Annotated in this window: 55 protein-coding genes and 4 pseudogenes (2 of these 59 running past the window's edge); 33 read left to right on the plus strand and 26 right to left on the minus strand. The window is 59.7% G+C overall.

Features of this window, described 5'->3' with window-relative positions:
• Together I8E17_RS24680 and ugpC are read left to right on the plus strand one after the other, a co-directional pair.
• Positions 1-705: the final stretch of an ADP-ribosylglycohydrolase family protein gene (locus tag I8E17_RS24680; RefSeq protein WP_069609991.1), read on the plus strand. The gene continues 1,404 nt to the left of window position 1, outside the view; the window shows 705 of its 2,109 coding nt (coding positions 1,405-2,109); its start codon lies off the left edge, out of view; its stop codon occupies positions 703-705.
• Positions 705-1,808, plus strand: coding sequence for a sn-glycerol-3-phosphate ABC transporter ATP-binding protein UgpC (ugpC, locus tag I8E17_RS24685; protein ID WP_069609992.1), 1,104 nt, complete (start codon positions 705-707; stop codon positions 1,806-1,808). The genes I8E17_RS24680 and ugpC overlap by 1 nt, the downstream gene beginning before the upstream one ends.
• 68 nt (positions 1,809-1,876) lie before the next feature.
• On the opposite strand, the gene I8E17_RS24690 is transcribed toward ugpC, so the two are convergent.
• Positions 1,877-2,641, minus strand: coding sequence for a GntR family transcriptional regulator (locus I8E17_RS24690; protein WP_141719992.1), 765 nt, complete (start codon positions 2,639-2,641; stop codon positions 1,877-1,879).
• A gap of 125 nt (positions 2,642-2,766) precedes the next feature.
• Between I8E17_RS24690 and I8E17_RS24695 the strand changes: the two genes are divergently transcribed.
• The gene (locus I8E17_RS24695) at positions 2,767-4,080 is read left to right on the plus strand and encodes an MFS transporter (protein WP_083258008.1); all 1,314 of its coding nucleotides are present in this window, start codon (positions 2,767-2,769) and stop codon (positions 4,078-4,080) included.
• 30 nt (positions 4,081-4,110) lie between these two features.
• Positions 4,111-5,313, plus strand: coding sequence for a D-mannonate dehydratase ManD (gene manD, locus I8E17_RS24700; protein ID WP_069609994.1), 1,203 nt, complete (start codon positions 4,111-4,113; stop codon positions 5,311-5,313).
• Positions 5,314-5,333: 20 nt separating this feature from the next.
• On the opposite strand, the gene I8E17_RS24705 is transcribed toward manD, so the two are convergent.
• The 3 genes from I8E17_RS24705 to I8E17_RS24715 form a co-directional block, all read right to left on the minus strand.
• On the minus strand, positions 5,334-6,452 hold the full coding sequence (locus I8E17_RS24705) for an FUSC family protein (protein WP_083258009.1): 1,119 nt from the start codon (positions 6,450-6,452) through the stop codon (positions 5,334-5,336).
• Positions 6,453-6,670: 218 nt separating this feature from the next.
• Positions 6,671-7,213 (minus strand): DUF1269 domain-containing protein, encoded by a 543-nt coding sequence (locus tag I8E17_RS24710; protein WP_069609995.1) that lies wholly within the window; start codon positions 7,211-7,213, stop codon positions 6,671-6,673.
• Positions 7,214-7,263: 50 nt separating this feature from the next.
• Positions 7,264-7,554, minus strand: coding sequence for a hypothetical protein (locus I8E17_RS24715; protein WP_069609996.1), 291 nt, complete (start codon positions 7,552-7,554; stop codon positions 7,264-7,266).
• Positions 7,555-7,827: 273 nt separating this feature from the next.
• On the opposite strand from I8E17_RS24715, the gene I8E17_RS24720 reads away from it, so the two are divergent.
• Both I8E17_RS24720 and I8E17_RS24725 read left to right on the plus strand, forming a co-directional pair.
• Entirely contained in the window at positions 7,828-8,094 is a 267-nt protein-coding gene (locus tag I8E17_RS24720) for a hypothetical protein (RefSeq protein ID WP_069609997.1), read from the plus strand.
• 59 nt (positions 8,095-8,153) lie between these two features.
• On the plus strand, positions 8,154-8,633 hold the full coding sequence (locus I8E17_RS24725) for a pyridoxamine 5'-phosphate oxidase family protein (protein WP_069609998.1): 480 nt from the start codon (positions 8,154-8,156) through the stop codon (positions 8,631-8,633).
• A gap of 73 nt (positions 8,634-8,706) precedes the next feature.
• Here I8E17_RS24725 and I8E17_RS24730 read toward each other — a convergent pair whose 3' ends face one another.
• Entirely contained in the window at positions 8,707-8,931 is a 225-nt protein-coding gene (locus I8E17_RS24730) for a hypothetical protein (protein WP_069609999.1), read from the minus strand.
• 356 nt (positions 8,932-9,287) lie between these two features.
• Positions 9,288-9,455 (minus strand): hypothetical protein, encoded by a 168-nt coding sequence (locus tag I8E17_RS24735; protein WP_176727948.1) that lies wholly within the window; start codon positions 9,453-9,455, stop codon positions 9,288-9,290.
• Between the two features lie 145 nt (positions 9,456-9,600).
• Here I8E17_RS24735 and I8E17_RS24740 point away from each other — a divergent pair, with 145 nt between their 5' ends.
• Positions 9,601-10,395, plus strand: a complete 795-nt coding sequence (locus I8E17_RS24740) for a putative nucleotide-diphospho-sugar transferase (protein WP_069610000.1) — start codon at positions 9,601-9,603, stop codon at positions 10,393-10,395.
• Between the two features lie 40 nt (positions 10,396-10,435).
• On the opposite strand, the gene I8E17_RS24745 is transcribed toward I8E17_RS24740, so the two are convergent.
• Entirely contained in the window at positions 10,436-11,365 is a 930-nt protein-coding gene (locus I8E17_RS24745; RefSeq protein ID WP_069610001.1) for a phytanoyl-CoA dioxygenase family protein, read from the minus strand.
• A 97-nt stretch (positions 11,366-11,462) separates the two neighbouring features.
• Here I8E17_RS24745 and I8E17_RS24750 point away from each other — a divergent pair, with 97 nt between their 5' ends.
• Positions 11,463-12,290: an AraC family transcriptional regulator gene (locus I8E17_RS24750; RefSeq protein WP_069610002.1), complete on the plus strand. Its 828-nt coding sequence runs from the start codon at positions 11,463-11,465 to the stop codon at positions 12,288-12,290.
• A 38-nt stretch (positions 12,291-12,328) separates the two neighbouring features.
• On the opposite strand, the gene I8E17_RS24755 is transcribed toward I8E17_RS24750, so the two are convergent.
• Positions 12,329-13,222 carry a helix-turn-helix domain-containing protein gene (locus I8E17_RS24755; protein ID WP_069610003.1) on the minus strand — a complete coding sequence of 298 codons (894 nt, stop codon included), beginning with the start codon at positions 13,220-13,222 and terminating at the stop codon, positions 12,329-12,331.
• Positions 13,223-13,317: 95 nt separating this feature from the next.
• Here I8E17_RS24755 and I8E17_RS24760 point away from each other — a divergent pair, with 95 nt between their 5' ends.
• Both I8E17_RS24760 and I8E17_RS24765 read left to right on the plus strand, forming a co-directional pair.
• On the plus strand, positions 13,318-14,880 hold the full coding sequence (locus tag I8E17_RS24760; RefSeq protein WP_069610004.1) for a 4-hydroxyphenylacetate 3-hydroxylase N-terminal domain-containing protein: 1,563 nt from the start codon (positions 13,318-13,320) through the stop codon (positions 14,878-14,880).
• Between the two features lie 10 nt (positions 14,881-14,890).
• Positions 14,891-15,403 (plus strand): flavin reductase, encoded by a 513-nt coding sequence (locus I8E17_RS24765; RefSeq protein ID WP_015342805.1) that lies wholly within the window; start codon positions 14,891-14,893, stop codon positions 15,401-15,403.
• A gap of 19 nt (positions 15,404-15,422) precedes the next feature.
• Here the strand turns inward: I8E17_RS24765 and I8E17_RS24770 are convergent.
• A pseudogene (locus I8E17_RS24770) lies at positions 15,423-15,749 on the minus strand (aldehyde dehydrogenase family protein); the annotation flags it as partial.
• A 372-nt stretch (positions 15,750-16,121) separates the two neighbouring features.
• Here I8E17_RS24770 and I8E17_RS24775 point away from each other — a divergent pair.
• The 6 genes from I8E17_RS24775 to hpaH all read left to right on the plus strand — a co-directional run bounded on the left by I8E17_RS24775 (position 16,122) and on the right by hpaH (position 22,402).
• Positions 16,122-16,508 carry a 5-carboxymethyl-2-hydroxymuconate Delta-isomerase gene (locus tag I8E17_RS24775; RefSeq protein ID WP_069610007.1) on the plus strand — a complete coding sequence of 129 codons (387 nt, stop codon included), beginning with the start codon at positions 16,122-16,124 and terminating at the stop codon, positions 16,506-16,508.
• A 41-nt stretch (positions 16,509-16,549) separates the two neighbouring features.
• The gene (gene hpaE / locus I8E17_RS24780) at positions 16,550-18,067 is read left to right on the plus strand and encodes a 5-carboxymethyl-2-hydroxymuconate semialdehyde dehydrogenase (RefSeq protein ID WP_069610008.1); all 1,518 of its coding nucleotides are present in this window, start codon (positions 16,550-16,552) and stop codon (positions 18,065-18,067) included.
• Positions 18,068-18,198: 131 nt separating this feature from the next.
• Positions 18,199-19,179 carry a 3,4-dihydroxyphenylacetate 2,3-dioxygenase gene (gene hpaD / locus I8E17_RS24785; RefSeq protein WP_069610009.1) on the plus strand — a complete coding sequence of 327 codons (981 nt, stop codon included), beginning with the start codon at positions 18,199-18,201 and terminating at the stop codon, positions 19,177-19,179.
• Between the two features lie 69 nt (positions 19,180-19,248).
• Positions 19,249-20,703: an NADP-dependent succinate-semialdehyde dehydrogenase gene (gabD, locus tag I8E17_RS24790; RefSeq protein WP_069610010.1), complete on the plus strand. Its 1,455-nt coding sequence runs from the start codon at positions 19,249-19,251 to the stop codon at positions 20,701-20,703.
• A 23-nt stretch (positions 20,704-20,726) separates the two neighbouring features.
• The gene (locus I8E17_RS24795; RefSeq protein WP_069610011.1) at positions 20,727-21,599 is read left to right on the plus strand and encodes a fumarylacetoacetate hydrolase family protein; all 873 of its coding nucleotides are present in this window, start codon (positions 20,727-20,729) and stop codon (positions 21,597-21,599) included.
• Positions 21,599-22,402 (plus strand): 2-oxo-hept-4-ene-1,7-dioate hydratase, encoded by an 804-nt coding sequence (gene hpaH / locus I8E17_RS24800; protein WP_069610012.1) that lies wholly within the window; start codon positions 21,599-21,601, stop codon positions 22,400-22,402. The genes I8E17_RS24795 and hpaH overlap by 1 nt, the downstream gene beginning before the upstream one ends.
• On the opposite strand, the pseudogene I8E17_RS24805 reads toward hpaH, so the two are convergent.
• The 3 genes and pseudogenes from I8E17_RS24805 to I8E17_RS24815 form a co-directional block, all read right to left on the minus strand.
• A pseudogene (locus tag I8E17_RS24805) lies at positions 22,398-22,736 on the minus strand (branched-chain amino acid ABC transporter permease); the annotation flags it as partial. The gene hpaH and the pseudogene I8E17_RS24805 sit on opposite strands and share 5 nt — an antisense overlap.
• Before the next feature lie 23 nt (positions 22,737-22,759).
• A complete protein-coding gene (gene hpaR, locus I8E17_RS24810) occupies positions 22,760-23,281 on the minus strand; it encodes a homoprotocatechuate degradation operon regulator HpaR (RefSeq protein WP_069610427.1) in 522 nt (173 codons plus the stop codon).
• 132 nt (positions 23,282-23,413) lie between these two features.
• Positions 23,414-24,126 (minus strand): annotated as a pseudogene (locus I8E17_RS24815) (DUF2807 domain-containing protein).
• Here I8E17_RS24815 and I8E17_RS24820 point away from each other — a divergent pair.
• The 3 genes from I8E17_RS24820 (at position 24,104) to I8E17_RS24830 (ending at position 25,667) form a co-directional block, all read left to right on the plus strand.
• Positions 24,104-24,418 (plus strand): hypothetical protein, encoded by a 315-nt coding sequence (locus I8E17_RS24820; protein ID WP_229002203.1) that lies wholly within the window; start codon positions 24,104-24,106, stop codon positions 24,416-24,418. The pseudogene I8E17_RS24815 and the gene I8E17_RS24820 sit on opposite strands and share 23 nt — an antisense overlap.
• 91 nt (positions 24,419-24,509) lie before the next feature.
• Entirely contained in the window at positions 24,510-24,929 is a 420-nt protein-coding gene (locus tag I8E17_RS24825) for an NUDIX domain-containing protein (protein ID WP_069610014.1), read from the plus strand.
• A gap of 159 nt (positions 24,930-25,088) precedes the next feature.
• Positions 25,089-25,667, plus strand: coding sequence for a MucR family transcriptional regulator (locus I8E17_RS24830; protein ID WP_307777819.1), 579 nt, complete (start codon positions 25,089-25,091; stop codon positions 25,665-25,667).
• A gap of 179 nt (positions 25,668-25,846) precedes the next feature.
• On the opposite strand, the gene I8E17_RS24835 is transcribed toward I8E17_RS24830, so the two are convergent.
• The 4 genes from I8E17_RS24835 to I8E17_RS24850 form a co-directional block, all read right to left on the minus strand.
• Positions 25,847-27,118, minus strand: a complete 1,272-nt coding sequence (locus I8E17_RS24835; RefSeq protein ID WP_069610016.1) for an MFS transporter — start codon at positions 27,116-27,118, stop codon at positions 25,847-25,849.
• Complete coding sequence (locus I8E17_RS24840; protein WP_069610017.1) at positions 27,115-27,792, minus strand: FadR/GntR family transcriptional regulator; 678 nt, start codon at positions 27,790-27,792, stop codon at positions 27,115-27,117. The genes I8E17_RS24835 and I8E17_RS24840 overlap by 4 nt, the downstream gene beginning before the upstream one ends.
• A 255-nt stretch (positions 27,793-28,047) precedes the next feature.
• Positions 28,048-29,271: an MFS transporter gene (locus I8E17_RS24845; RefSeq protein ID WP_069610018.1), complete on the minus strand. Its 1,224-nt coding sequence runs from the start codon at positions 29,269-29,271 to the stop codon at positions 28,048-28,050.
• A 220-nt stretch (positions 29,272-29,491) separates the two neighbouring features.
• A complete protein-coding gene (locus I8E17_RS24850; RefSeq protein ID WP_069610019.1) occupies positions 29,492-30,184 on the minus strand; it encodes a GntR family transcriptional regulator in 693 nt (230 codons plus the stop codon).
• 317 nt (positions 30,185-30,501) lie between these two features.
• Between I8E17_RS24850 and I8E17_RS35315 the strand changes: the two genes are divergently transcribed.
• The 6 genes from I8E17_RS35315 (at position 30,502) to I8E17_RS24875 (ending at position 37,611) form a co-directional block, all read left to right on the plus strand.
• The gene (locus tag I8E17_RS35315; protein WP_257714012.1) at positions 30,502-30,630 is read left to right on the plus strand and encodes a hypothetical protein; all 129 of its coding nucleotides are present in this window, start codon (positions 30,502-30,504) and stop codon (positions 30,628-30,630) included.
• Positions 30,627-32,453 (plus strand): ABC transporter ATP-binding protein, encoded by a 1,827-nt coding sequence (locus I8E17_RS24855; protein ID WP_069610020.1) that lies wholly within the window; start codon positions 30,627-30,629, stop codon positions 32,451-32,453. Before I8E17_RS35315 ends, I8E17_RS24855 begins: the two co-directional genes overlap by 4 nt.
• A 44-nt stretch (positions 32,454-32,497) precedes the next feature.
• Positions 32,498-34,033: an ABC transporter substrate-binding protein gene (locus I8E17_RS24860; protein ID WP_069610021.1), complete on the plus strand. Its 1,536-nt coding sequence runs from the start codon at positions 32,498-32,500 to the stop codon at positions 34,031-34,033.
• 63 nt (positions 34,034-34,096) lie between these two features.
• Entirely contained in the window at positions 34,097-35,020 is a 924-nt protein-coding gene (locus I8E17_RS24865; RefSeq protein ID WP_069610022.1) for an ABC transporter permease, read from the plus strand.
• A gap of 5 nt (positions 35,021-35,025) precedes the next feature.
• The gene (locus I8E17_RS24870) at positions 35,026-35,874 is read left to right on the plus strand and encodes an ABC transporter permease (RefSeq protein ID WP_069610023.1); all 849 of its coding nucleotides are present in this window, start codon (positions 35,026-35,028) and stop codon (positions 35,872-35,874) included.
• Between the two features lie 6 nt (positions 35,875-35,880).
• On the plus strand, positions 35,881-37,611 hold the full coding sequence (locus I8E17_RS24875; RefSeq protein ID WP_069610024.1) for a M14 family metallopeptidase: 1,731 nt from the start codon (positions 35,881-35,883) through the stop codon (positions 37,609-37,611).
• On the opposite strand, the gene I8E17_RS24880 is transcribed toward I8E17_RS24875, so the two are convergent.
• Positions 37,595-38,479, minus strand: coding sequence for a LysR family transcriptional regulator (locus I8E17_RS24880; protein WP_069610025.1), 885 nt, complete (start codon positions 38,477-38,479; stop codon positions 37,595-37,597). The genes I8E17_RS24875 and I8E17_RS24880 overlap by 17 nt on opposite strands.
• 104 nt (positions 38,480-38,583) lie before the next feature.
• Here I8E17_RS24880 and I8E17_RS24885 point away from each other — a divergent pair, with 104 nt between their 5' ends.
• From I8E17_RS24885 to I8E17_RS24895, 3 genes are all read left to right on the plus strand, one after another.
• Positions 38,584-39,822 (plus strand): YbfB/YjiJ family MFS transporter, encoded by a 1,239-nt coding sequence (locus tag I8E17_RS24885; RefSeq protein WP_113366194.1) that lies wholly within the window; start codon positions 38,584-38,586, stop codon positions 39,820-39,822.
• 17 nt (positions 39,823-39,839) lie between these two features.
• Positions 39,840-40,322, plus strand: a complete 483-nt coding sequence (locus I8E17_RS24890) for a nuclear transport factor 2 family protein (protein WP_069610026.1) — start codon at positions 39,840-39,842, stop codon at positions 40,320-40,322.
• Between the two features lie 76 nt (positions 40,323-40,398).
• Positions 40,399-41,664: a glycoside hydrolase family 5 protein gene (locus I8E17_RS24895; protein WP_069610027.1), complete on the plus strand. Its 1,266-nt coding sequence runs from the start codon at positions 40,399-40,401 to the stop codon at positions 41,662-41,664.
• Positions 41,665-41,714: 50 nt separating this feature from the next.
• On the opposite strand, the gene I8E17_RS24900 is transcribed toward I8E17_RS24895, so the two are convergent.
• Together I8E17_RS24900 and I8E17_RS24905 are read right to left on the minus strand one after the other, a co-directional pair.
• Positions 41,715-42,779: a glycosyltransferase gene (locus tag I8E17_RS24900; protein WP_069610028.1), complete on the minus strand. Its 1,065-nt coding sequence runs from the start codon at positions 42,777-42,779 to the stop codon at positions 41,715-41,717.
• Positions 42,780-43,022: 243 nt separating this feature from the next.
• A complete protein-coding gene (locus I8E17_RS24905) occupies positions 43,023-43,817 on the minus strand; it encodes an SDR family oxidoreductase (RefSeq protein WP_069610429.1) in 795 nt (264 codons plus the stop codon).
• Positions 43,818-44,011: 194 nt separating this feature from the next.
• Here I8E17_RS24905 and I8E17_RS24910 point away from each other — a divergent pair, with 194 nt between their 5' ends.
• A complete protein-coding gene (locus tag I8E17_RS24910) occupies positions 44,012-44,950 on the plus strand; it encodes a GlxA family transcriptional regulator (protein ID WP_069610029.1) in 939 nt (312 codons plus the stop codon).
• Positions 44,951-45,461: 511 nt separating this feature from the next.
• Here the strand turns inward: I8E17_RS24910 and I8E17_RS24915 are convergent.
• From I8E17_RS24915 to I8E17_RS24925, 3 genes and pseudogenes are all read right to left on the minus strand, one after another.
• Entirely contained in the window at positions 45,462-46,061 is a 600-nt protein-coding gene (locus I8E17_RS24915; RefSeq protein ID WP_069610030.1) for a hypothetical protein, read from the minus strand.
• A gap of 491 nt (positions 46,062-46,552) precedes the next feature.
• A pseudogene (locus I8E17_RS24920) lies at positions 46,553-47,014 on the minus strand (formaldehyde dehydrogenase, glutathione-independent); the annotation flags it as partial.
• 83 nt (positions 47,015-47,097) lie between these two features.
• Positions 47,098-48,432: an aspartate aminotransferase family protein gene (locus tag I8E17_RS24925; RefSeq protein WP_069610430.1), complete on the minus strand. Its 1,335-nt coding sequence runs from the start codon at positions 48,430-48,432 to the stop codon at positions 47,098-47,100.
• Positions 48,433-48,575: 143 nt separating this feature from the next.
• On the opposite strand from I8E17_RS24925, the gene I8E17_RS24930 reads away from it, so the two are divergent.
• Complete coding sequence (locus I8E17_RS24930) at positions 48,576-49,124, plus strand: cupin domain-containing protein (RefSeq protein ID WP_069610031.1); 549 nt, start codon at positions 48,576-48,578, stop codon at positions 49,122-49,124.
• Between the two features lie 286 nt (positions 49,125-49,410).
• Here the strand turns inward: I8E17_RS24930 and I8E17_RS24935 are convergent, their stop codons facing one another.
• A complete protein-coding gene (locus tag I8E17_RS24935; protein WP_069610431.1) occupies positions 49,411-51,132 on the minus strand; it encodes an IlvD/Edd family dehydratase in 1,722 nt (573 codons plus the stop codon).
• 125 nt (positions 51,133-51,257) lie between these two features.
• Here I8E17_RS24935 and I8E17_RS24940 point away from each other — a divergent pair, with 125 nt between their 5' ends.
• A complete protein-coding gene (locus I8E17_RS24940) occupies positions 51,258-52,004 on the plus strand; it encodes a FadR/GntR family transcriptional regulator (RefSeq protein ID WP_083258011.1) in 747 nt (248 codons plus the stop codon).
• A 13-nt stretch (positions 52,005-52,017) separates the two neighbouring features.
• Here the strand turns inward: I8E17_RS24940 and I8E17_RS24945 are convergent, their stop codons facing one another.
• Positions 52,018-52,914 carry a dihydrodipicolinate synthase family protein gene (locus I8E17_RS24945; RefSeq protein WP_069610032.1) on the minus strand — a complete coding sequence of 299 codons (897 nt, stop codon included), beginning with the start codon at positions 52,912-52,914 and terminating at the stop codon, positions 52,018-52,020.
• A gap of 218 nt (positions 52,915-53,132) precedes the next feature.
• Between I8E17_RS24945 and I8E17_RS24950 the strand changes: the two genes are divergently transcribed.
• Positions 53,133-53,834 (plus strand): FCD domain-containing protein, encoded by a 702-nt coding sequence (locus tag I8E17_RS24950; RefSeq protein ID WP_069610033.1) that lies wholly within the window; start codon positions 53,133-53,135, stop codon positions 53,832-53,834.
• Positions 53,835-54,141: 307 nt separating this feature from the next.
• The gene (locus I8E17_RS24955) at positions 54,142-54,684 is read left to right on the plus strand and encodes a GNAT family N-acetyltransferase (RefSeq protein ID WP_069610034.1); all 543 of its coding nucleotides are present in this window, start codon (positions 54,142-54,144) and stop codon (positions 54,682-54,684) included.
• A 31-nt stretch (positions 54,685-54,715) separates the two neighbouring features.
• Here I8E17_RS24955 and I8E17_RS24960 read toward each other — a convergent pair whose 3' ends face one another.
• A complete protein-coding gene (locus I8E17_RS24960) occupies positions 54,716-55,660 on the minus strand; it encodes an isoaspartyl peptidase/L-asparaginase (protein ID WP_069610035.1) in 945 nt (314 codons plus the stop codon).
• An 89-nt stretch (positions 55,661-55,749) separates the two neighbouring features.
• Positions 55,750-56,126, minus strand: the 3' end of a protein-coding gene (locus I8E17_RS24965; RefSeq protein ID WP_069610036.1) for a hydantoinase/oxoprolinase family protein. It continues 1,162 nt past the right edge of the window; the window shows 377 of its 1,539 coding nt (coding positions 1,163-1,539); the start codon falls outside the window, past its right edge — the gene reads right to left on this strand; its stop codon occupies positions 55,750-55,752.

Here is a 56,126-nt window from a genome sequence, read left to right on the forward strand (position 1 = left end):
CGCGACCAGTTGAGCGACATCGACTCGGCGCCTGTTGTCATAGAGCCAGGCTCGGAAGCCATTCTCGAATGGACCCTTCCTGAGACCGACGGCCAGCCGATCGCAGAGATCGGCATCACAGTAACCGGCATCGGGAGGCGCGCCGATGGCCGCGTGTTCCTGGATTATCTCCGCTGGGACGGCGCGCCCCAATTGACATTGAAGCGCCCGGCTGGCGACGGCGATTTCTGGCGGATGGCCTGGGTGAACGGCGCAAGCTTCTTCTCCAAGCGCTTCCCGGCCGCCTTCCGCATCGCGCAGAACCGAGGCGAAGGCATCATCATTCATGGCACGCGCCAATGGACCGATTACCAGGCCTCAGGCCAGGTTATGATCCATCTCGGCAATTACGGCGGCCTTGCCATCCGCGCTCAGGGCCTGCGCCGATACTACGGCGCGCGCGTAACGCGCGACGGCAAGATGCAGATCGTCAAGGTGCGCGACGAGGAAACCAAGGTTCTTGCCGAAACCGCCTTCAAGACCGAGTTCGACAAGCATATCGCCATGAAGGTCTCGGCGCAGGGTGCGCGCATCACCTTCGAGGCTGACGGTGTTTCGGTGACGGCGGAAGATACCGCCGCCGATGCCTTCCGTGACGGCGGCGTCGGCCTTCTCATCCATGAAGGCGCCTTGTCGTCGAACGAGATCCGGATAGGAGGAGTATGATGGCAACGGTCACCATCGATAAGGCACGCAAGGCTTATGGCGCCGTGGAGGTTCTCCACGGCGTCTCGGCCGATATTGCCGACGGCGAATTCGTCGTCCTTGTAGGTCCTTCGGGCTGCGGCAAGTCAACCCTGCTCAGAATGATCGCCGGCCTTGAAGATATTACCGGCGGCACAATCGGCATCGGCGGGCGCGTGGTCAACAACCTGCCGCCCAAGGAACGCGACATATCCATGGTCTTCCAGAATTATGCGCTCTACCCGCATATGACGGTCTCTGAAAACATGGCCTTCTCGCTGACACTTGCCGGAGCCGCGAAGGAAGAAAAGCAAAAACGCGTGGCACATGCCGCGCAGATTCTCGGCCTCACCGATCTCCTCGGGCGCTATCCCCGCCAGCTCTCCGGCGGCCAGCGCCAGCGCGTTGCCATGGGCCGTTCGATCGTCCGCAATCCGCAAGTCTTTCTGTTCGACGAACCTCTGTCCAATCTGGACGCGAAGCTTCGCGTCGCCATGCGTGCCGAGATCAAGAGCCTGCACCGGCGCCTGGCAACGACGACCGTTTACGTCACCCATGACCAGGTCGAAGCCATGACCATGGCCGACCGCATCGTCGTCATGAACGGCGGCCATATCGAGCAGATCGGCAGGCCGCTCGAGCTTTACGACAACCCGCAAAGCACCTTCGTTGCCGCATTCATCGGCTCGCCAGCCATGAACCTCCTGAATGGAAGCTTCGACGCTGATGGCGGAAAGCCTGTCTTCAAGACCAATGAGGGAATCCTGCTGCCCCTGCCCGACAATGCACCCAGGGTTTCCGGCGTGGAAGGCGTCTACGGCATCCGGCCGGAATATTTCACCCTCTCGCCCGCAAATGTCGGCATTCCCGCGCGCGTGGCGGTCGTCGAGCCGCTTGGTTCCGAGACGCATATAACGGCGACGGTGGGCGGGCAGACAATCGTCACCGTCTTCCATGACCGGCTCGATATCGAACCGGAAGAGACGATCTGGCTGCAGCCGCGGACGGAACGGATCTGCCTGTTCGATGCTGGCGGGCGCCGGCTGACCGATAAGGCCGTCGAGCGAGACCTGCAACATTCGTGACGCCAAAGCGCCGTCGTAAGGCGGCACTTCAACCCCCGCCATATCGAATTGGCGGGATAACTGTTCGATCAGTTGATTGGGCCGGCGACACCGGTCCTGACAGCCATATTGGCAAGGCTGACATCGAGTGTTGCCGGATCGACCGACTGGCGCACCTTCAGCAACATATTGCCGAGGTCCTCCATCATCTCGCGTACGAACTTCTCCGTGCGGACGCGATCTCCCGAAACGATGAAGCGCAGCAGCGATATATGACTTTCGACAGTTGTCTCCATCGGGGCGCCAGGGCCGATATAGGTGTGATAGATCCATCCGGTGCGGCGATAGAGCGTCTGGAGTGGAATGAGCGTGTTCGCCAGAAGCGGCTCTCCGGATGCCGTCAGGATTGCCCTGTTCAATAGGCGGTCGGTGACATTGAATCGCTCAAGGCTGAGTTCCGCCTTGGAAGCCTCCAGATCGGTAATGAAGGTTCTGAGGATCTTGTGATCCTGAGGCGTCGCCCGCTCGGTCGCAAGCCCGCAGGCAATCGCCTCCATTTCAGTACGCAAGGGAAGCAAGGTCCGCTCCTGCGCCAGATTGACCGGCGCGATCCGTAGGCCCGAGCGCGGGCTGACATGGATGAGCTGATTTGCGGAAAGGCGCTTGACCGCATCATGAACGGGCGTGCGGCCGAGGCCCGACTGCTGCTGCAACTGCTGGATCGTGTAGCGTGCGCCGGGCATCAGTTCTGTGGAAACGATCATGCTTTCAAGGCGATCATAGGCCTCCTCCGACAGGCTTCGAGACTGTTTTTCCTTCTTGACCATTGCGCTGTCGATCTTTTCCCGCTCCAACTCACCACCGTCCCTCCCGCCCGATTCACGTTGGTGGGCATTGACTTTTGGCTGCTTATATCAAAATCATTGCCTCATGTGAAATTTCAGAATACTAGCGTGATATTTCTTTGAGGGAGGAATCTATGACAATCGAACACGCATCAGCTGTTGGCGCCATGCGCCGGCCCTCCACCAATCGACGCTGGTGGATCGGCTCGCTTCTCGCGCTCGGCGTTCTCGTCAATTATTTCGACCGGGTGAACCTGACGGTCGCTTCGCCGCTCATTCAGGACGATTTTCACATCGGCCCTGCAGAAATGGGCATCCTGTTCAGCGCTTTCGGCTGGACCTACGGTTTCCTGCAAATTCCCGTCGGAATGCTGCTTGACCGTTTCGGCGTAATGCGGGTCATGCGTTGGAGCACATTCTCCTGGGGGGTCGCCTCCGTCATCACGGCCTTTTCGACGGGCATGCAGACGCTCTTTCTTTCCCGCATGCTTCTGGGCGTAGCGGAAACTCCGGGCTTCCCGGCCAATTCGAAGGCGACCGGCTATTGGTTCCCGCGCCATGAACGCGGTCTCGCAACCGCGCTCTTCGATGCTGCCGCGAAATTCTCCAATGTCATCGCCATTCCGCTGGTCGCCTTCCTAATGCTGCATTTCGGCTGGCGCGGCGGCTTCCTGGCGACGGCTATCATCAGCTTCGTCTTCTTTGCCATGTTCCGGCTGTTCTACCGCGACCCCAGTGCCGACAGGAACCTTTCCGATGAGGAGCGGGCCTATTTGAAGGCCGGCGGCGCTGCCCAGGAAGGCGAAGCCTCGGCCAATGCCGTCGGCATGCTCAGCTACCTCCTGCGCAATCGCAAGGTCTGGGGCCTTTCGATCGGCTTTGCCGCCTATGGCTATGCTTTCGCCCTCTTCATCTTCTGGCTGCCGGATTATCTGGTCAAGGAGATGCATATGGACATCCTGAAATCGGCAAGCTTCACGACGATCCCCTGGATCTTCGCGACGATCTCGGATCTCCTGATCGGCGGCTGGCTGATCGACCATCTCATCCGCAAGGGCCACGACGAATCCAAGGTTCGCAAGTCGATCATCGTTTTCGGCATGCTGATGGGTCTTGCCGTCGTCGGCGCCGGCCTCACGGCCGATCCCTATTGGGCCATCCTCTGGATCACGATTTCTCTGAGCGGCCTTGCCGCTGCCGCACCGGCCGGATGGTCGATCCCCGCGCTGATCGCTCCCAAAGGTGGCGCGGCCACGGTTGGCGGCATCATGAACTTCCTCAACAGCGTCACCGGCATCGCCGCGCCGATCATCACCGGCTTCATCGTCGGCGCCACGCAGTCCTTCAGCCGCGCCTTCCTTCTGGCCGGCGCGATGCTGGCGATCGGCATCGTCTCCTATGTCTTCGTCCTCGGCCGCATCGAACCGATCGCCGATCCGAGGGCATGATTTAGATCCTTAGACCGTGAAAGGGTTCCCATGAAAATCACCAATGCGAAGGTCATCGTCTGCTCGCCCGGACGCAACTTTGTCACGCTCAAGATCGAGACGGACGAAGGGATTTACGGCATCGGCGACGCCACGGTGAACGGCCGCGAACTGGCCGTCGCCTCCTATTTGCAGGATCACCTCGTTCCCTGCCTCATCGGCCGCGATGCATCGCAGATCGAAGATATCTGGCAGTATTTCTACAAGGGCGCCTATTGGCGCCGCGGCCCGATCACTATGGCGGCAATCGCCGCCGTGGACGTGGCGTTGTGGGACATCAAGGCCAAGGCGGCCAACATGCCGCTCTATCAACTGCTCGGCGGAGCCAGCCGCACATATATGCTGGCCTATACCCATGCCAACGGCGAGACGACCGAAGAGACGGGCGACAAGGTCGCCGCCTTCAAGGAGCAAGGCTGGAAGGCAATCCGCGTGCAGAGCGCCGTTCCCGGCCTGCCCATCACCTATGGCGTCGAAAAGGTCGGCTCGCTGGCCCAGGCGGAAGACAAGCCACGGGAAACGCTATGGGATACCCCGGCCTATCTGCGGTTCCTGCCCAAGCTCCTCGACCATCTGCGCGATCGCTTCGGTTATGATCTCCACCTGCTGCACGACGTCCATCATCGCCTGACGCCGCAGGAAGCGGCAGGGCTCGCGAAGGAGCTGGAGCGCCACAGGCTCTTCTGGCTCGAAGACGCAGTTCCAGCCGAAAACCAGGAATCCTTCCGCCTCATCCGCCAGCACTCGACCACGCCGCTCGCACTCGGCGAGGTCTTCAACTCGATCCATGATTGCCGCCAGCTGATCCAGGAACAGCTGATCGACTATATTCGCACGACGCCGCTGCATGCCGGCGGCATCACCCATGTGCGGCGCATCGCCGATCTCGCCGGCCTCTATCACATCCGCACGGCCTGCCATGGCGCGGCCGACATGTCGCCGATCACGATGGGCGCGGCTCTGCATTTCGATCGCTGGGTGCCGAATTTCGGCATTCAGGAATATGCCTTCCATCCGGACGAAGCCAAAAACGTCTTCCCGCACGAATGGCATCTGAAGGACGGCCATCTCTACAGCGGCGAAAAGCCGGGCCACGGCGTCGACTTCGACGAAAAAGCGGCCGAGAAATATCCATATCGGCAGGCCTATCTCGACGTCGCGCGGCTTTCCGATGGGACCATGTGGAGTTGGTGATTGTTTCAGGGCCGGCCGGCTTACCCGAGCCCGCCGGCCTTTTCATTGACATCGCTTTCGCGGATGCGGTCGGCAAGATCCAAAAAATTCTGCCGCATCCGGCGCAAGGTGAAATCAAGGCCAAACAGACGGCCGGTTTCGCTGAAGCCCATCGATTGGGCCTCTGTCGAATTCTGCAGAGCGCTGAAAGCGGCTTCGAAGGCCTCATCGCCCGCGGCGAGCACCTTGGGATCGATCTCGCCGCCTGAACGAAGCGCCCGGCCACATGCTTCCGCGAAGCGGGCCTGCGCCTCGAGCACTTGCCCTGCTTGCGGCCCGATCGCTTCGACGATCGCCGGTGGGAAGGGCGTTTCCACGATATGGCTGACATAGGTCATATCGTTGCGAATGCGCCAGAGGGAGCGAGGGATGGCCTCAGAAATCCCATGCTTCGTCAACCAGAAGGCGCGCTCGCGCTGAGCGTCGGTCAAAAGCGTTTCCGTTGCCATCAGCGATTGACGCAGCGCGATATTGGCTTCGGAAGCCGAGACCGGCTCGCCTTTTTCGACTGCGGTTGCCAGAGTGCGCAATATCTGCGCCATGACATCGAGGGCCGATCCGAAACGATCGAGCACCATGGTCCGCGAACGCGTCGGCAGGATGAAGAGACTGGCGAGCACGCCGACGATACCGCCCAAGGTGATCTCGGCGATGCGGTCGATGACGAAAATCTCGACGGGAACGGCGGCGGAATGCGTCAGCATGACGATCGCCGCCGTCAACCCGGCATTGCGCAGGCGAGGCACGCGCGCCGACACAAAGCTAGAAAAGCCGACGACACAGATAAGCGCGATCCCAATAGCGAGCGGCTCGTGCGGTGTGACGAGCACCGCTGCTCCTCCGAGCATAGCTCCGGCGACGGTTGCCACCAGACGGTCTACGGCCATGCCGGCGGTGGCGCCGACAGATGCCTGCATGACGATCAGCACGGTGAAGACGGCCCAATAGCCTTGCTGAAGTTGCAGAAGCTGGGAGACCGCATAGGTGATCGTGCAGGCGATCATGACACGCAACGCCTGCACCGCCGCGCGCTTGGTCTGGATCAGCGATATCCTGGGCTTTGGCGGGGGCTGGCTTTGAGGCGATACGGGGTCGGTCATCGCGCTACTTTTGGTCTGAAAACGTATGCTGACAATGGCCGTTAGGGTCGTGCCCCTCCCCCTGCTGCAACGCCGATCGCGGGATGAGCCCGCGAATTACAATGGCAGTGTTCGGCCTGATATGGAAGGAGAGCGAATAATGGCAAATCATCCGATGGCTCGCCGTGTCCTCTGCGGAAGCACGGCTTTGACTGACCGCTACGGATCGGATTTTACGCTCAAACGGTGGCGGACGCCGCAGCCGTCGGCGAGGTCTCCTCAACGAGAACCTGTCGCAGCCGTTCTTCCTGATCCGGTGAAAGCGAGGTGCGCAACAGCCGCGCATGCTCGCCCTTGAATTCGGCGAGGACCTTCTCGGGCTGAACCTTGCGGATCAGCAGGAAGAGCGCGGAACTATGCACCGGAATGGTTTCGGCGAGCTTTTCGATGAGGCCGTCATCGATGCCGTAATCGGCCATCGATCCAGCGAGAGCACCGGAGCCGGCACCGATCGCACCGCCGACCACCAGGCCCGCAAGAGGATTGAGGAAGATCAGGCCAACGAGCGAACCCCACAACGCGCCCGAAAGGCCGCCACTTGCGGCACCGGCAGCGGTCAGATTGACGCTCTGCTTGAGGCGGACCTTACCGGATTCGTCGCGAATGGCGATAACGGCATCTTCCAGATCGATCAAATATTCCTTCTCGAGCTGAACAAGACGGTTAAGGATAGCATCCGCCTTATCGGCATCATCGAAACCAAGCACTATGAGTTCTGACATCGAAATCCTCCGGGTGGTGTTGTCGAGACAAGAAGTAGGGCATCGGGCGACTAGTGAACAGCCGTGCTGATCAACCGGTAAGGATGAGTAGCATTGAACTGCGAGATCATTGCGACAGCCTGCTGCAGCAATTCTTCCGCTTGTTCGGGATCGTCGCGCGCCAGTTCATCGGCATGGATGCGGATCGCTTGCGCCATATTGGTGGAAAGCGCCGCAAATTGCTGATTGCCTTCGACGAGAGCCTCGCGTGCGTTGCCCTCGAGCGTCCGGGCAGCGTCGATGAGGATTTCCTCGCGCTCTTCGACGCTGAGGTCTTCGATGGTTCTGGTTTTATCTTCCATTTTGGTCACTCCTGACAGACGTGATTGCAGCCGAGCTCATAAAGCCTCGACTGCTACTCACGTAGGAAGACGCAAATTCGGGTTCAAGGTTCCCTTCTGCCCATCCCGCTGGCCGCGAAACCTTGTCATCACGTCGCAGCCGATACGGAACAATGCGGCTGCCGTACGGTTTGATTGATAGGCCCGGCCGCCTTTTCACGCGGAAAAGCTCGCGGCCGTGCCGCATTCGACGTGACGCGAGATCCTCCGGATCAGACGAACAGGAAAATCGACATGACGGACACGCGACAAGACAAGGACAATGCAAGGATCGAGCATGACGCTACGCATCATGGCATCGGATCCGTTCCGGCCGACCAGACCAAAGGCGAGATCGACGCGGCGTCGGAGCACGTCAAAGAGCGCACTCCCGACGACCTACCCAATATCGAAGCGGAGAAGGAGGCCGTGCGCCAGCACGCCGATGCCTTCGTCGTAAAGAGCGATCTCGAAGATGCGGATGAGCGTGAGGCTGCACCGGGAACCCGCGAGCAGCCGTAGGCTCCATCGGGATGATTTCACCCGCTCCATCCTTTTGCAATCAAGAATAGGAGACAGCCATGACCGAGACCGACGAAAACGCCCGCGTTTGGGAGCTGGTCGACAAGATCGGCTTTTGCATGTTGACCACTCAAATATCCGGCAGCCTGCGCGCCCGGCCGATGGCGGCGCATCCGGAGCCAATCGAAAATGCAATCTATTTCCTGACGGATGTGGCCGGCCACAAGGATGAGGAGATCGCCCGGTGGCCGAATGTCTGCCTCGCCTTTGCCGACACCAGGGGTCAGAAATACGTTTCGATATCCGGGACGGCTGAAGTCAGCAACGACCGCGAACGCGTCAGAGATCTCTGGTCCACGGGCGCCAGGGCGTGGTGGGATAGTGCCGATGATCCCTCGATCCGTGTGTTGAAGGTGACGCCTGTCTTCGCCGAATATTGGGATAGCCCCGGCAGCATCATCAGCTACATCAAGATGGCAGCCGCCGCAGTCTCGAATACAAGACCCGACATGGGCGACAATGTAAAGGTCGAGCTTTAGCCTTTAGCCGCAGCCATGCCGCGCATATGTGGCGGCATGGCTTGCATCGGGCCCTGAGAAGGGGCGCGAATTGCTATTCTTCCCATTCCTCGTCATCGGCGGAAAGCAGATCCACCAGCGCTGCCACCTTGCCGGCGGGCAGATGGCGGCCTTCGCCGATCAAAGCCTCATCGCTGTTGACCCAAGCCCACGCCTCGGACAGTTCCGTCGGCGTTGCACCTGTCGCAATGATATCAGCGATAAGGGTCTCGTCTACAGGGCCGAGTACGGCGGTGACGTCTTGCGAGGTCAATGTCATGTCCTGCTCCTCTTCCTGTTTGTCAGACCATGAGCATCCCTGGAATATAGAAAGTCGGGGATGAACTTCCACCCGTGACCAGGCCGAAGCAACAGGAAATATTTCCCTCAATCGTTTGAAAGAACTAGATAAATATCTGTATCCCGGCAAAAAATTTTCCCAAAAGTTCTTCTGCAAAAGCTAGGAAGGTCGGCCTCGAAAACGCGCAGGATTCAAAGCGTCATCACTTTGGAAGCGCCGTCATACGACGAGAAAGCGCGCTAAGGGCCTGTTGCGGCGGCAAAGCTGGCAATCGCAGCATCCACTGCCCCGATGCCGATCAGACAATCGACCAGGATCGTAGAAGGCGCGAGCTGTCAGAATGTTGGGCCGACTGCGCCGTTCTTCAGCGTGAAATAAGCAAAGGCTGCTACGAAAAAAGCAATGATGGCCAAAATCGCCAGCAAACGCTTGAGCCAGGGAGGCGTTTGTCTCGGCGGTTTCGGCTTCGGACGGCGTTCAAATTTGACGACATTATCGGACATGACAATCGATTAGCGAAGATCAAACGGTTTGCCAATCCGGTACGGAAGTCGCCGGTGTGACGTTTCCAAAATTGGCCAGACTAAATGTTCCATTCATCCAAACTCTCAATCTTGTCCGCAACGCTTCGGGGTGGCGGATAGTCGATTGAAGCTCACAAATCCCGAAGGTGCCTTCTTGAATATCCTCAATAAAATTCGCCCCTGGAGCCCGCAGCAGCGTGCATTGATCGTCCCCTTCCCGGCAAAATGGGATCTGGCCGAACGCAAATCCGCGGCAACCAGCGCCGACGGCCCGATTGTGGCGTTTTTTACCGAAGGCAGTTTTTACGAACAGGAAAAGGAGCGTATGGCCCATTCGGCGGAGCGGATCGGGCTGAAGGTAGATGCAACGGCAGTGCCCAGCGCCGGCAGCTGGGTACTGAATGCCGGGCTGAAACCCGGCTTCCTTCTGCAGGAAAGGGCGAGGCTGCGCGGACCTATTCTTTATGTCGACGTCGATGCCGTCTTCCACCGCAATCCCTGGCCGGAGCTTCGTAAACTCGAATGCGATATTGCAGTCTACTATGAGTTCGATGCACGTCTTATCAGCGCGACCATTCTCATCAACGATACGCCTGGCGCGGCACAGCTCATCGAGCGCTGGCGGGAAGGATGTCTTGCCAAGCCTGACGTGTGGGATCAGGTGGTTCTGGAAGAAATCATCGCCGAGGACGTAGCGAGCGCGAAGCCCCAATTCCGTGTAGCCAGACTGCCTGCGTCATTCTGCTGGATATTCGATCGGGTCGAGAATGGTGCTGTCGGCGAGGTCTTCATCGAACAGCTCCAGGCAAGCCGCGAGGCGACCAAGCGCAAACGCTGGTTTGGCCGCATCGGCAAACGGCTGAAGCGCCGTCGCGATCGTGTCGAGGAAATCGAGCGCGTCCTAAACGGTGACAATTGAGGCAGGCTTCGAATGAGCCTGCTACACGATCAAACTCGATTCACAGCATGTCACCCAGCGTCCAATGGTTGTTCCATCGCGCATCGATCTCATCCTCGACGTTCTGATAGCGAATATCGGTGGAAAGGCGCAGTCTGCGCTGCCTATCCTGATTGGTGGTCGAGGCGTGGATCATGAATGGTGAATGGAGCATGATGTCGCCTGCCTCATAATCAGCGACCAGCCAGCGCGTGTCGAAGCGCTCAGCCATGTCGGGCAGATCTTTCGAAACCCAGCCACCCTCCGTCATATTGCGGTTGAACGCGCTGACACGCTCTTCGGGGCTGAGGTTCCTGTTCTTTTCGCCAAACTCCCGCTCCATCTCTAGGCCGATCGCGTGCGATCCCTTCAGATAGGTCAGCCCGCCCATTTCAACCGGGATATCGCCAATCGGTATCCATGCCGTGACGATCCGGCTGGTGCCGCCCCGAAGATAGACCAGATCATAATGCGCCGGCGTCGCCGTAACCGTTCCCGGCCGCACATGGCGCATGATCTTGCGCTTGTGCAGATAGGAGATGCCCGAGAGGAATTCATCCATGAAGCGCGAAAGACGCGGCTGCGCGCAAAAGCCCTCATAGGCGACCGAGCGCACGAGCGACATCAGACAACGATCGACCTCCCTGCCTTCCGGCGCCGAAGCGGACAATATTCCATCCCTCGGATCCGTTCCCTCCTCGATCAGCCCTGTCCTCGCCATGTGACCGAAGACCCAGCCGCGAAAATCGATCACGTCCTTGCGCGGCAGAAATCCCTTGAGCCATACATAGCCGTTCTCCTCGTAGAGCGTGCGGATTGCCTCAACACCGATGCCTGGATCGGTCGGGGTGAGATAACCGAGCCGATGGGGCGCAGTGGAGAGAACCTTTCCGTTGGCAACAAGGTTAAGTGCACCCTTGTCGGAAAGGAAGTTCTGCATGGGAATCGACATTTCACTCGCCTATGGTTTGATTTGATTGCCCATTGAATCTAGCAGCCAGCGATGTTTCACTACATGGACGAAAGTGATACTGGACTTTTCGCTCAAGATGACATCGACAACACATGCCATCTACCGCTCGCCACTTGCCGCCGCCGGAGGACTGGCCGTCACCGGCAGCGGCAGGCAGCACGCCATGCATGCCGTTAAAGCACGGAAGCTGCCGAGCTATGCTGTGGTGCTCGTCGAAAGCGGCCAGGGCTTTCTCGAAACGGATGCCGGCGGCCGCAGAAGCGTGAAAGGCCCGGCGCTCTTCTGGCTCTTTCCGAACCGCCAGCACTCTTATGGCCCCGACGCGCAAGGCTGGAGTGAGCGATGGGCGCTTTTCGAAGGCTCTCTCGTGCGCGACTTCCTGCGACTGCGCCTCATCAGCGAGCAGAATCCGCTCACCGCCCTTCGTAATCTCGATAATGTGCAGCGTCTCTTCGGCTCCATCCACGACGACCTTATCGAAGACACCAACCTATCGAGAGCCGCTGCTTCATCCGCTCTTCATCAGATCGTCATTCTGGCTGCACGGCAGGCGAGCCAGATCGCTCCCTCTCCTCGGCAAGGCTCGGATATCAGCGAGATCATCGAGGCGCTTCGCCAAAGAGCAACAAAAACCCTCGACATGGCGGCTTTCGCAGCTGAATACGGCATGTCGCCCGCCACGCTGCGCCGAAAAATCACGGCGGAAGTCGGGCTGCCGCCGAAGGGGTTTCAGCTTCGCGTGCGCATGGACCGTGCAAAGGAGTTGCTGACGATGACGGACGACAAGATCGAGATCATCGCCTCAAAAGTCGGATTCGATGATCCGTTCTACTTCTCCCGGCTATTCCATGAGCGCGAAAACTGCACGCCACGCGATTTTCGCGCCCGCTACCGGAGAAGCTGATCGATCAAGATAGGCCGAACACGTCGCAACGGCCCTTGTCAAGCCGCATCATTCCCCGACGGCGCTCGCTCCAAATTCCGGCGCCGCCAGGCCGCCGGTGCCTCCCCCACCCGCTTGCGGAAAAAGCGTGAGAAATAGGCGGGATCTTCAAAGCCTACTTCACGACCAATATCCTCGACGGAGCGAATGGTGAACATCAGCAGACGCTTGGCTTCCAGCAGCCGCCGGTCCAAAAGCATCTCCTTGACGCTGTGTCCGAACACCTCGCGCGCCGCCTTATCGAGCAGATGCGGCGTCGTGGCGAGCAGGTTGACATAGTTGCCGACCGGCCAATCGCTCTTGTAATGGCGGTCTATGGCGCTGCGCAACGCCAAGGCAAGCGTCACGGTCGGTGAAGCTGAAGGTAGCGCCGCGCTGCCGCCGAGCCGGTTCATCAGCGACAGCACGACGCCGATCAGCCCCAGCATGACCTTTTCGCTCTGGCCGCCGCGCTCGCGATATTCGGCGCTAACCATTTGCAGCAGCGTGTCGATCTTTTGCCAGGAAGGATCATCCGGTCGCGCCGTCAGAAAGGTCGGCATATCGAGGCTTAGGTCCACCTGGGGCACCAAAGCCTTTAAAGTATCGTCCGATATCGAGACGACGATGGCATCGGACTGATCATCGACATCGAATCCATGAATGATGTTGCTCGGCACGAAGCTGATCGTCGGAGCGGAAAAATTCCAAGTCCGATCCTCGATCCGGTAGCGACCACCGCCCTTGTACCAATAGGTGATCTGCCCCATCAACGGATGTTTATGAGACGCGACATGCCCGAAATGGAGCGTTTTACGGTCCATGACCGTTTCGACATGCAGGAATCCGACGTCCAGCGCCCGGCTCGGCACGCCATAGACAAAGAAATCAGGGATTTCGTTCTTCTGCGACATGCCGAAAAAAGTACCAGCGAATTGCCGCCTTTGTCCATGGTCGCGGCGAGGGTCCGGACGTAGCATTCATCACGATCTCAAGGGAGGAATACGAGATGCGAGCTGAAGATCACCGCAGCGACAAGACCCGTCCGTTTACCGGCGCCGAATACCTGGAAAGCCTGCGTGATGGCCGCGAAGTCTATATCAATGGCGAGCGCATCGCCGATGTGACTGCGCATCCCTCCATGCGCAACTCCGTCCGCTCGCTCGCCCGCATGTACGACGCGTTGCATGACGAGAAGACCAAGGAACGCCTGACCTCGCCGACCGATACGGGATCTGGCGGCTATACCCACAAATACTTCCGGGTGGCGAAGTCTTCCACCGAACTTGTCGCCCAGCAGGGCGCCATCGCCGATTGGGCGCGCATGTCCTATGGCTGGATGGGCCGCACCGCCGATTACAAGGCGGCCCTTATGAATACACTCGGCGCCAATGCCGACTGGTACGGCCCGTTCAAGGACAATGCGCTTTCCTGGCACAAGCGCGCGCAGGAATCCGTGCTCTTCATGAATCATGCGATCGTCAATCCGCCGATCGACCGCCACAAGCCCGCCGATGCCGTCAAGGACGTTTTCGTCCACATCACCAAGGAGACCGATGCCGGCATCTATGTCTCCGGTGCCAAGGTGGTGGCGACGTCTTCGGCGCTGACCCACTATAATTTCCTCGCCCAGAGTTCGGCGACGGTCACGGAAGACCCATCGCTTTCAGTCATGTTTATCGTTCCGATGAATGCGCCCGGGATCAAGATGTTCTGCCGCGTCTCCTACGAGCAGACCGCCAATACCGTCGGACATCCCTTCGACTATCCGCTGTCGTCGCGCTTCGACGAGAACGACGCGATCCTGGTGCTCGATAATGTCTTCGTGCCGTGGGAGGACGTGCTTGTGCTGCGCGACGCGGCAAAGATCCTCTCCTTCCACCCGGCCTCGGGCTTCATGCATGGCTATTGCTTTCAGGGCTGCACGCGTTTCGCCGTGAAGCTCGATTTCATCGCCGGATTGCTGGCCAAGGCGTTGCGCGCGACCGGCGGCGATGCCTTCCGCGGCAATCAGGCGGCACTTGGCGAGGTCATTGCGCTTCGCCACATGTTCTGGTCCTTCTCCAACGCCATGGCCTACAATCCGCAGCCTTGGGCGAATGGCGCGGTGCTACCGAACATGGAAGCAGCCCTGTCCTACCGCACCTTCATGTCGGAGGCCTATCCGCGTGTCATCGAAACGGTGCGCAAGGTCATCGCTTCGGGCCTGATCTATCTGCCCTCTTCGGCCAAGGATTTCGGTAATCCGGAAATCGACCGCTACCTCGCGCAATATGTACGCGGTTCCAACGACATGGGCCATATCGAACGCATCAAGATCATGAAGCTGCTGTGGGACGCCACCGGCACCGAGTTCGGCGGACGCCATGCCCTTTACGAGCTCAACTATGCCGGCGCCCCGGAGGAAGTCCGCCTGCAGGTGCTGAAGGGTGCCGAACGCGGCGGGCGGCTGAAGGAGATGGAAGCGCTCGTCGATCAGTGCATGAGCGATTACGACGAGAATGGCTGGACCGGAGATACGTGGCTGCCGCCTTTGGGTGACACCTCCCCCATCCGCAACGCCGCCGAGTGAGGATGTCGCCATGGAGGAGCAACTCTCGAAAACAGAATTTCGCAACGCCATGGCCAGGGTTTGCGCACCGGTGAATGTCATCACCACCAATGGCCCCGCCGGCCGCGGCGGCTTTACGGCAACCGCCATGTGCAGCGTCACCGACGAACCGCCGACGCTGCTGGTCTGCATGAACAGCCGCTCGGCGCAAACCAGCCTCTTCCTCGATAATCGCCGCTTCTGCGTCAATGTCCTGACGCAGGAGCATAAGGAACTGGCCGGCTATTTCGCCGGCCAACGCGCCGACATGGAGGAGCGCTATGCCGCCGCGGAATGGATCAACTTCCGCTCCGGCAGCCAGGCGCTTTCCGATGCCATCGTCTCCTTCGATTGCCGGCTGACGGAAGCGCGCCTCGTCGGCACGCACCATATCTTTATCGGTGAAGTGATGGATATCCGCAGCCGCAAGGATGGGCATGCGCTGCTCTATTTCGACCGCAACTATGTGCATGTGCCGACTCAGACGGGGAGCTTCGGCGGCTGAGTCCCACATGAACAGCTGTCTATCTCGTCAGCTGCAGCGGATCGCCGACTTTCATGCTTTCGGCGGTGCGAGCCACCTTCTCGGAGAAGGCTTCATGAATCGACTTCTCCACGAGCAGCCGGGAGCCGGCGACACAGACCTGGTCGGAATTGCAGAAGATGCCATAGGCGGAAACCTTGGCCGCCTGATCGATATCGGGCGCATCGGCAAAGACGATGTTCGGCGACTTGCCGCCAAGCTCCAGATAGACGCGCTTGAGGTTGCAACGCGCGGAATATTCCAAGAGCCGCCGTCCGACAGGGCCGGAACCGGTGAAGGCAAGCACATCCACTTCCGTGTGCAGCCCGCTCAAATTCGACGGCCTCGATGTGCCGAGTCCCGTTCCGGCAAGCAGAAAGCAAAGCCTCGTCCGACTGCCAGCCAACAGGCATTTTGCCAAACAGCATGCCGACGTGGTGAGCTGGATCGACGGCGTGCCGCTTGGCCAAAGTGGCGTGCCGCTGTCGCATTCGGCAGAGATGCAGGCGGACACCTTCTTTCGCATCGGACAGAGCACGGCGACCGGCTCGCGGGACGTCCGGAAATTCCGGGCAGTGTCGAGTGTCTGTCGCGTTACGTCAATGAAAGCCTGAAGATGGCAAGAGAGCTCGACTTTGCCGCTTGACATCTGCGAGATATTTATTAACGTGTTAAGTAATTGCGGTCTCGGGAGGACTCAATGCCACATCTCGCCATCGAATATTCGGCCAATCTGGAGGGGCGCGCCGATATCGGTGTGCTCTGCGAGCGGCTGCTGAAGACGGTCCTGGAGAGCGGCCTTTTCGAGGTTGGAGCCGTGCGGGTGCGCGCCTTTCGCGCCGAGCACTACGCCATCGCCGACAGGCTGCCCGAAAACGCCTTCATCGACTTGAACTTCCGCATTGGCAAAGGCCGCACGGAGGAAGAAAAGAAACGCACCGGCGAGGCAATCTTCGCCGCGGCGATCGACGTTCTCGGCCCGCTCTTCGAGACGCCGCATTTCGCCCTTTCGCTTGAGATTCGCGAGATCGATGCGGAGCTCAGCTGGAAGAAGAACGCCATCCACCCGCGGCTGCGCGGCAAGTGACATTCCCTTCGTCGGACGACATAACACCAAAGGAATAGACGATGTCCAAACTGCAGGAAAACATCGCAAAGGCGGAAGGCTTTCTCGCCCGTTTCAAGGATCGCGGCGTTCTCAACCGCATCAATGGTGAGGATGTCTCGGCCGATGACGGTTCCACTTTCGAGACCATCTCGCCTGTCGACCTGAAACCGCTTGCCGCCATTGCCCGCGGCAAGGCAGCCGACATCGATCGTGCGGCAAAGGCCGCAAAGGCTGCCTTCGCAGAGTGGGCCGCGATGCCTGGTGAAGCCCGCAAGAAGCTTCTGCATAAGATCGCCGACGCGATCGTCGCGCGCGCTGAAGAAATCGCCTTCGTTGAGTGCATGGATACCGGACAATCCCTGAAATTCATGGCAAAGGCCGCTCTGCGCGGTGCGGAAAACTTCCGCTTCTTCGCCGATCGCGCCCCAGAAGCCCGCGACGGCAAGACGTTGCGTGCCGAAGGTCAGGTGAACCTGACGACGCGCGTGCCGATCGGCCCAGTCGGCATCATCACGCCCTGGAACACGCCCTTCATGCTGTCGACCTGGAAGATCGCGCCGGCGCTTGCCGCAGGATGCACGATCGTCCACAAGCCGGCAGAATTCTCGCCACTCACTGCGCGCCTTCTAGTGGAGATCGCCGAGGAGGCCGGCCTGCCGAAGGGTGTATGGAACCTTGTCAACGGTCTCGGCGAAGATGCCGGTCGCGCATTGACCGAACACCCGCTGATCAAGGCGATCGGTTTCGTCGGCGAAAGCCGCACTGGCTCGATGATCATGAAGCAGGGCGCCGATACGCTGAAGCGCGTGCATTTCGAGCTCGGCGGCAAGAACCCGGTCATCGTCTTTGCCGATGCCGATCTGGAGCGCGCGGCCGACGCTGCCGTCTTCATGATCTATTCTTTGAATGGCGAGCGCTGCACGTCGTCCTCGCGCCTGCTGGTGGAGGAAAGCGTCTACGGCAAGTTCACCGCGATCGTTGCCGAGAAAGCCAAGCGCATCAAGGTCGGACATCCCCTTGATCCGGAAACCGTCGTCGGCCCGCTCGTCCATCCCGTGCATGAAAAGAAGGTGCTGGAATATATTCAGATCGGCCGTTCGGAAGGCGCGACGCTCGCCGCTGGCGGCGAGAAAGTCAACGGCCCTGGCGGCGGTTGCTATGTCTCGCCCACGCTCTTCACTGGCGCCAACAATCAGATGCGCATCGCTCAGGAAGAAATCTTCGGGCCGGTTCTGACCGCCATCCCCTTTAAGGACGAAGCCGATGCGCTGGCGCTGGCTAATGACGTCCAGTACGGCCTGACCGGCTATCTCTGGACCTCGGACGTCACCCGCGCCTTCCGCTTCACCGATCACCTCGAAGCCGGCATGATCTGGGTGAACTCGGAAAATGTGCGTCACCTGCCGACACCCTTCGGTGGGGTCAAGAGTTCCGGCATTGGCCGCGACGGCGGCGACTGGTCCTTCGATTTCTACATGGAAACCAAGAATATCGCCTTTGCCACCAAGCCGCACGCCATCCAGAAGCTCGGCGGCTGAACCGCAATACGCGCCAGAGCGGTTCAGCTTTTCGAGGAAGCGCAGAACCGCTCGAACTTTTCGTTTAACGCAATTCCGGACGGAAAACCGCTTCGCACTTTTCCTGGAAATTGCTCCAAGAGGAGGAACAAATGCCCCTGCCGAAACCCAATCTCTATCCGTCCTTCAACATCGTGCGTCTCAGCCATGTCGAATTGGGCGTTACCGATCTCGCCAAGTCCCGCGCCTTCTATGTCGATACGCTCGGCCTGCAGGTGACGGATGAAACAGCCGATACGATCTATCTCAGGGCAATGGAGGAACGCGGCCACCACTGCATTGTGCTGAAGAAATCCGACAAGGCCGAAGCCCGCGATCTCGGCTTCAAGGTCTTCAGCGACGAGGATCTCGACAAGGCTGCGCACTTCTTCAAGGGCAAGGATCTGCCGGTCGAATGGATCGAGCGCCCGTATCAGGCGCGCACCTTCCGCACCCGTGACCCGCACGGCATTCCCCTTGAATTTTATGGGAAAATGGACCGCCTGCCGCCGATCCATCAAAAATACGCCCTCTACAAAGGCGTGAAGCCGCTGCGTATCGACCACTTCAACTGTTTTTCGACCAATGTCGACGAAAGCGTCGCCTTTTATAACGAGCTCGGCTTCCGCGTGACCGAATATACCGAGGATGCGGAAACAGGCCGCCTTTGGGCCGCCTGGACGCATCGCAAGGGCGGCGTTCACGACATCGCCTTCACCAACGGCCGTGGCCCGCGCCTGCACCACACGGCTTTCTGGGTGCCGACGCCGCTCAACATCATCGACCTGCTCGACCTGATGGCGACGACGGGCTGGGTTACCAATATCGAACGTGGTCCGGGCCGCCACGGCATCTCCAACGCCTTCTTCCTCTATATTCTCGATCCCGACGGCCACCGCATCGAGATCTATTGCTCGGATTATCAGACGGTCGATCCCGATCTGGAGCCAATCAAGTGGGATCTCAAGGATCCGCAGCGCCAGACATTGTGGGGCGCACCCGCTCCCAAATCCTGGTTCGAACATGGTAGCCTGTTTGCCGGTGCGGAAGTGGCCGAGCCTGACCTGAAGGCACAGCCGATTATCGCGCCTTAAGCGTTATCCTTGAGAGCGGGTGAAAAACACCCGCTCCTCATCAACGTTCGAAAGCGCGAGGAGTCAGTCATGAATTTGAAAGACGCAACATTGTTCCGGCAGGCCGCATTGGTCGGCGGTGAGTGGATCGAAGCCCATCCATCCAACGCGATCAAGGTCGACAACCCGGCAACGGGCGAGATCATCGGCCTCGTTCCCAATCTGGGCGCTGCCGAGACCAAAAAGGCGATTGCCGCAGCCGAAGCCGCGCAGAAGGAATGGGCCGCCCGCACCGCCAAGGAACGCTCGGGCATCCTCAGGCGCTGGTTCGAGCTGATGATGGAAAACCAGGATGACCTTGGACGCATTCTGACGGCCGAACAGGGCAAGCCCCTGCCTGAAGCCAAAGGCGAAATCGCCTATGGCGCCAGCTTTATCGAATGGTTTGCCGAGGAAGCCCGCCGCGTCTATGGCGACATCATTCCCGGCCACCAGAAGGACAAGCGCATTCTGGTCATGAAGCAGCCGATCGGCGTGGTCGCGGCGATCACGCCGTGGAACTTCCCGAATGCGATGATCACCCGCAAGGCCGGCCCGGCCTTTGCCGCCGGCTGCGCCATGGTGCTGAAGCCTGCCTCGCAGACGCCGTTCTCGGCAATTGCAATCGCCATTCTTGCCGAGCGCGCCGGCCTGCCCAAGGGCCTATTCAGTGTTCTCACAGGCTCGGCCCGCGCCATCGGCGGCGAGATGACTGCGAGTCCCGTCGTGCGTAAGCTCACCTTCACCGGCTCGACCGAAGTCGGCGCCGAGCTCTACAGGCAGAGCGCGCCGACCATCAAGAAACTGGGCCTGGAGCTTGGCGGCAATGCGCCCTTTATCGTGTTCGACGATGCCGATCTGGATGCCGCCGTCGAAGGCGCGATGATCGCCAAATTCCGCAACAATGGCCAGACTTGCGTCTGCGCCAACCGTCTCTACGTGCAGGACGGCGTTTATGATACCTTTGCCGAAAAACTCTCGAAGGCGGCCGGCTCGCTGAAGACTGGTAACGGCTTCGATGAAGGCATCAATCTCGGCCCGCTGATCGACGAGGCGGCCCTTGCCAAGGTCGAAGAGCATGTCGCCGATGCGCTTTCCAAGGGCGGCCGCGTCGTCACGGGCGGCCATCGCCACCAGCTCGGCGGACGCTTTTATGAGGCGACGGTGCTTGCCGACGTGACTCCTGCCATGGCTGTAGCCAGGGAAGAGACCTTCGGGCCGGTGGCTCCCCTCTTCCGCTTCAAGGACGAGGCCGATGTGATTACCCAGGCGAACGACACCGAGTTCGGCCTTGCCTCCTATTTCTATGCCAAGGATCTCGCCCGCGTCTTCCGCGTCGCCGAAGCGCTCGAGTATGGCATGGTCGGTGTCAATACCGGCTTGATCTCGACGGCGGAAGCGCCGTTCGGCGGCGTCAAGCTTTCCGGCCTCGGCCGTGAGGGCTCGCGCTACGGCATCGAGGAATTCACCGAAATCAAATATGTCTGCCTCGGCGGCGTCGTCTGAGGTCAAGAGAAGGCCATGAAAGCATGACCCATCCCCGATTCCTGTCTTTTTCGAGAAGCGGCTGTCATGGCTACGGGCTCGCGGTCGACGGCGGTGTCGTCGACCTCTCGGCCCGCCATGGCGCGACATGGCCGACGCTGCGCGAAGTGATCGAAGCCGGTCGCCTCGTTCAACTCGCCGAGGAAGCCAAGACGTTGAAGCCGGATTTCGCGCTCGACGACATCCGCTTCGAAATTCCCATTCCGTCACCGGAAAAGATCATTTGCGTCGGGGTCAATTTCCCCGATCGCAACGAGGAGTACAAGGATGGGCAGGCCGCTCCTCCCAATCCCTCTCTTTTCATCCGTTTTCCGCGGTCTTTCACCGGGCATGATCAACCCCTGATCCGCCCGCCGGAAAGTCCGCAGCTCGATTATGAAGGCGAGGTCGTCATCGTCATCGGCAAAGGCGGTCGCCGCATTGCCGAGGCCGATGCCTTCTCGCATATTGCAGCTCTTTCGCTCTGCAATGAGGGCACGATCCGCGACTGGGTGCGGCATGCGAAGTTCAACGTCACCCAGGGCAAGAACTTCGACAATACCGGCTCGATCGGCCCGTGGCTGATCCCCTTCACGGACGCGGCCCAGATTGAAGACATAGCGCTCACGACCCGCGTCAATGGCGAGGTGCGCCAGAGCGACCGCACCAGCCGAATGATCTTCTCCTTCCGCAAGATCATCAACTACATCTCCACCTTCACTACGCTCGTTCCCGGCGACGTCATCGTCACGGGCACGCCGACGGGCGCCGGCGCCCGCTTCGATCCGCCGATCTGGCTGAAGCCTGGCGATGTCGTCGAGGTCGAAGCCGATGGCCTTGGCATCCTGAAAAATACCATTGCCGACGAGGTGCGCTGATGCTGTCGCAAGATGAAATCCAGGCTGCGGCCGAGAGCCTCGATCAGGCGGAGCGGACGCGTGTCCAGACAGGGCTCCTCTCGCTCAAGCATCCCCAGATGACGATGGACGATTCCTATGCCGTCCAAGCCGCCTGGGTGCAGAAAAAGATTGCGAGTGGCCGCAAGCCGATCGGTTGGAAGATCGGGCTGACGTCGAAGGCAATGCAATATGCCTTGAACATCAACATCCCGGATTCCGGCGTGCTCTTCGACGACATGGTGTTCGAAGATGGCGCGACCGTGCCGGCCGACCGTTTCATCCAGCCGCGCATCGAGGCCGAGATCGCCTTCGTCATGAAGGCGCCGCTCAAGGGCCCGAACGTCTCGATCTTCGATGTGCTGAACGCCACCGACTATGTGACGCCGGCTCTTGAAATCCTCGACACGCGCATACTTCGCGTCGATCCCGATACGAAAAGGGCGCGCACCATCGTCGATACCATATCCGACAATGCCGCCAATGCCGGCATCGTCACCGGCGGCCGAGCCGTGCGGCCGGGTGAGATCGATATGCGCTGGATGGGCGCGATCGTCAGCCGCAATGCCGAAGTGGAAGAAACCGGGCTTGGCGCCGGCGTGCTCAACCAGCCCGCACGTGGCATCGCCTGGCTTGCAAATCGGCTATCGCAATATGGCGATGGCATCGAAGCCGACCAGATCGTGCTTGCCGGCTCATTCATCCGCCCGATCGAGGCGCGGCATGGCGATACGATTAACGCAGATTTCGGTCCCTACGGATCGGTCAGCCTGTTTTTCGCATGAAGGAGTGAAGCATGCCTGCGCCGAAGATCCCAATCGTGACATAGCCATCAATGCCGAGGTCCGTGAGCAGGGCCGGCACGGCACGCAGCAACAAACCGGCGATGACGGCGCCGTACCAGTTGAAGACGCCACCGACGATGGCAAGTGCGAAGAGATTGAGGCTCTCGAAGGCGCCGAAGGCACGCCCGTCGAGCTGACCGACATTGCCTGCGAGCAATCCACCCGCAAGACCGGCAAGAAAGCCGCTCAACGCGAAAGCCCAGGCCCTGTAAATGAGCACATTGACGCCGCTTGCAACCGCAACCGTCTCGCCTTTGCGGATCAGCGCCCATGCACATTAACGAAATAGAAGGGGTCTCATTCCCCGCCGGCCGGGCCGTTCTCCAATTTCAGCGAGGCAAGCTCCTCCAGCATATCGAGGAGCTTCTCCACCCGCTCCTCGCCGAAACGGGCATCGATGTCGGCATAGACTTTCTGGCTTTCCGGCATGACGTCCTCGACGATCGCCTGCCCTGCCGGGGTGATCTGCAGCAATACTCTGCGTCCGTCGGCATCATCCTTGTGCTTGGTGATGAAGCCGCGCTCCTCAAGCGAGCGGATCATGCGCGTCAGGCTCGGCGCTAGAATGGATGCCTTGTCGGCCAATTCGGTCGCGTCGAGCTGGCCGGCTTCATAGAGGACGCGAATGACACGCCACTGCTGCTCGGTTACATCATGCGCCGCCAGGATCGGCCGGAAATGGCTCATGACCGCTTCCCGGGCGCGCAGAAGTCCGATCGCCAGCGAGCGGCGGCGATCGCGCAGCGGCCGCTTAGCTTGTTTTGCTGCGGTTTCAGGTTCGAGGCGCGGCCTCACGCCACTGTCTGTTCTGTTTTGCATCTTTTGCATGTTCGCTTCGATTACGGCCCTCACTGATTAACATGAGAATCATTCAAAGCAAGGCGATCGCATGACATCGGTCAAAGCCGACGGCAAGGATTGTCGCCGCGCGGCGCGCTTTCTCGCAACGGACTATGGCACCTGCACGAGGCGGCCGCTGCCTCTGATTTCGGAACGTCGCAGCACCGGATGTCCGTAGAGTTCGATATTGCCGCTTCCGCTGATCGAGATGTCTGCATCCGCCGCAGCGGCGACTTCCGCATCGCCGCTGCCGTGAATTCTGATCTTCACGGATTGAGCGGCCAGGCCCTTGAGGCGCGCAGTGCCCGAACCCGATACATCCAGATCGACCGAGCGTGCGCTTCCCGTGGCCGTGACGCTGCCGCTTCCGGAGATCCTCAGGCGCAGATATGCCTGATCGAGCTGCGACAGAGCGAGATCGCCGCTGCCCCGCACCCTCCAATCAGTGACGACGGTCCTGACAGGCTGACGTCGAATTTGGCGTTGGACCAACCCGGATTGCAATCCATGCTCAGCCTTCCGCCCTCGATCCGCACATGATCGAGAAGCGCGGGATCGCCGGTGATGACGGCCTCCGCCTTTCCGCCCGGTTGATAGTGAACGGAGGCTGGGATATCGATCGTCGGGCTGCCACTGGAGCTGAAAGGCAGGATAACCTGCTGTCCGCCGGATACCGCGGATCCGCAGCTGGATTGCATGCCACCCCACCCAGCGGGCCAGACCCAGTCTCCCCGGCGACTACCGCCATCGCAATCATTGACCCACGATCCTCGCATCAAGGCAGTCGTTGTAGCTGACCCGTTGAGCATCGTCTTCCAGACCATGGACAGCGTGAAAGATGTCAAAGTTCCGCTTCAGCTTTGGGGCTCGGAACTTGGAGGAGGTGGTGGAGCATCTCCCGAAAATATCGCGACGCTTGCGCGTCTATTGCCGGAAAAACCTGATTTTCGGATCGTCCCCAATGCCGTGCATTTGTCGTTTCTGACGCCTTGCCCGGAAATACACCCATCGTCCGATGACTGCATCGACGCGCCGGGGTTCGATCGCCTCGCGTTTCATAGGCAGTTCAACGCCGCGGTCGTCGCATTTTTCCGCCAGCACCTGATGAAACCGTAACAGCGAAGATGCCCGCGTATCGAACGCCATCGAATTATGCGCAGACATTATCAGTGTTGAAACTCGTCCGCGAATCCGATCAGATCAAGACATGATGAAAACGATACGCATCGCGGCGGCTCTGGTGTTGCGCGCGGACGGGAAGACATTGCTCGTGCGCAAGCGCGGTACCGCCTCCTTCATGCAACCTGGCGGCAAGGTGGAACCGCAGGAGACGCCGGAAACGGCGCTGATCAGGGAACTCTTCGAAGAGCTCGGGCTGACGGCAGAGGCTAAGGATCTGACTTTCCTTGGCGGTTTCCAGGCGCCAGCTGCCAACGAACCGGACCATACCGTCGTTGCAGATATATTCCGCCTGCATTTGGGCGATACGGCAATCACGGCAGCGGCAGAGATCGAAGAGATCCGCTGGGTATCACCTCAAGATCCGGGAGACATCACCATGGCGCCGCTGACCGAACATCATGTCCTGCCATTCCACCGGCAACAGTCACATCCACGGTGTGACTGACATCCAACCAAGGCAAGGCGAAGCCGGCAGGTCCCGCACCGTTCTTGGCAAACAGATATTTGAACGCCGGCGCCTCGCATCTCCTGAAGGCGCGCAGTTTGAATATTGTGGTAAAATGAGAATATGACAGTTCTAAACTTCTGTCGCCTGATATTTACTATGAAAACAAACCAAGGAAGAAGAATATCTAAAGTCACGTCAATTTTTATTGAAAGAAAAAACAACATTGGATACATAAATAAAAAACATTGCGTGAGGCCGAAAATGAGAAAGGAAAATGCTGCCAGCCATGAAAGGTATCTTGAGCTCACGAGCAAGATTGTCTCTGCCTACGTACTTCGCAATGCGACCACGCCGGAAGATCTACCCAGGCTCATCACGGAGACTTATTCTGCGCTGACAGGCTCTCAGCAGGCCGCCCCATCAACGACGGCGGTGGAAAAGCTGTTGAAGCCGGCCGTGCCGATCAAGAAATCCATAACAGACGACTATCTGATCTGCCTCGAAGACGGCGGAAAATACAAGTCGCTCAAGCGGCACCTGAACAGCAAATACGGTCTGACGCCCGAAGAATATCGAAGGAAATGGGGCTTGCCCGCGGATTATCCGATGGTCTCGGCGTCCTATGCGGCCACACGATCGACGTTGGCAAAGCAGGCTCTCCTGGGCCATGCGAAAAACCTGGCCGACATTCCTCCGGCGGTCGAACCACCACGGCGCCAGCGGAATGCCGGCTAATCCGGATCGTTCGTCACGCACCATAGCCATGCCGCCCGTTTCTTGAACGGGCGGTTTGCTTTTTGCATGAACGAAATCGAGCGCGGGCGGGGGGCATGAATTCAGGACCGCCCCTTGGCAGTGGGCCGGCACCTCATGATTTCGCTCGCCAGCCTGGATGTGCGATCCGCTCGCAGCCGTTAGGGCGTTTCGATCGTCCTGGCATTGACCGTGATGGCGCGGCCGGCGAACCAACCGTTGATCGCGGCACCGAGGCCAAGCAGCAGGAATAGGACGGAGCTCCATGCGAAGCTTCCAGTCCAACCATGGATCATGCCGACCACGAGCGGACCGATCGCAGCAAGCAGGTAACCCACGAACTGCGCCATGCCGGAGAGATGCGCGGCAACATGTGCATCGGGCGAACGCAATACGATGACGGTCAGCGCCACCGCGATCAACCCGCCCTGGCCGATGCCCTGAAGCACGGCCCAGAACCAGACTGTCCAGAGCGGAGCAAAGAGCAGCCCCAGCAAGGCAACGACGGCAATTGTGCAGAGGATGACATTGATCGCGCGCTGATCCCTACCCCTGACGGCGATATGAGGCGCCACCAAGCAGGCGGCCGCCTGTACCATGACCGAGGCAGATACGATGACGCCAGCCGTCACGCCGTCGAGACCACGTTCACGCAGAATGGGTACCAGCCAACCAAAGACGCAATAGGCAAGCGCCGATTGCAGTCCCATGAAAAGCGTTACCTGCCACGCGATGCGGTCGCTCCACAAACCGGTAACACGAAAGCCGGCGCGCCGCGCCTGGCTGCGCGCACCGATTACCTGCGGCAGCCAGAGAAGTCCGACGGCAAAGGCAGGCAAGGCCCAGACGGCCAGCGCGCCGCCGAGCGAACCGCCGAGAGCATGTTCGATGGGAAGTGTGAGCCCCGCCGCACTCGCAGCTCCCGCGCATAGCGCCATCGTATAGCAACCCGTCATGAGCGCCGCCCTATCGGGAAAATCGCGCTTGACCACGCCGGGCAGCAGCACATTGCCGATAGCAATGCAGGCGCCGGCCAATGCGGTGCCCAAGAACAGCAGCGAAATCGAAGAAAAGCCCCGCAGCGCCGTGCCCAGCGCGAGCAGGAGAATGACACCGAGCAGGACGCGCTCGGTCCCCACGCGCTGCGCCAGCCTTGGCGCAAGCGGGGAGAACAGTCCCATGCAGATAACGGGCAAGGTCGTGAGAATGCTGGTGCCGAAAGTGGAGAGAGCAAGCCCGGTCCGTATCTCAGGCAAAAGCGTCGACGCGCTCGAAAAGACCGGCCTCAGGTTAAAAGCGATAAGCACAAGGCTCGCACCCAGCAAAAACCTGCCGATCGGCGACTTGCCTCCATGCGGCAGCGGTGCGGGAATTTCATCGGTCTCTGCGTCGATCAATTCGATCGAGACGGGATTTTGCGAGGGCATGGTCATGACATAAGCAGCCGATCAAGAGTAGCGACGATGGGAGCCATGAAGCGGCGCACAGCTCTATCGGCCGCTTCGGGGCTGCCGGTTTCGATGGCGTCGACGATAGCGATATGCGCCTGCATATCAGGCTCGGGGATATCCTCGCCGAGCGTCGCCTCGATGGTCTCGGCAATCGACAGAGAGAAGAACTCGTAGATTTCGATCATCGCCCTGTTCTGCGAGGCCGCGACGACAGCCTTGTGGAAGGCAAGGTCACGCTCGATGAACGCCGCCTTGTCGCCGCCGGCATAGTTGCCGCGAGCAACCAGCAAGGCGCGCAATTGCGAAACGGCTTCAGGGGAATGACGTAAGGCGGCAAGCCGTGCGGCCTCGACCTCCAGTGCAAGCCGGGCCTCGAACTGGTCTCTCAATCCGGCGCGGCGTGCCATGTCCAGTGGCCGAGCAACATCTGCGTTCGACCGGACATAGGTCCCGGATCCTTGCCGCGTCTCGAGATACCCCTGGGACACCAGGACCCTCACCGCCTCACGAACCGTGCCGCGGCTCACAGACAGCATGGACGAGAGGGAGGCCTCGTTGGGCAGCTTTTCGCCGACGAGCCAGCGGCGGCTGGTAATCTCGCTGCGAATTGCCTCCACGGCCGTATCCGCAAGCGTCGTTTTGGTCAGAGCGCGCATGACTGGATTTCATCAAGTCATCGGATGACTTTATCACTTAGTCAATCGACCATCTTCAGTCAATATATTTTCAGCAAGGCGAACGTTCTGTTGGCTACGGCGATGTGGCGGCGATGGCGAAACCGAGGGCGAGGATGCAAGTAGGCGGATCCGGGAGTCAGAGCACCCGAAAACATGGCGAAGAGCTTGCGGCAGATTTGACGCTGGCTGGAGCTTCTCGGAATGAAATAATGCCTTTCCTATGGCATGAAATCCCTATTCGATGGCGCCCGAACGAGCCATGGCCGCTAGGCCGATCGCCGCTACCAGGGAGAATGCCGCCGGGAGGTAGAAAACGTTCGGAAGCCCGAGATAGGCAACGCCGACACCTCCTACACCGCCGCCAAGGGCGCTGGCGAGCGCCGAGGAGCTCATGAAGATCGCCGAAGCCGTCGCGACTGCATTCGGGAGCAATCTTTGAGCAACGATCAGTCCGAGGACCATGTAGAGGCCCCAGACTGCGCCCATCAGCATCTGGCCGGCAAACATGCCCATGGCCGTCGGCCAAGCCGCAAAACAGAGGTTGGCCATGACGCCGCAGATCGCGGCGACACACATCATCCATAAGATGCCGATCCGTCGCGCCAGCACGACACTGAAGGGCATGAGGATGAGTTCGATGAATGGCTGCGTTCCTATCACCGAGCCCTGAATGGAGGGATCAAGCTTGAGCTGGTCCTGCATATAGAGCAGCAGGAATCCGTATTTGATCGGCTCGCCGGCATAGACGAGGACGTAGAGACCTGTAAAGGCCAGCAGCGGCAGCATCTCGGACCAGTCGACGTGACCAACGGCATCGGTCTTCTTGTCGGCTCGCTGCCCCGGACCAACAAGCGCATGTAGTGTTCCGAGCGGCAGGATCTGCGCGAAGAAACAGATCGCCGTTCCCCACAACATGGCGCGAAGCCCGATTTCGACAGCAAACCAGGCGCCAAGAAACGGCCCGATGACCCAGCCCGCGGTCAAAGCCATGCGGATGATGGCCACGACGCTGTCATTCGCACCGGCACCCTTGACTTTGAGATCATCATGGATGGCGGTGAAGAGCTGCGAAGTGGCAGATCCGGAAAAACCCAGAATGACGGTGCCGATCACGAACGGCATCCATGGTTGCGTCGAAAGGGCGATCCCCGCCCAACCAACAGCGCCGGCAACGGCACAAAGCCGAAAAAGACCGAGACGCCTTCCAGTTCCGTCGGAATAGCTGCCAACAAGATAGCCGGCAATCGGTGCGGTGAGACCGGTCAGATAATAGAGCCCCGCCACTGGCAAGGACGCCCCAAGTTCCTTGACGAGGAAAAGAACGATCTGCGGCAGCGAGGCGGATGTTGCAAGCCCGGAGAGAAACAGCGCAAGCGTCGCGCCGCGATACAGCGGCGAAACCCATACCTGCTGGATCGCCGTGGCCCCGCTGGAGGCCGTCGGGGATTGCGCGTCCATAGCCCATCCATCTTAACGGTTGTCGAAACGAGTTGCCGGTTGATCGGCGGGACGCCCTGATCGATTGCAGCAAAAGCGAATTCTGCTGTCCGACGGACCTCACGCCTACGTCCGGGGTGTTGCATATCCTTCGATCAAAGCGGATCGGGAGGCAAATGGTTACATGGAGCTTGGTCAGAGATTGTCCACACCATTCATCATATCAATGACGGTAACCGGATCAGCCCGGCATTGCTCTCGAATAGGCTCCCAGAATGAAGCGTTCGGCTTGGAACAGATATTTCTCCAGCGCGTCGGCAGCACTCGCTGGCGCCCCCTCCTCCAGATGCGCAAGAATGGTCGCGTTCTGGCCGACATAGGGAGCGTGCAGATATTCGGGATCGCGGATCAGCCCGAAGACGAGGCGCAGTTCAAGCGAGATCTGCGCATAGAAGGCCGAAAGCCGAGGACTATCAGCAAGCTCGACGATCGCGGCATGAAAGGCGATATCGGCGCTGCCGACCTCCAGCCATTCGCCTCGGTCACGATGCAGCACGGCAGCCTCGATGGCGGCACGCATCTTGTCGACGCTCGGATGGCGATGATGCGCGCTGGCAAGCGCCGAACACTCGATCAGCCGGCGAATATGGAAGATATCCATGATCGTGGAGATGCTCGGCGTGGACACGAAGACGCCGCGATTGGCTTCGTGACGCAGCAGGCCCTCCTTCGTCAGCAGCCGGAAGACTTCGCGCAGCGTGTTGCGCGAGACCTGTAGCTCCTCGCAAAGAGCTGCTTCGGACAGGTGGCTACCCGGCGATAGCATACCGCTGATCACGCGCTCGCGGATGCGGGCAGCCGTCAGTTCCGCCAGCGTCTGCCCCGCCTCAGTGACCGATGTCGGTTCGATGCTCGCAAGATTTGTCTGCTTCATTTGCTCTCCCGGCGCCTGCATTCAATCGTCTTCGATGTCCGGCCATATCAGGCGTTTGCTGAGAAGCGTACAGCGTTCTCATGCTTGTCTGCAGCAGTCGCACCACCCCAACGGCAAGTCCGCTGGACGATTTTATGCAGGTTTGTCCCCATTTTTGATTGGCAACACGAAAATTGTTGAACAATATAGACCAGATTGTTGTTTGATGCTATCTCAAGCCCAACAAATATAATGGGAACGCGGATACAGATGTTCATAAGACGCCTGTTTTGTAGAAAAACATCGCCAGCCTTTGCCAGGCCGCAACGGGTGTCCGCATGAGCATGCTACTATCCGGCCGTGGCGGCGATCCCGGTGAGCGCACCTGCATCATCGACGCAAAGTGTGACACGGCAATCGTCTCCGATGCCATGAACGACCTGCCCAATATCGAGGTAAGCGCATGACGGCTGCTACAGGCGACAACAAACCGCTTCTGTCTGTAGCGGATCTGACTGTGCGGTTCGGCGAAAATCGCGTCGTCGAAGGACTTTCTTTCTCGGTGGAGCCGGGGCGAACGCTCGCAGTTGTCGGCGAATCCGGCTCCGGCAAATCCGTGACCTCGCTTTCGGTCATGCGGCTTGCCGATATGATGGGCGCGCGCTTCGAGACTGGCAGCATCCTCTTCAACGGCAAGAACCTGCTCAAACTCTCGCAGAAGGAGATGCGCGCAGTTCGCGGCAAGGAGATCGCCATGATCTTCCAGGAGCCGATGACCTCGCTCAACCCTGTCTTCACCATCGGCGACCAGATCTGCGAGGTCCTTCTCCTTCACGAGAAGATCGGCAAATCCGCTGCCATGGGGGAAGCGCAGCGCCTGCTGGAGATGGTGCGTCTGCCGGATGCGCAGGCACTGTTGAACCGCTATCCGCATCAGCTTTCCGGCGGCATGCGCCAGCGCGTGATGATCGCCATGGCGCTTGCCTGCCGCCCGAAGCTGCTGATCGCCGACGAGCCGACGACTGCCCTCGACGTGACGATCCAGGCGCAGATCCTCAACATCATGCGGGACCTGCAAAAGGATCTCGGCATGGGCATGATCTTCATCACCCATGACATGGGGGTGGTGGCCGAAATGGCCGACGATGTCGTAGTTATGTGGAAGGGCAAGAAGGTCGAGGAAGGCCCGGTTCGCGAGATATTCGCCAATCCCAAGCACCCTTATACGAAGGCGCTTCTCGCCGCGGTGCCGAAGCTTGGCAGCATGACCGGTCAGGATTTTCCGAAGCGCATGCCGCTGACCGTCCTCGACGGCGGCGAGCCGAAGATCGTCGGTGAGGAACGGGTCCAGAATACTGCCCGCTACGACCAGCAGCCGCTCCTGTCCGTGCGCGATCTCTTCGTGCGCTTCGATATCAAGAAGAATATATTCGGCAAAGTTACGCATCGCTGCAGTGCCGTCCAGAAGGTCGCTTTCGATATCCATCCCGGTGAAACCCTGGCCCTCGTCGGCGAGTCCGGCTCCGGCAAGTCGACGATCGGCCGCACCATCCAGCAACTGCAGAAAGCGCGTTCGGGCGAAATCACCTTCAACGGCAAAAGTTTTGCCGCCATGTCGGCGCTGGAGCGATTCCGCCTGCGGCGCGACGTGCAGTATATTTTCCAGGATCCCTTCGCCTCGCTCGATCCGCGCAAGACGGTCGGCTTCTCGATAGCGGAACCGATCAACACCCATGGCATCATCTCCGGATCGAAAGAGGTGCGTCGCCGTGTGGACGAGCTTCTGGAGCGCGTCGGCCTGACGCCGGCTTATGCTGATCGCTATCCGCACGAGTTTTCCGGCGGCCAGCGTCAGCGTGTCTGCATCGCCCGCGCACTTGCCTCCGATCCGAAGCTCATCATTGCCGACGAGGCGCTTTCCGCGCTCGACGTGTCGATTCAGGCCCAGATCATCAATCTCTTGATGGATCTCCAGGCGGAACGCGGGCTCGCCTATCTGTTCATCAGCCATGACATGGCCGTCGTGGAGAAAATCAGCCATCGCGTCGCCGTCCTCTATCTGGGCCAGATCATGGAAATCGGCAGCCGCCGCCAGGTCTTCGAAACACCGATGCATGCCTATACGCAGCGCCTTCTCTCGGCCGTTCCGATCGCCGATCCGACGCAGGAGCGCAGAACCACCTTGCTGGAGGGCGAGATCCCCAATCCCGTCCGCCGCGTCGGCGACGAGCCGCCGATCCTGGCTCACGAGGAAATCACCTCAGGCCACTTCATCGCCAAGAGCGCCTGAACGACCACCAACCACCGCATCGATCTGAAGAGGAAACAGGTTCAATGAAAACAATGAAATGGGGATTGAAGACCGCTCTGACCGCACTCATGATATCGAGCGTCGCCATCAGCGCCACTCCTGCCTTCGCGGCCGGCAAGCTGACGGTTTCGTCGTCGCAGGATCCGGGCAGCTGGGATCCGATCGACACGTTCCTTGTGGCATGGGCCGCCGTTTCGACCAACATTTTCGACGGCCTCACCTATCGCGGGCCTGATCTAAAGCTGGTCCCGGGCCTTGCCGAATCCTGGGAAGAGCTGGATCAGGGCAAGCGTATCCGTTTCAAGCTGCGTCACAACGTGAAATTCCATGACGGCGAGCCCTTCAATGCCGAAGCGGTGAAGTTCACCTTCGACCGCCTGCTCGGCGAACAGGGCGCCAAGGGACCGCAGCGCTCGAACTACACGGCTATCGAAAGCGTTGATATCATCGACGACTACACGGTCGATATGAAGCTGAAAACGCCCGATCCCGTGCTTTTGACGAAGCTTGCCGGCTATGGCGCAATGATCGTTCCTCCGAAATATATCAAGGAAAAGGGCGAGGATTACTTCAACCTCAATCCGGTCGGCACCGGCGCCTTCAAATTCGTCTCCTATACGCCGAAGGTGAACATCAAGCTCGAAGCCAATCCTGATTATTGGGGCGGCGCACCAAAGCTCTCCGAACTGGAATACCGCTTCATCAGCGAGCCGGCGACCGCCGTTGCCGAGCTTCAGGCCGGCCGCGTCGATATCGTCATCCCGCCGACCATCCCGATCGGCATGCTGCCGGTCATCCAGGGCGATTCCAAGCTCGAAATCGCCAGCGTTCCCGGCCCGACGGTCGATGCACTGCGCTTCAACACCCGCGACGGCATTACCGCCGATCCTCGCGTGCGCAAGGCCATCATCATGGCTGTCGACCGCGACACGATCGTCAAGTCGATCCTTGCGGGCCAGGGCACCGAGATCGTCAGCTTCCAGAATTCGCTGTCCTTCGGCTACGATGCCGATCTGAAGCCGTTTCCCTATGATCCGGCAGGCGCCAAGAAGCTGCTCGCCGAAGCCGGTGTGAAGCCGGGCGCGGCATTGCAGATCGACATTCGCGGCAACGACGCGACCATGAACGAGGTGGCGCAGGTCGTGGCAAGCTATCTGCAGATGGTCGGCCTCACCGCCACCATCAAGCCGTATGAAACCAACGTTCTGCTGAACGATATCATCCCGCAGGGCAAGACCGGCGCGATGTTCCAGCAGAAGTGGGGCGGCTGGACCTTCGACTACGACAACACTGCCTATTCCATGTATCACTCCGGCGAAAAGTGGAACCCTTACGAAAAAGATGCCGCTCTGGACAAGCTCTTGGAATCGCAGCGCCCGCTCACCGATCGCGCCGAGCGCGAAAAGGTGCTGAAGGACATCGGCAAGTATGTCGCCAACAAGGCGCTCGAACTGCCGCTCTACAACAGCAATGCGATCTACGGCGTCAGCAAGCGCGTCAAGGGCTTCGTGCCCGCTCCGGATACCCGCATCAAGCTGAACGAAGTCACCGTCGACTAATCATCAAGCATGACGCCGTCGGCCCGGCCGGCGGCGTCATCCGAAAGCTCTCGGGGTAAGAACGTGGCCGGTTTTCTCATCAAGCGATTGCTGCAGGCGATTTTCGTCGTAATCGCCATCACCCTTCTCGTCTCATTCGCCATCCGCCTCACCGGCGACCCTGCCGTGATGATGTTTCAGGGCGGCGGCAGCATGACCGAAGACGACCTGGCCCGTATCCGCACAGCCCTTGGCACGGATCAACCTTTCCTCGTGCAGTATTTCACCTTCCTAAAGGGGTTGCTGACGCTCGATTTCGGCCGCAGCTTCACCGGCGGTACGCCGGTCTCGCAACTGATCGCCAATGCCCTGCCCGCCACGCTGCTGCTCGCCTTCATCTCGATGGTGGTATCGATCGCGCTCTCCATCCCACTCGGCATCAAGGCGGCGACCGCACGCGGCAAGACGGCGGACCAGGTGATCCGCGTTCTCTCGCTCCTCGGCCTCTCCTTCCCGAACTTCTGGCTGGCGCTGATGATGGTGCTATTGTTTTCCATCACGCTCGGCTGGCTGCCGCCAAGCGGCATGGTCGGCATTTCGAGCTACGTCATGCCGGCCGTGACGATGGGCGTGATCCTGACGGCGACCAATGTGCGCCTGGTGCGCACCGCCATGCTGGAAACGCTGCAATCGCAATATATCATGGTCGCGCGCGCCAAGGGCCTTACCGAAAGCAAGGTGCTCTACAAGCACGCGTTGCGCAATTGCGCGATACCGCTCATCACCTATTTCGGCATCCAGTTCGGCGGGCTGCTCGGCGGCATCGTCGTCATCGAGCGCGTCTTCAACTGGCCCGGCCTCGGCACGCTGGCATTCGACGCCGTCGGCGCCCGCGACTACCCGGTCTTGCAGGGCGTCATCACCGTGCTGGCGCTCTTCATCGTCGGCGTCAATCTCCTCGTCGACATCGCCTATGGCCTCGTCGACCCACGTATCCGCACGGAGTAACGCCGATGGCCGCCACAGTTTCTCACCGTTCGCGTTTCTACAGCTTCGAATTCATATTCGGTGTATTGCTCACGGCTGTCATTTGCCTTGCCGTGCTTCTCTCCGACGTACTTTTTCCGGGCGGCGCGGAAAAGATCGATCTGATGGCAAGGCTTGCAAGGCCCTTCGCCAGCCTCGCCCATCCTTTTGGCACTGATCCCCTCGGCCGCGATGTGCTGGCCCGCGTCGTCGCCGGCGGCAAGATATCGCTGACCGTCGGCCTCACCTCCGTGATCGGTGGCGTGGTTCTCGGCGTGCTGGTAGGGCTTGCCGCAGGCTACTATCGCGGCATCTGGGATATGCTGCTGATGCGCTTTGCCGACGTCCAGCTTGCCATGCCCTTCATTCTTCTGGCGATCACCTTCATCGCCATTGTCGGCGGCAGTCTCACCAACACGATCATCCTGCTGGTCGTATCGCAATGGGTGCAATATGCGCGCCTCGTGCGCGGCTCGGTGCTGAGCCTGCGCGAACGGGAATTCATTCTCTCGGCGCGGGCGATCGGCGTCAAAGACTGGCGCATCATCTTCCAGCATCTGCTGCCGAACCTCATCGGACCGGTGATCGTGCTGATGACGCTCAACATTGCCAACAATATCCTTCTGGAAAGCAGCCTCACCTTCCTCGGACTGGGCGTCGACCCGACCATTCCGAGCTGGGGCGGCATGTTGGCCGATGGCCGCACCTATCTGCAAACCGCGTGGTGGGTCAGCCTCTTCCCCGGAGTCGCAATCCTTTTGACCGTACTTGGCCTCAATCTTCTTGGCGACTGGCTGCGCGACAGCCTCGACCCAACAGGCAGAACGACAAGGTAAGACATCATGACTGTGATTTTCGAGAGAAGTTTTGAGCGCACGCTGTCGCGCCTTGTCGCCGATGCCAGACCCAGCCAGAACTTCGAGGCATGGACTTTCGATGATAGAGAAAGCCGCCAGCAGGCTGAACGTGAGCTGGCGGAAAAAGGCATAAAGGCCCGCATTCGCAGCGCCTACAAGCCACTGGTAAATGCGTTCATCGAGGAAATCGACCTGCATGATGTGAATGCGATCGAGATCCGTTATCCGGTTCATCCCAACGCACCGGAAAACCGCTTCCGCCTGGAAGCCTATCCGCTCGCGGCAATGGTGGGAACCCGCGAGATCACCTTTGCCGCAAGAGCTGACAGTGGCTTTCACTATGACGTTCTGTTGAAAAGCAAAGCCGGTGAAGAGCGCCAATTGAAGGTGCTGGCGCCCAATCGCATCCATATCGATGCCGCCAGCGAGACTAGCGTTTCCCCGACCGGCTGGCTGATCAGAGATGACGGTGCGGCGGGCGAACGGTTGAGCACCGATTATGAAGAACTTTTCGAAGAGACGATCGCTGCGATAACTTGTTTCGACTGGGGCGCAAGCGAACCCTATTTCGAGGAACTGAACATTCGCGTTGCCCTGCCGATGCTGGACGAGGCCTTGTCCGTCGGCGACGAAGTCATGAGCCTTCGTGAGGCGCTGCATGAGGACTTTTATTTCTCGCTGCTCGAATTCTTCCAGAAGAAATCCGGCCGCCCGCTCGGCGATCGCGGCTTGAAGCCGGGGCAGATTGTTCCGCAGATCCTGCAGTCCTCTGGCCAAATCTCTGTCAAAGTCGAAACGCAGCCGCTATCCACTCGCTCCTGGGATGGCCCGGAGCAGCAAATCGAGACGGCAATCGAACCTCTAGCCGTGCAGCAGATCGAGGCCGAGCTTAACAAGATCGGCGGCGAAGCATTCGAGGCCGTCACACGCTCCGGCCGCACAGTTCGAGCGCGCTACATCAAAGGCAGCGACGCGGCCGTGATGATCAGCGGTGGGCAACACGCCAACGAGACGACCGGGGGTGCGGGTGCCTTGCGCGCGGCCTGTCGGCTGGCAGGGATCGACGGCGCGCATTTCACCATCTCGCCGCTGGAAAATCCGGATGGCTACGCCCTTCATCAGCGTCTGCGCCAGGACAGCCCGCGCCATATGTATCATGCCGCCCGCTATACAGCGCTTGGCGACGATCTCGAATATCGGACTGAAGAGACTGCCGGCCCCCATCTCTTCGAAAAGAAAATCCGCTTCCAGGCGGAAAGGCTGAGCGGCGCGCGGCTGCACGTCAACCTGCATGGCTATCCGGCGCATGAATGGACGCGGCCGCTCTCCGGCTATGTCCCGCGCAACTTCGCCATGTGGACGCTGCCGAAGGGCTTTTTCCTGATTGCCCGTTATCATTCCGGCTGGGCGGCTCAGGCAGAGCACCTTCTGGACAAGGTCACCAGGCACCTTGGCGCCATCCCGGGGCTGCTGGATTATAACGATCGCCAGATCGCACTCTATGAAATCCATGCCGGCGAAACCGGCTTCCGCATCATCAACGGCTTCCCGTGCCTTGCCAGTATCGACGACCGCCACACGGTGCCCATGACCTTAATCACCGAATATCCGGACGAGACCGTTTACGGCGACGCATTCATCGCCGGCCATACCGCGCAGATGGAAACCGTGCTTTCGGCCTATCGCGCCTGGCAGGAGATCATGGCTTCGAGTTAATCGGACGGGTTGACCGGATCATATCGAGAAGCGCGGTCATCGCACTGGACGTATAGGCGTCCTTCCGGCGCACGAAGAGCGTATCCACCAGCGACCGCTCCGGCGGGAGCTCGTGCATTGCAACCCTGCCCTCCCGGACAGCGGCAGCGACGACGCCCATCGGCAGGAGAGTGATGCCGACACCGGCCGACACGCAGCTGACGATCGTATCGAGAGAGCCGAACTCCAGCGGCTTCGACGTGACGATACCCATATCGGCAAGAAGCGACTCCAGCCGCTGCCGATAAGAACATCCGATCTGGAAGACGATGGTCTTGAGATCGACAATGCCGGCCAAATCCTCCATGCCGCCAATGGCGGGCGATGTCACGAGAACAAGCTCTTCCTGAAAGATCACCTCCTGCTCAAGATCGGGATGGCTGACGGGACCCGCCACGAAGGCGCCCTCGACCCGACATGAAACGACATCGTCGATCAGTCGGCGGGTCGTACCGGTCGCGACGACGAGGCGCACCTGTGGATAGGTCTTGGCGAATTGGCCGAGGAGCGGCGACAATCGCAGCGCCGTGGTCGTCTCCAGACTACCGAGGGAAAGCGTTCCGCCCGGCTCGCCATCATCCTTGGCGGCGGTGCGGGCATCAGCCAGAAGCTTGGTTAGGCGACCGACAAATGGCAGAATTCGTTGCCCCGCCGGCGTGGTCGACACGCCCCTGGCATGCCGCTGGAACAAGCTGACGCCCAGCTCTTCTTCCAATGCCCGGATCCGCGCCGTCACATTCGATTGAACGGTGTGCAGCTCCTGCGCCGCCCGGTTCATGCTGCCGTGCCGCGATACCGCTTCGAATACCCTAAGATCGGATAGGTCCATCTTCCTCTTATCTCCGATAGAGATAACTGCTCTCATAATAATTCATTTTTTATGATATAACGCGCGGCGTATTCTCTCAAGCACAGATAGCTGAGAGAGTTCCCATGACCGAAACCGCCACGCACGAAACCGACCGGAACCATCATGATGCCCATATGGCATGGCGTGCCATCCTGTCGGCATTCTGCGCTTGCCTGATCGGTATCGGCCTTGCCCGTTTCGCCTATACGCCACTCCTGCCCGCCATCGTCGACAACAATTGGTTCGAAGCCTCGGCGGCTGCCTATATCGGTGCCGCAAATCTTTCCGGCTATCTGGTCGGCGCATTGCTCGGGCGGACGGTCGCCGCCCGTGCCTCCACTGTCCTGACGCTCAGGATCATGATGCTTGCCGCAACGGCAGCATTCTTTGCCTGCGCCTTCCCCCTCAGCTTTCAATGGTTCTTCGCCTGGCGTTTTGCAGCCGGCCTTGCCGGTGGCACCCTGATGGTTCTGGCAGCGCCGACCGTCCTGCCGCTGATCGCACCGTCTCGCCGAGGGCTTGCCAGCGGTATAATCTTCATGGGCATCGGCGCCGGCGTCGCACTATCGGGCACATTGGTGCCCCTGCTGCTGCGACAGGGCTTGCGTGAGACATGGCTCGGCCTCGGCGCCTTATCGCTGCTGCTTACGATTATCGCCTGGGCCGGATGGCCGCGCGAGATCGCCGGCCACAGCGCCGCGAGCCATCATGCCACGCATGTCCCGAAACGCTGGACGCTGCGCGCGCTCTACATCGAATATGCTTTGAATGCCGCCGGCTGGGTTCCGCATATGATCTTCCTCGTCGATTTCGTTGCCCGCGGCTTGGGAGAGGGCTTGCAGGTCGGCGCGGAATACTGGGTGCTGTTTGGCCTCGGCGCGACCATCGGCCCCATCCTCGCCGGCCATTTGGCCGATCGCACGGGTTTTGCCGCAGCGCTGCGGTTCGCCTTCCTTCTCGAGGCTGTCGCAGTCGCCATTCCCACCTTTGGTCTCGGGCAGGCTTGGCTCATCGCCTCAAGCCTGATCGTCGGCGCCTTCGTAACCGGTACGGTTCCCCTGATGCTCGGGAGGATCGCGGAGTTGCTGCCGCATCATCCGGCGCAGCAGAAGGTCGCATGGAGCCTGGCAACCGTATTCTTTGCCCTGTTTCAGGCGGCCGCGGCTTACGGACTTTCCTTCATCTTCGCCCGAACCGGCGGAAACTACAGCGTCCTCTTCTTGATCGGAGCCGGCGCAATGGTTCTCGCTTTGGCGATCGACCTCACCATTGCGGTGTTGGTCCGCGCTCCTCAGGAGAATGCCCAAGGTCCCGACGCATAACAATAGGAGAACATGACATGACAAAGCTTTTGACTGACATTACCGGCAGCGAAAACATGGAGGGAGATGGCAGCGCTCTTGATGCGCTCATCGGCTTCTATCGCGCCTTCAATGCCGGCGACCTGGACGCACTCGCCGCCAACTGGGCCGATGGCGACAAGCCAAGCATGGACAACCCAATTGGAGGCATACGGCGCGGATGGCCGTCGATCCGTGAAGGCTATGCAAAGCTGTTTAGTGGAAAGGCGAAAGTCCAAGTCGCATTCCATGATTTTACCAGCCAGGGCGGTGATGACTGGCACCTGTTCGTTGGCCGGGAGCGGGGAAGTTGCGTCACGTCCGACAGGAGTATCGAGCTTCGCATCCGCACGACACGCTGGTTCACCCGGATCGACGGCGTCTGGCGTCAGCTCCACCATCATGGCTCCATCGAGGAACCTGCCTTGCTTGCTGCCTATCAGGAAATCATCTTCGGCGCACCATTGGAGCGACCGGCGTAGATGCTGTCACGAGATTTCGGCCCTCTGCGCGCTACCTTGCCCACATGGCGCCAAAGTTTCACGCGAGTTGGGATTCATGAGGCATTTTCTGCTGCTGTTCGCCAGCCTGTCCATTCTATGCCTGGGGTCATTTGCACCGCCGGCACAGGCCGAGGGATTCGTTCGCGCCGATCATCAGCGGATCGTCGACGGCAAGGGCGATCCCCTCATCCTGCGCGGTCTCGGCCTCGGCGGCTGGATGGTGCAGGAAGGCTACATGATGGGCCTTGCCAATCTCAAGGCGCAGCACATCATTCGCCGCCGCATTTCCGAAGTCATCGGCGAGAAAAGGACCGAGCAATTCTATCGATCCTGGCGCGAGAATGCGATAACGAAAGCCGATATCGACGCGATGGCCAAATGGGGTTTCAATAGCGTGCGCCTGCCGATGCACTGGAACCTGTTCATCAAGGACAGGCACGGCAAAAACACGTCCAAGAATATTGTCTGGAACGAGGAGGGCTTTCGGCGGATCGACCTTTTGATCCGCTGGTTGAAAGCCAATGACATGTACCTGATCCTCGACCTGCATGCGGCACCTGGCGGCCAGGGTCACGACATCGCCATTTCCGATCGCAATCCGAACAAGCCGTCGCTCTGGCACAGCGATGAGAACCAGGCAATGATGATCGCGCTGTGGAGCGAGATCGCCCGTCGCTACAAGGACGAGCCGACGATCGCGGGCTATGATCTGCTCAACGAGCCGAATTGGGGCTTTCAGGACAAGAAAGACAAGGGCGGCTGCCGGGAGACCGAAAACCGGCCGCTGCGTGACATCTATCAGCGCACCATCCGCGCCATCCGCGCGATCGACACCAACCATATGCTTGTCATCGAGGGCAATTGCTGGGGCAATAACTATGCCGGCATATTGCCGATCGACGATCGCAACACGGCGCTCAGCTTTCACAAATACTGGACACCGACGACGCAGGAATCGATCGAACCCTTCCTGAAGCTGCGCGAGCAATATGATATGCCGCTGTGGAACGGTGAATCCGGCGAAAACAATAATGATTGGTATGCCCGCGCCGTGGCGCTGCAGGAGAAAAACGGCATCGGCTGGTCGTGGTGGCCATTGAAGAAGATGGGCGCCGGCAATCCGCTGGAGATCAAGACGAATGCAAATTATCGCCGGCTGATTGCCTATCTCCGCGGCGAGGGCAAGAAACCTTCCGCCAAAAGCGCCTTTGCCGGCTTGATGCAGCTTGCAATCGACAGCCGCTATGACAGGAATATCCATCATCAAGCCGTGGTCGACGCCTTGATGGGACCTTCGCGCAAATCAGGCACGGCCGAATAGATCACTGTCGATCCATTGGCGCGAGATGCTCCGTATCTCCCGGAATCCAGCTATCCCATTGCATGCCTGATGGTCTTCGAGAGACGCAGGAGAAACGGAGGCCGGGACGAAGCCACAAGCTTCCACGATAGGATGGTCTTTGCCATATCCCGAGGCAGGACACCGATCGAAAGAAACCATCCGGCCAGCATCAGGCGACGCTTTCGCGATGCGTTCATCTTGAGACTGGCAACCGCGCCGGCCATGGCAAGAGAGAGCCTGGAATCATTCGCAACAGGATGTTGGTCCCTGTCGATGCAAAGCGATGCCAGACGCTCCTCCAGATGGACGGGATCGCGCAGGCCGGCATCATCAGGCATGTCCAACCCGATCTCCGTTGCCTGATCCGTCAGAGCTTCCAACCGGTGGAAATCATGCGCTATGCGCCAGCGCGCGCGCTGACCGAGCTTTTCGGCAAAGACGGAGTGATTGGCGCCATGTATGCGATAGGCGCCGAGGCAATCTTCGATGGAGGTCACTTCGCCATGGAGCGGCGCAACCGTGGCAAGATATCCATCGGCACCCTGGCGAAACTCCGGTTCCGGGACCGGCATGACCTTGTCCAGCACCGAACGCTTGAACGCAAGACCGCTGGTGACCGTCGTCTGATAGCGGCCTTTCCGCAGCAATTCCGGAGTGACATCGCCGGAATCGAAGGGCAATTCGACAGGCGGAAATACATCCTTTACATGCATCTGTTCATCAACGATATGCAGCCTGAACTGCACCTGGGCTGTCTTCTCTTCAAAGGCTTCAACAACCTCTGATACAGCATTCGGATAGAGATAATCATCCGCATCGAGAAACAGCACGATCTCGCCGTGGCTGGATGCGAAGCCGGTGTTGAATGCCGCAGCATGTCCACCGTTCACCTCACGCAGACATGTCTTTATTCGCGAGCCATAGGAGGCGATGACGTCAGCCGTCGCATCGGTCGATGCATCATCGACAACTATGACCTCGGCATCGTCGTAATCCTGATCCAACGCGCTGTCGATACTGCGCCTTAGAAAATGCGCGTAGTTGTAGTTCGCAATGACGATGGAGACGGGAGTGCGGTCTTGGATGGAATACATCGCATTGAACCTCGCAGATCTGCTTTGGTCACGGCGAACCTTCTCATTCAGGTCCTGATGAATGACGTCGATACTGGCTGGGATAGATCCTGACGCATAAGTGGTATTACGTGATATCCTATGCAGCCGATGCTTGGATCCTGTTGATCCGTCTTGCCTTTCCGAACCTCACCAGTTTTATGGCTTTTGAATGACCGGCCGGCATGATGTGAATGCCGGCCACGCTATTCATTCGACAGATTCTTACTTCACTCGATAACGGCGAGCTGCGGTAGAGCGCGAAAGATTGGGCTTCAAGGCCTGCCGTGCATCTTCATAAGCCTTCTGCAAATCGACGTCTTCGAGAGCGGGGATCGTCGCAAGCTCGCCCCGATCAAAGCCAACCAGCGCTGCATCGACCATATCCTCGGTCGACATAACGATCTCCGATGGCAGATGTTCGACGGGGACACCGGCGACCGCCCAGAATTCCGTTGCAGTCGCGCCGGGCAGAACTGCCTGTACGCGAATATTCTTGTCCGCCAGCTCATGCTTCAGGGACTGGCTGAAGGCAAGGACGAAGGCTTTCGTGCCGCCATAAACGCCATTCAGCAATTCCGGCGCGATTGCGACGATCGACGCGATATTGATAAGGGAGCCGCCACCACGCCGAACAAAGCCTGGCACCGCTGCATAAGTCAGCCGCATGAGCGCCGTGACATTCAGATCGATCATCTGCTGCATCTTGTCGACATCGGCCTCCAAAAGGGGTGCCGCCCCGCCAAAGCCGGCATTATTGACGAGAAGCGTGATCGCTTCATCCGTCTTCAGCACATGCTCCACACGACGCAACCCGTTCGGCGAGCCGAGATCTGCGGCGATCACTTCGACCTTGCGTCCCGTCTCGGCACGCAGCCGATCCGCAATCGCCGAAAGCCGGTCTTCATTGCGCGCCACCAGAATAAGGTCGTAGCCCCGATGGGCGAGCCTGTGCGCATAGACGGCGCCAATGCCCGAAGATGCGCCCGTTACCAATGCCTTGCCCGATGAATTTGTCATTGTTTCCATTCCTTGTCCTGCGGCGTCACTATCCCGCTGCGATGACAATACGCGCGAATGCCGATGACCCAAATGTCATATTCACTACGTTTTCAGACATTCAGAACGGTGAACAATGACTGGAATCGTAAAAAATTGATGCCGTTTGCGACCGATAATGCTATAAGCACCTTTTCCAGCCGTGAGCATTTGCAATGCATTCCATCGGATTTCTCGTCTTCCCCGGCTTTCAAGTCATGGGATTTACCGCGGTGACCGCTTTCGAGGTTGCAAATCTGGCGAGCGAGAGGGAGCTCTATCGTGTAACGCTGCTATCGGAAACGGGAGGGCCTGTACGCTCATCGGCGGGGTTCCGTGTCGAAACGGAGGCATTTGGCGACGCTGCCTTTGATTCTCTTTTCATAGGCGCGGCGACGGAAGTTTCATCAACATCTCCGGCGATCCTCGATTATATCCGTCGGGTAGCAAAATCCGCCCGGCGCGTCGCGGCTCCATGCACCGGCGCCTTTGCTCTGGCTGAAGCCGGTCTGCTCGATGGTCGCCGCGCAACGACACATTGGGTCTTTGCGCGAGAGCTGCGGGATCGCTTCCCCGCGCTGAAGGTCGATGAAGACAAGATCTTCATCATTGATGGCTCCATCTGGACATCGGCGGGCATGACCGCCACCATCGACCTCGCCCTTGCGATGATCGAGAAGGATCACGGCGAGGAGCTGGCACGAACAGTGGCCCGAAAGCTCGTCGTCTATCACCGCCGCGCCGGCGGGCAGTCGCAATTTTCGACACTTCTCGAACTGGAGCCGAAATCCGATCGTGTTCAACGCGCGCTCGACTTTGCCGGACGAAACCTGCGCAAGATCGTATCGGTCGAGGAGCTGGCGGAGGCGGCAAGCCTCAGCCCACGCCAGTTCAACCGCGTCTTCCGCAGCGAAACCGGCCAATCCCCCGCCAAGGCGATCGAGAACATGCGGGTGGAGGCTGCGAGACTGATGATTGAAGATGGCCGCCATTCGATGGACGAAATCGCCACCGAAGTCGGCTTTGGCGATCGCGAGCGCATGCGTCGCGCATTCCTGCGCGTGCTCGGCCAGCCGCCGCAGACGATCCGCCGCAACGTACGCGTTTTCGGGTAGATGTAGCCGGCGAAGAACGAAGTCGCGGCCGCCATCAAGGCTCATAGCGAGAAGAGGCGAGATCGACCGAAAAGGGGCGGCTTGTACCCGCTCCTTTCGGATTACCGCATGGCATGGAATGAACCTTCTCCGAGCGGAGCGTCATTGCCCACTCGCCACGATCGCTCAGCTCAAGCAGAGTCCTGCTCAACACATTTGCCTGTAGCGATCTTATGCCGCTGCCCCGAAGCACTCACTACAACGATTGCTGCCTGGTCTGATGGCAGCATCACCGACTGTCGGCAGGTTCGATCCGATGCGCTAGGAGCTCCAATCAATATGTCAGCACCAATAGCCGCATAGTTACCTTATTGAGCGCGCGTCTTTCTTCCGGTTCAGTTCACCCCCTGAGGCCGGGCAATGTCGAAGATACATCCGTCATGATGCTTGTTCGATGGCACAGCCACACATCTTCGATGACATCAGCATGTCTCAGGCAAGAAAAAGCCCGCGTGAAGCGGGCTTCTTAGTCTTATTCTGCTGCGCCTGCAGCCTTCGTCTTGCGCGTGCGCTTCGGCTTTGCTGCCTCTGCAGCAGCCGGTGCGGGAGCAGCAACCGAAGCAGCCTTTGTCCGGGTAGCTTTGGGTGCCGCAGCTTTTGATGCTGCCTTGGTAGCAGCAGGCTTGGTAGCGGCCGACTTTACTGCTGCCGCGGGCTTGGCAGCCTTCGCCTTCGAGGCCGTTGCCTTGCCTCCTGTCTTTGCCGCGTTCAGGAGTGCGACGCGACGTTGGCGGTTCTGCTCGAGAGCCTGCTGGAAGCCGACATCATTCTCCGCATGAAAGGCCAGATCATCGAGAAACTCAGCCACGTCCTTGACCGTGTCGACAACGACGTAGCTCAATCCACGACCGGCATTGACGGAGTCGCGGCCGACCGTCACGCCAAAGCCACCGGGGACACGCTGGAACCAAGTGGAGCGCCACTTCTTGAAGCCTGCAGCGTCTCGCTCGTACTCCTCCAGATATGCCTTCTGTTCCGCTACTCGAGCACGAAATGTATCGACAACATTGCGTGCGCCAGCCTTCGGCTTATCAGCCTTTTTTGAAGTCCATTTCTCAAGAAAGTTTGCCATTGATCCGATCTCTTCAGGTTAGCGTTCTTTGTCAAGCCGCCGTTGCTTAGGAAGCGATGACGAAGCTCCTCCGCATGGATGCCCGCATATATGTAAAGGATAGATGTATAATGGCAACACAATACGTCATTATTGTCGATAATCGGGCTTTACAGCCGCCTTTGGAGAGCAAAGGCGCTCAATTTTCACAAATTTTCCGCCCCGATTGGCCATTTCCGGACATGAACTGAAAACTTCGGCAAAGGCGTGCTGCGGTTCATACTTGCTTGGAAATGCTCTATGGCGGTGCACAAACCTTGCCGGCGTGTCGAGGGGTAGTTGATGCCGTCTCTGGCTCTTGCCGCCACTTTCTTGTCCGGCAAACTTCTATGCGTTCGCCTCTACGAGACCGAAGACGGAGATGGCAACCTCCGCCTCGGTCCGTATTCACCTCAGGATCACTCCATGATCCTGTGAGTTCTTCCTCTCTGCGACGCCTTCGCCAGCTCGCCCTACGGATCCAGCACGAACTTCGTTGCAGCACCTTGATCGAAACTCTCATATCCGTGTGCAGCATCTTCGAGCGAAATGATCCTGGAGTTGACAATATCTGCAATCGGCAGCCTATCCCGCAGGATCGCCTGCTTGAGCCGGCGATTGTATTTCAACATCGGCGTCTGTCCCGTATGAAGGATAGTACCTTTGCCCTGCCGAGACCGAAGCATAGAGACAGACTGCCCTGTTTCGCGGCACTGTCTACGGCACCGGGACCTTCCGTTACATACAGTCGGGGAATACCGATCGAACCGGCGGCTCGTGTCGCCTCCATCATTTGATTGAGCACGATCACCGGCCGCTCGCCGCTGAATGACCAGGAACCTCGAAGTCGACTGCATCGATGGCACTATCCACCTTATGGTGCCGATGACTTCAGCCATCATATCGCCCAGACGATCGCTCCTCGAAAGATCGATGGTTCGAAGCCAGCCTTGCATGTGCAAGGCGATCCTTGTCGAGCCTGACCGACGCTGTCCGCGCCGGTCAGGTCCAGAAATTATCAGGCCGCCCGCTTCAACGCATCGCCAAGCATGGAGACGATCGTTTCGATCTCTGCGCGCTCGATGATGAGCGGCGGAGAAAGAGCGATAATATCGCCGGTTACGCGGATCAACAGGCCCTTCTGGAAGCAATCGACGAAGACGTCGTAGGCGCGCGTGCCCGGGGAGCCACCGCGCGGCGCGAGCTCTACGGCGCCGACTAGGCCGAGATTGCGGATATCGACTACATGCGGCAGGCCCTTCAGTGAATGCAGCGCATCCTGCCAGTCCTGGGCCAGTTCGGCCGCACGCGTCAGCAGGCCTTCCTCCTCGTAGATTTCCATGGTCGCAAGCCCGGCGGCGCAGGCGACCGGATGGCCGGAATAGGTATAGCCGTGGAAGAGCTCGATCTGGCTTTCCGGGCCGGTCATCAGGCCATCATAGATCTTGCGGCTGGCAAAGACGGCGCCCATCGGTATCGTGCCGTTGGTGATGCCTTTTGCCGTCGTGACGAGATCGGGAACAACGCCGAAATATTCGGTTGCAAACGGGGTACCCAGGCGGCCGAAGCCGGTGATCACTTCATCGAAAATCAGCAGGATGCCATATTTGTCGGCGATGGCGCGCAGCCGCTCCAGATAGCCCTTCGGCGGCAGGACGACGCCGGCAGAACCGGACATCGGCTCGACAATGACGGCGGCGATCGTTTCAGCCCCGTGCAACGCGACCAGCCGTTCGAGGTCTTCCGCAAGCTCGATGCCATGGGTCGGCAGGCCCTTGCTGAAGGCATTGCGCTCGATATCGAGAGTGTGACGCATGTGATCGGCAGGGATCTGCGGGAAGACGCGGCGGTTGTTGACGAGGCCGCCGACGGAAATTCCACCGAAGCCGACGCCGTGATAGCCCTTTTCCCGGCCGATGATGCGGGTGCGCGTGCCCTGGCCGATGGCGCGCTGATAAGCGATGGCGATCTTCAGCGCGGTATCGACCGACTCGGAACCGGAGCCTGTGAAGAACACGCGGTCGAGCCCGGCCTCCGGACCGCCCGGCGCATGCGCGGCGAGCTTTGCCGCGAAGTCGAAGGCGATCGGGTGGCCCATCTGGAACGTCGGCGCGTAGTCCATGGTGGAGAGCTGGCGCTCGACCGCCTGTGCGATCTTCCTGCGGCCATGGCCGGCATTGACGCACCAGAGGCCTGCTGTCCCATCAAGCACCTTCTTGCCGTCGACATCGGTGTAATACATGCCGTCGGCGGCTGCGAGCAGGCGCGGAGCCGCCTTGAACTGCCGGTTTGCCGTGAACGGCATCCAGAAATTTTCGAGAACAGGGGTGTTGGAATGCGTGATCTTATCCATGGTCGCCTCCATTGCGTTATCCCTGACATCAGCGATTTTCCTGTTCCGAACAAGACCTTTTCTTGCTGAATTTAACCCATTGATTTTGCTTATATCACATGAGATGTTTTCGATATTTCGAACATCTGAAACCCGAGACCGTCATGTCCGTCGATATCGGCAATCGCCTGCGTCATCTGCGCCTGGCGCACAATCTTTCTCAACGCGAACTCGCCAAGCGTGCGGGCGTTACCAATTCGACGGTCTCGCTGATCGAATCCAATTCGGCTAATCCATCCGTCGGTGCGCTGAAACGCATCCTCGACGGCATCCCGATCGGCCTTGCCGAATTCTTCGCCTTCGAACCGGAAGCACCGAAAAAAGCTTTCTACGCGGCCGAGGAATTGGTTGAAATCGGCAAAGGCCCGATTTCCTATCGGCAGATCGGCGAAAACCTCTTCGGCCGCAGCCTTCAGATCTTGAAGGAGTGCTATCAGCCGGGCGCCGATACCGGCAAGGTGCCACTGGTGCACGAGGGAGAGGAAGGCGGCATCGTGCTCACCGGCCGCCTGGAGGTGACAGTGGATGACGAACGCCGCATTCTCGGCCCGGGTGATGCCTACTACTTCGAAAGTCGCCGCCCGCATCGCTTCCGCTGTGTCGGGCCATATCCCTGCGAGGTCATCAGCGCCTGCACGCCGCCGAGCTTCTAAGGCGCGGCATCGATCACGACGTCGGCTACGAACGCCCGCGCCCTGTTGTTGTCCACAGTACCGATAGTATATACCAGAGAGCGTCACAAGCGCATCAGCTCGCCGCCCTGTTTCGAGGGATACAAGAACATCGGGAGATCGACTGCACAAACGCCTGGATATGCGCGACCGTTTATTCGCACCAAACCTAGTCAGCAGAAGATTGCTCCGCACCTCGAAAATGAAGTAACCGATGAAGAATAGCGATGCCTAGGAACGTAGGCATATTCGCTCTGGATGAAATGAGTTAGTGGCTCTCGCGCGGAACCTTGGCGCCGCGTCCGCCGACCAGGAAATCTAGGTCGGCGCCGGTATTGGCCTGCATGACCGTTCGAACGTAAAGGCCTTGGTATCCTGAGGTCATTTCCGGCACCGGTTCCTTCCAGGCCGCGCGCCGCCGTGCAAGCTCATGGTCCGGCACGTCGAGAACCAATGTGCGGGCCTCGACGTCGAGTGCGATGAAATCCCCTTGCTCGACGAGTGCCAGCGGACCGCCGGCGGCCGCTTCCGGCGATACATGCAGCACCACGGTTCCGTAGGCCGTGCCGCTCATGCGGCCATCGGAAACGCGCACCATGTCGCGTACGCCTTTCTCCAGCAGTTTGCTTGGCAAAGCCATGTTGCCGACCTCGGCCATGCCGGGATAGCCGCGCGGACCGGCCCCTTTCAGCACGAGAACGGAATTCTCATCGACATCGAGGTTCGGATCGTCGATCCTGGCATGGAAATCCTCGATAGTCTCGAAGACGACGGCGCGGCCGCGATGGCGCATCAGATGCGGCGATGCGGCCGATGGTTTGAGCACCGCCCCATCAGGCGCAAGATTGCCTTTGAGGACGGCAATTCCCCCGCTGTCGACGAGCGGATTTGGCCGGCTGCGGATGACGTCCGGATTGTGGTTGACGACATCGGCAATATTGTCTCCGACGCTCCCCCCCGATACGGTGAGTGCATCGAGATGGAGGAGGTCGGAAATTTCCTTCATCACGGCGGGAATGCCGCCGGCATAACAGAAATCCTCCATGAGGTATTTGCCCGACGGCATGAGGTTGACGATCGTCGGCACGTCGCGCCCGAGCCTGTCCCAGTCCTCCAGTGACAGGTCGACGCCAATGCGCCCGGCGATGGCGAGCAGATGAACGACGGCATTGGTCGATCCGCCGATCGCGCCGTTGATCTTGATGGCATTTTCGAACGCCTGCTTCGTGAGAACCTTCGAAAGCCGTATATCTTCCTTGACCATCGCGACGGCGCGGCGCCCGGTCATCCGGGCAAGCCGCGCCCGTCGGGCATCGACGGCAGGCCATGCAGCATTGGTCGGCAGGGCAATACCGAGGGCTTCGACCATCGACGCCATGGTCGAGGCCGTCCCCATTGTCATGCAGTGGCCGGGCGAGCGTGACATGGCACTTTCCGCATCCATGAACTCCTGCCGACTCATGGTGCCTGCCCTTACTTCCTCGGAGAATTTCCAGACATCCGTGCCGGAGCCAATCGGCTTGCCGCGAAAATTACCATTCAACATCGGCCCGCCTGAAATGACGATCGTCGGCAGATCGCAGCTTGCCGCACCCATCAGCAGCGACGGTGTGGTCTTGTCGCAGCCGGCCATCAGGATGACGCCGTCCATAGGATTGCCGCGGATCGCCTCTTCGACATCCATGGAAGCGAGGTTCCTGAAGAGCATCGCAGTCGGCCGCAGATTGGATTCGCCGCAGGAGAAGACCGGAAATTCAAGCGGCAATCCGCCGGCTTCCAGGACGCCGGCCTTGATATGCGTGACCAGTTCGCGGAAATGCGCGTTGCACGGCGTAAATTCGGAAAACGTATTGCAGATGCCGATGACGGGGCGGCCGTCGAACACATCATCGGGCAGGCCGCCATTCTTCATCCACGAGCGATGGATGAAGCCATCCTTGTCCACTCCGCCGAACCACGCCTGCGACCGCCGCTTTGAATCCTTGGTCATGATTGCCTCTTTTGTATTATAATTTATTTTTTTGTTATACAAATAGACAGTGGCGGTCAAGCGCGGTAGCGCTTGTGACCACAGGCTGAAGACGCTAGACATGTCTCGATTTTCGGGAAAGGCAGATGGCCGGGATGACTTCGGACGCCGATGATGCAAGCCTCGGCACCAACAAAAGATATCACGACGCGATCGTGCATGCGCTGGGTGAGCGGATCGTCGGTGGCGCGCTTGCGGCGGGAGCCTCCATCGGAACGGAGCAGGAGCTCTGCGATCATTTCGGGACATCGCGTACCGTCATCCGGGAAGCCATCAAGATCCTGTCGGCCAAGGGTCTTCTCGAAAGCCGCCCGAGAAGCGGCACCAGGGTGACCGATCACTCGGAATGGCTGCTGCTTGACCCGCAGGTCCTCGCATGGAGGCTCGGCGCCGAAAACGGCAGCGAGAGGGCACGTATCGATCTCTATGAACTCAGGCAATCCTTCGAGCCGGCCGCGGCGGAGCTTGCCGCCGCGCGCGCGACGCCGCAGATGCTGCAGAAAATGAAACATGCCCTGCTTGGCATGACCCTCGCCTCGACCGCGGACGAAAAGATTGAGCACGATCTCGCATTTCACACCGCCATTTTGGCAGCGACCGGCAATGCCTTCTATCTGGCATTGGGGTCGCTGATCTCAGTGGGGCTGAAGCATGTGTTCAAGGCGGGGCTGCAACGGACTGCAAAGGAGGACGAACGCTGGATACGCCGTCACCAGAATGTCTATGAAGCCATTGCCGGCGCCGATGGTCCGGGCGCTGCCGAGCAGATGAAGAACCTCCTGCGCGAGGCGCTGGAGGTCCAGAAGCTGGAATTGCCGCAATCAGAAAATTAGGAGCGGATCGGCTTCAGAAAGGTCCGAGCCTCTTCGCATGCAAGGCGACAAGTTCCTCGCCGAACGCCGTCGAACGCATGGCAGGCGCGCGATCGCGAACCGTGAGCCCCGCCCGCTCGGCAAACAGCCGCTTGCCGTAGCACATCAGGTGCTCGATCCCCTGCATGACGGCAACGGCGGATGGGAGCATGGCACGATAGATTTCCTCGGCACGGACCTCATTCCCGCCGCGAAAGGCGGTGTATGCGTCGACCGCATAGTCGATGAGATCGGGAGCGAGGATGTAGCCGGCACAGCCTGCCCGCAGCCCGTCAAGCAATTCCAGCCCACCTCGACCGTTGAAAACAGGCACGCCCTCGCCGATCGCTTCCATCAACGCCTTGACCTCGATGGCCGAGCCCTCCGCCTTCAACACCTTTACATTGGGATGGGCAGCGCGCAATGCCGCGAGATCCGGTCCCGTCAGGCCGCGTCCGAGAAAGGCGGGGGCATTCTGGATCGCCACCGGCAGGTTCGTCGCATCCGCGACGCGGCCGAAGAAGCCAATATATTCGCCCGCGCCGAAAGTGCCGACCGGTGGCGGCTGGAGGATCACCCAGTCAGCGCCAGCGGCCTCGGCGTGCCGCACCTGCTCGACCTGCTCGGCAACCGAAGTGCCGAAGATGGTGAAGGCGAGCGGCAGGCGACCGGCATTGTCCTCGGCAAGCCATTCCATCACGGTCCGGCGCTCGGCGGCCGTCAATTTTGAGACCTCCGTAGCAAGGCCGAGCGCCGCAAGCCCATGCACGCCTGCCGCCACGCAAATCTCGGTCTGCCGCTTCATCGCCGACCTATCGAGCTTTTCCTCCTTATCGAAGAGCGCGTAGAGGATCGCATGGATACCGTGCAGTCTCTCAGGTTCGAATGCCATCGCGTTTCGCCTTATTGTTTAGAAAGCCGAAGGGCCGGCCTCCAGCCGTATATCTGGCTCGTCGGGTCCGGTTCCTGCTTCATTTCCCCTCCACGGCACTCATCGGCGCCTAACAAACATCATACCTTTAACATATGATGTTTGTTAGCAACAAGCTATTTGCTTTTGACACCGCATTCTGATTGGTCTCGTTGGTGATGGAGGCGAAGGACCGACGAATGACGAAGACAAAGCCGAACAGGACGACGGCCCTCGTGGAAGCTCTCGGCATCCGCATCGCATCCGGGCAGATACTGCCCGGCGCCTATCTCCCCTCGGAAGGCGAACTGGAGCAGGAATTCGGCGTCAGCCGCACGGTCGTGCGTGAAGCGGCAAAGATATTGTCGGCCAAGGGTCTCGTGACAGTCAGGCAACGCACGGGCACGCGAGTGGAGCCGCGGGAGCGATGGCAGTGGCTCGATGGCGAACTGATTGCATGGCTGTCGCGCGGACGGATCTCGCACGATGAGCTCATGGCTTTTGCCGAGGCTCGGCAGATCATCGAGCCTGGCGCTGCCGCGCTGGCGGCATTGCGGGCAACCGATCTGGAACGTCAGGCGATCCTCGACATCTACCGCCGCATGGAGCGGGACCAGAAGAACCCCATCGCAGCCGTCACCGCCGACAAGGCTTTTCACATGTCGATCCTTGCAGCAACACATAATCCGGTGCTGCAAAGCCTGCGCCAGGCGATCGAATCCATTCTTGATGCCGTTTTCCCGCATACGGTCGGTGCATTCGCGGCCAATCTCGAAAACCACGCCGCGGTCGCAGAGGCAATCGCTGCAGGCGATAGTATCGCCGCCAGACGCGCGATGGAGGCTGTCCTTGACCGGACGTCAGGCTTCCTTGGACATGCGAGGGAGGGGGCGATATCTTAGCCATCAAGATTTGCTCGCCAAAGCGAGGACTATGAGGACATGGAATGACGGGAGAAGGACCGGACCGCGAAAGGGGGTTCGCCCCTCGTAAACGGAACGCTCTCACGGCCGGTCCCATATTTCCTGCAGGCCAGGCCCGCAAGAGGCGGCGCTTTTGCGCGCCCATTGCGGCAATATATTGTCTAACGCTAAAAAATGGAGACCAGACAAAATAGCGCGATATCGGTTCCCATTATCGCCTCGTGCGTAGATAGTGGCCTCGGACGCCGCCCGTCGTTATCTCTCACTCGGCAAGACACCTTATATAATGACCGCAAGATTGATCCATCGCTCCTCCATAGAGACAGCACGCCTCCGTCTGCGTCCGACATCGGCCGCCGATACGAAACGCGCATCCGAAATTCAGAGCGATTGGGCTGTGACGCGCATGTTGAGCAACGCCTCATACCCGCCGAACGAAAACGATATCGAAGATTGGTTTTCCAGCCATGAGCGCGAATGGGCTGAAGGTTCCGCCTATCGCTTCGCCATCGAACAAGCCGAAAGAATGATCGGTGTCGTCGATGTCGATGGCATTATCGGCAGCGCGGGAAGTCTTGGATATTGGCTGGAAAGGCAAGCCTGGGGAAAGGGCTATGCCTTCGAGGCGGCGCAGGCGCTGATCGGCTTCGTCTTTAACGAAATCGGTCTCTCCAGCCTCGAATCCGGTCACGCATCCGATAACCCGGCCTCTGGACGGGTGCTGACCAAACTTGGCTTCCGCCAAGTCGGCAGCAGGGAGCTTTTCTCGCGGGCGCGCAGCGAAAGCATCGTTCAATGCTGCTATGTGCTCGAGCGACAAATGCCGTGAACCCACAGCGCGGTGCTAAGTCGGAGCGTCCTTAGAGCTCGATTTCGTAGACCCGCTCATGCGTCGCGACGAAACCCTTGCCTTCCGGCGTCACCCAGCCACGAAACATTCCCGGCGTATTGTAGGGCGCAACGGCAATACCCTGAGCATCTATAGCCACCAGCCCGGCGCCGATCTGATGCGGCGTCAGATCGTGGTTGATCAACCCCTCGGTCGCGGTCGCGATATCCTGCTTCAGATAGGCCATGCGGGAGGCAATCTCGTGTCCAACGACATAGCGGATGAAGAACTCGCCCTTACCTGTTCCAGACACCGCGCAGATGCCGTCGCGTGCATAGGTGCCCGCACCGATGACCGGGCTGTCACCGACGCGTCCGTCAGGCTTGTTGTTGTAGCCGCCCGTCGAGGTGGCGGCGGCAAGATGGCCGGCCGCATCGAGCGCCACCGCCCCGACCGTGCCATGCTTTTCGTTCTCGGTTCCTTCGGTGCCGGCAGCGGCATGGCGCTTCATGGCGTCAAGCGCCTCGACCCGCTTCGGTGTGGTAAAATAGGATTGCGGCTCGATCCGCAGCCCCTTGGCTTCGGCAAAACGATCGGCAGCCGGGCCGGTCAGATAGACGGCGCGGCCGTCCTCCATCAATGCACGGGCAGCCTTGATCGGGTTGCGGATCGCGCGAGAGGCGCTGATGGCGCCCGCCTCCAGCGTCGTCCCATCCATGATCGAGGCATCGAGCTCGTGCACGCCGTTTTCGTTGAGCGCTGCGCCATGGCCGGCGTTGAAATGCGGGCTGTCCTCCATGACCACGACGGCGGCCTCGACGGCATCGACCGCGCTGTGACCGGCCTGCAGCCGCGCATAACCTGCACGCAAAGCGGCAGCCAGGTCGCGGCGCGCGCCCTCCCATTCCTCTGGCGTCATGCTGTCTTCGGGCATGACACCGCAGCCACCGTGAATAGCCAGCGCAATCTTCGTCATTTTCCACTCCGATCCGGCGCCGGCGCAATCTCTATGCCCAACACCGCTCTCCTCGACAACGCCCGGTCAGCCCGACCGGGCACGCCATTTCAGTTGAAGGCGATATCGCCGATGACCCTTACTCTTACGCGGCGCGCTCCGCCGGGAAGATAGGCGATCGGAATATCCTCGACTTCGAGCGTCTTCACGCTTTCCCGGCTCGCACCGGAAGCAACGGCTGCATCCTGCGCCTCCGCTTCTGCCTTGGCGATGGCTTCGTCGCGGCTCAACCCCGAAAACACCTGATCGACTTCGCCCGACACCTGCGCCATCGCGGCGCCGAGCGCATTGGCAACGCCGGCATTTTCGACACGAAGAACTTCGGAAGCTCCCGCGATCTTTTCCGGGATCAGGAAGGCGCCGCCGCCGACGGCGATCAGCGGTACGTCCTCTGCCGACGTCTTCATCTGGTCGAAGCTGTCCGTCA

It is taken from the genome of Rhizobium sp. AB2/73 (genome assembly GCF_020871915.1).
Taxonomy (GTDB): Bacteria; Pseudomonadota; Alphaproteobacteria; order Rhizobiales; family Rhizobiaceae; genus Rhizobium; species Rhizobium dioscoreae.

Coding starts and splice junctions, on each gene's coding strand:
- ugpC (WP_069609992.1), top strand. CDS start 705: ATGGCAACGGTCACCATCGATAAGGCACGCAAGGCTTATGGCGCCGTG.
- I8E17_RS24695 (WP_083258008.1), top strand. CDS start 2,767: ATGACAATCGAACACGCATCAGCTGTTGGCGCCATGCGCCGGCCCTCC.
- manD (WP_069609994.1), top strand. CDS start 4,111: ATGAAAATCACCAATGCGAAGGTCATCGTCTGCTCGCCCGGACGCAAC.
- I8E17_RS24705 (WP_083258009.1), bottom strand. CDS start 6,452: ATGACCGACCCCGTATCGCCTCAAAGCCAGCCCCCGCCAAAGCCCAGG.
- I8E17_RS24710 (WP_069609995.1), bottom strand. CDS start 7,213: ATGTCAGAACTCATAGTGCTTGGTTTCGATGATGCCGATAAGGCGGAT.
- I8E17_RS24715 (WP_069609996.1), bottom strand. CDS start 7,554: ATGGAAGATAAAACCAGAACCATCGAAGACCTCAGCGTCGAAGAGCGC.
- I8E17_RS24720 (WP_069609997.1), top strand. CDS start 7,828: ATGACGGACACGCGACAAGACAAGGACAATGCAAGGATCGAGCATGAC.
- I8E17_RS24725 (WP_069609998.1), top strand. CDS start 8,154: ATGACCGAGACCGACGAAAACGCCCGCGTTTGGGAGCTGGTCGACAAG.
- I8E17_RS24730 (WP_069609999.1), bottom strand. CDS start 8,931: ATGACATTGACCTCGCAAGACGTCACCGCCGTACTCGGCCCTGTAGAC.
- I8E17_RS24735 (WP_176727948.1), bottom strand. CDS start 9,455: ATGTCCGATAATGTCGTCAAATTTGAACGCCGTCCGAAGCCGAAACCG.
- I8E17_RS24745 (WP_069610001.1), bottom strand. CDS start 11,365: ATGTCGATTCCCATGCAGAACTTCCTTTCCGACAAGGGTGCACTTAAC.
- I8E17_RS24750 (WP_069610002.1), top strand. CDS start 11,463: ATGACATCGACAACACATGCCATCTACCGCTCGCCACTTGCCGCCGCC.
- I8E17_RS24755 (WP_069610003.1), bottom strand. CDS start 13,222: ATGTCGCAGAAGAACGAAATCCCTGATTTCTTTGTCTATGGCGTGCCG.
- I8E17_RS24760 (WP_069610004.1), top strand. CDS start 13,318: ATGCGAGCTGAAGATCACCGCAGCGACAAGACCCGTCCGTTTACCGGC.
- I8E17_RS24765 (WP_015342805.1), top strand. CDS start 14,891: ATGGAGGAGCAACTCTCGAAAACAGAATTTCGCAACGCCATGGCCAGG.
- I8E17_RS24775 (WP_069610007.1), top strand. CDS start 16,122: ATGCCACATCTCGCCATCGAATATTCGGCCAATCTGGAGGGGCGCGCC.
- hpaE (WP_069610008.1), top strand. CDS start 16,550: ATGTCCAAACTGCAGGAAAACATCGCAAAGGCGGAAGGCTTTCTCGCC.
- hpaD (WP_069610009.1), top strand. CDS start 18,199: ATGCCCCTGCCGAAACCCAATCTCTATCCGTCCTTCAACATCGTGCGT.
- gabD (WP_069610010.1), top strand. CDS start 19,249: ATGAATTTGAAAGACGCAACATTGTTCCGGCAGGCCGCATTGGTCGGC.
- I8E17_RS24795 (WP_069610011.1), top strand. CDS start 20,727: ATGACCCATCCCCGATTCCTGTCTTTTTCGAGAAGCGGCTGTCATGGC.
- hpaH (WP_069610012.1), top strand. CDS start 21,599: ATGCTGTCGCAAGATGAAATCCAGGCTGCGGCCGAGAGCCTCGATCAG.
- hpaR (WP_069610427.1), bottom strand. CDS start 23,281: ATGCAAAACAGAACAGACAGTGGCGTGAGGCCGCGCCTCGAACCTGAA.
- I8E17_RS24825 (WP_069610014.1), top strand. CDS start 24,510: ATGATGAAAACGATACGCATCGCGGCGGCTCTGGTGTTGCGCGCGGAC.
- I8E17_RS24830 (WP_307777819.1), top strand. CDS start 25,089: ATGAAAACAAACCAAGGAAGAAGAATATCTAAAGTCACGTCAATTTTT.
- I8E17_RS24835 (WP_069610016.1), bottom strand. CDS start 27,118: ATGACCATGCCCTCGCAAAATCCCGTCTCGATCGAATTGATCGACGCA.
- I8E17_RS24840 (WP_069610017.1), bottom strand. CDS start 27,792: ATGCGCGCTCTGACCAAAACGACGCTTGCGGATACGGCCGTGGAGGCA.
- I8E17_RS24845 (WP_069610018.1), bottom strand. CDS start 29,271: ATGGACGCGCAATCCCCGACGGCCTCCAGCGGGGCCACGGCGATCCAG.
- I8E17_RS24850 (WP_069610019.1), bottom strand. CDS start 30,184: ATGAAGCAGACAAATCTTGCGAGCATCGAACCGACATCGGTCACTGAG.
- I8E17_RS35315 (WP_257714012.1), top strand. CDS start 30,502: ATGAGCATGCTACTATCCGGCCGTGGCGGCGATCCCGGTGAGCGCACC.
- I8E17_RS24855 (WP_069610020.1), top strand. CDS start 30,627: ATGACGGCTGCTACAGGCGACAACAAACCGCTTCTGTCTGTAGCGGAT.
- I8E17_RS24860 (WP_069610021.1), top strand. CDS start 32,498: ATGAAAACAATGAAATGGGGATTGAAGACCGCTCTGACCGCACTCATG.
- I8E17_RS24870 (WP_069610023.1), top strand. CDS start 35,026: ATGGCCGCCACAGTTTCTCACCGTTCGCGTTTCTACAGCTTCGAATTC.
- I8E17_RS24875 (WP_069610024.1), top strand. CDS start 35,881: ATGACTGTGATTTTCGAGAGAAGTTTTGAGCGCACGCTGTCGCGCCTT.
- I8E17_RS24880 (WP_069610025.1), bottom strand. CDS start 38,479: ATGGACCTATCCGATCTTAGGGTATTCGAAGCGGTATCGCGGCACGGC.
- I8E17_RS24885 (WP_113366194.1), top strand. CDS start 38,584: ATGACCGAAACCGCCACGCACGAAACCGACCGGAACCATCATGATGCC.
- I8E17_RS24890 (WP_069610026.1), top strand. CDS start 39,840: ATGACAAAGCTTTTGACTGACATTACCGGCAGCGAAAACATGGAGGGA.
- I8E17_RS24895 (WP_069610027.1), top strand. CDS start 40,399: ATGAGGCATTTTCTGCTGCTGTTCGCCAGCCTGTCCATTCTATGCCTG.
- I8E17_RS24900 (WP_069610028.1), bottom strand. CDS start 42,779: ATGTATTCCATCCAAGACCGCACTCCCGTCTCCATCGTCATTGCGAAC.
- I8E17_RS24905 (WP_069610429.1), bottom strand. CDS start 43,817: ATGACAAATTCATCGGGCAAGGCATTGGTAACGGGCGCATCTTCGGGC.
- I8E17_RS24910 (WP_069610029.1), top strand. CDS start 44,012: ATGCATTCCATCGGATTTCTCGTCTTCCCCGGCTTTCAAGTCATGGGA.
- I8E17_RS24915 (WP_069610030.1), bottom strand. CDS start 46,061: ATGGCAAACTTTCTTGAGAAATGGACTTCAAAAAAGGCTGATAAGCCG.
- I8E17_RS24925 (WP_069610430.1), bottom strand. CDS start 48,432: ATGGATAAGATCACGCATTCCAACACCCCTGTTCTCGAAAATTTCTGG.
- I8E17_RS24930 (WP_069610031.1), top strand. CDS start 48,576: ATGTCCGTCGATATCGGCAATCGCCTGCGTCATCTGCGCCTGGCGCAC.
- I8E17_RS24935 (WP_069610431.1), bottom strand. CDS start 51,132: ATGACCAAGGATTCAAAGCGGCGGTCGCAGGCGTGGTTCGGCGGAGTG.
- I8E17_RS24940 (WP_083258011.1), top strand. CDS start 51,258: ATGGCCGGGATGACTTCGGACGCCGATGATGCAAGCCTCGGCACCAAC.
- I8E17_RS24945 (WP_069610032.1), bottom strand. CDS start 52,914: ATGGCATTCGAACCTGAGAGACTGCACGGTATCCATGCGATCCTCTAC.
- I8E17_RS24950 (WP_069610033.1), top strand. CDS start 53,133: ATGACGAAGACAAAGCCGAACAGGACGACGGCCCTCGTGGAAGCTCTC.
- I8E17_RS24955 (WP_069610034.1), top strand. CDS start 54,142: ATGACCGCAAGATTGATCCATCGCTCCTCCATAGAGACAGCACGCCTC.
- I8E17_RS24960 (WP_069610035.1), bottom strand. CDS start 55,660: ATGACGAAGATTGCGCTGGCTATTCACGGTGGCTGCGGTGTCATGCCC.